Genomic DNA, 57,296 nt, shown 5'->3' with positions numbered 1-57,296 from the left:
GGCCGCCAAGCGTGCCAGGTGGTCCCGGTTGAGCGGGCTTTCACCGCCGATGGACAGGCCCACGCCGTGCAGCGACAGCGGGTACTGCGCGCGGATCAACCCCAGGTAGTGATGAAACGGACCGCCGGCCACCATGTAGTTTTCGGCGTGTACTTCAAAAAAACCGAGGTCGGGCGAAGTCTCGAGCACGTGCGCGAAGTGCTCGGTCTTCAGCCCCAGCCCGGCCCGACAGGGGAGGCCGGGCGCCTGAGCCGGCGAGGGCGTTTGCAGGGATGAAAGCGTCATCATCAGTACTCAGGCTGACCAGGGTTTCAGGACTTGGCGGTGAAGGCAGCTTCCTGGCCGAAACCGGTCGGCGAGGTGGAGCTTGGGGTTTTGGCGCAGGTGCCGGCCGGTACCAGTTTCCAGGCGTTGGCCTGGTCTTTGACTTTCGAGGTGCCGGCGCAGGATGTGCCAGCGCCTGCGGCGCAATCGTTCTTGCCGGCTTCGGCGACACCGAAGCATTTCTGCATGTCGTCGGCGGCGTGGGCAGTGGTGCTCAGGGCGGACAGGCTAAAGGCAGAACCCAGGGCCAGGACGAGGGTAGCGGCGGACAGCGAGCGGGTAGTGGTGGTCATGTTGAATCTCCAGCAGTGGGTTGAGTTGGCGGGCTTGAGTGCCTGCTTGTACCACTAGAGATGTTGGGGGGGAATTCGTTACAAACCCAGCAAAAATAATTTCAGGCTTGGCAACATTCAGGCACCCCACAAAGCAAATGTGGGAGCGGGCTTGTCCACGAATGCGCTGTGTCAGCCATTAGATACTTGGCTGATCCAGCGTATTCGCGGGCAAGCCCGCTCCCACATTTTTGATCCGGTTGCTACCGCAACCTTCTCTTAACCGCCCAGGTACGCCTCACGCACCTTTGGATCGGTGAGCAGCTGCTCGCCGGTGCCTTGCATCACCACCCGGCCGTTCTCCAGCACGTAGGCACGGTCGGCGATCTTCAGCGCCTGGTTGGCGTTCTGCTCCACCAGGAACACCGTCACACCGTCCTTGCGCAGCTGTTCGATGATGTCGAAGATCTGCTGGATGATGATCGGCGCCAGGCCCAGGGAAGGCTCGTCGAGCAGCAGCAGCTTGGGTTTGCTCATCAGCGCACGGCCGATGGCGAGCATTTGCTGCTCGCCGCCGGACATGGTGCCGCCGCGCTGGCTGAAGCGTTCCTTGAGCCGTGGAAACAGGTGCAGCACCTTGTCCATCTGCTCCTGGTAATCGCCCTTGTCGGTGAAGAACCCGCCCATGGCCAGGTTCTCCTCGACGGTCAGGCGCGAGAACACACGGCGGCCTTCCGGCACGACCGCAATGCTCTTGCGCATGATCTGCGACGACTGCTGGCCCACCAGCTCTTCACCCATGTAGCGGATGCTGCCGCTGTGGGCCTGCGGCGAACCGCACAGGGTCATCAGCAAGGTCGATTTGCCGGCGCCGTTGGCGCCGATCAACGTGACGATTTCCCCTTGGCGCACTTCCACGTTGACGCTGTGCAGGGCCTGGATCTTGCCGTAGAAAGTGGAAACGTTTTCGAATTGCAGCATTTTACGCTTCCCCCAGATAGGCTTTGATCACTTCAGGATTGTCGCGGATCTGCTCCGGCGTCCCGTCGGCCAGCGGCGTGCCCTGGTTGATCACCACGATGTGGTCGGAAATGCTCATGACCAGTTTCATGTCGTGTTCGATCAACAGCACGGTGGCGTTGTTTTCCTCACGCAACACGCCGATCAGCGCCTTGAGGTCTTCGGTTTCCTTGGGGTTGAGGCCGGCCGCCGGTTCGTCGAGCATCAGGATCCGCGGGCGGGTCATCATGCAGCGGGCGATTTCCAGGCGACGTTGCTGACCGTAGGCGAGGGTGCCCGCCGGGCGGTTGGCGAACTCGGTCAGGTTGACCTTGTCCAGCCAATACTCGGCGTACTCCATGGCCTCGCGCTCGCTCTTGCGAAACGCCGGGGTCTTGAACAGGCCTGCGAAGAAGTTGGTGTTCAGGTGACGATGCTGGGCGATCAGCAGGTTCTCGACCGCCGTCATGTCCTTGAACAGCCGCACGTTCTGGAAGGTCCGCACCACGCCCTTGCGGGCGATCTCGTGACCGGCCAGGCCCTGGATCGGCTGGCCGTCCAGCAGGATGCTGCCGCCGCTCGGCTTGTAGAAACCGGTGAGGCAGTTGAACACCGTGGTCTTGCCGGCGCCGTTCGGGCCGATCAGCGCCACCACTTGTTTCTCTTTCACGGTCAGGGCCACGCCGTTGACCGCCAGCAAGCCGCCGAAGCGCATGCTCAAGTTTTCGACTTTCAGGATCTCGCGGCTCATTTGCGCAGCTCCATGTGTGGACGTTGCATGGGCAGCAAGCCTTGAGGTCGCCAGATCATCATCAGCACCATCATGGCGCCGAACATCAACATGCGGTATTCGCTGAACTCACGCATCATTTCCGGCAGCAGGATCATCACGATCGCCGCCAGAATCACGCCCAGTTGCGAGCCCATGCCACCCAGCACCACGATGGCGAGGATGATCGCCGACTCGATGAAGGTGAACGACTCCGGGGTCACCAGGCCTTGGCGCGCGGCAAAGAAGCTGCCGGCAAAACCGGCGAACGCGGCGCCCAGGGTGAACGCGGAAAGCTTGATGATGGTCGGGTTCAGGCCCAGGGCCCGGCAGGCGATTTCATCTTCGCGCAGCGCTTCCCACGCGCGACCGATCGGCATGCGCAGCAGGCGGTTGATCACGAACAGGGCGGCCAATGCCAGCAACAGCGCCACCAGGTACAGGAACACCACTTTGCTCACCGGGTTGTAGTCGATCCCGAAGTACTCGTGGAAGGTCTGCATGCCTTCGGCTGCGGTGCGGTCGAACGACAGCCCGAAGAACGTAGGCTTGGGGATGCTGCTGATGCCGTTGGGGCCGCCCGTGATATCGGTCAGGTTACGCAGGAACAGACGGATGATTTCACCGAAGCCCAGGGTCACGATGGCCAGGTAGTCACCGCGCAGGCGCAGGACCGGGAAGCCCAGCAGGAAGCCGAACGTGGCCGCGGCCATACCCGCCAGGGGCAGGCAGATCCAGAAACTCCACCCCAGGTAATGCGAGAGCAGCGCGTAGGTGTAGGCACCCACGGCGTAGAAGCCCACATAACCCAGGTCGAGCAGGCCGGCGAGGCCCACCACGATGTTCAGGCCCAGGCCCAGCAACACGTAGATCAGGATCAGGGTCGCGATGTCGACCGCACCGCGCGAGCCGAAGAACGGCCAGATCAGCGCAGCGATGATCAAGGCAATGATGATGTAGCGCTGGGTGCGCGGCAGGGTCAGGAATTGACTGACCTTGGGCGAAACCAGTGGGCCACGGTCGCGCTTGAACAAGGCGCCGACCTGCTGGGTGAACAGCACGCGCAGGAACATCAGCACCGAGCACAGGGCAATGATGGTCAGGGTCACGGGGCCGGTGCCATGCACTTCGAGGTTGATGCCGACAATGCTCAGCTTGAGGCCGAGTACCGGGAAGGCCACGGCCCACACCAGCAAGGCGCTGAAAAACGCCGATTTAAGATATCTGCTCATACTTTCTCAACCTCCGGACGGCCCAGGATGCCGGTCGGACGGAACAACAGCACCAGAACCAACAGGCCGAACGCCACGACGTCCTTGTACTGGTCGCCGAAGATATCGGCGCCAAAGGCCTCGGCCACACCCAGCACCAGCCCGCCGAGCATGGCGCCCGGAATGCTGCCGATGCCGCCCAATACCGCCGCGGTAAAGGCCTTGAGGCCTACCAGGAAACCGGCGTTGGGGTTGATCACGCCGTACTGCATGCTCAGCAGCACGGCAGCCACTGCCGCGAGTGCGGCACCGATGACGAAGGTCAGGGCAATGATGTTGTTGGTGTTGATGCCCAGCAGGTTGGCCATCTTGATGTCTTCGGCGCAGGCCCGGCAGGCGCGCCCCAGACGGGAGCGGGAGATGAACAGGGTCAGGCCCAGCATGGCCACCAGGGTGACGACGAAGACCAGGATCTGCATGTAGGAAATCAGGACTTCTTCCGCGCCACCCGGACCGAAGGAGATGCTCCCCGGGATCAGGTTGGGGATGGATTTATCCTTGGAGTCCTGGGACAGCAATACGGTGTTCTGCAGGAAAATCGACATGCCGATAGCGGAAATCAGCGGGATCAGACGGTTGCTGCCACGCAAGGGACGGTAGGCAACCCGCTCGATACTGTAGCCATAGGCACTGGTCACGACGATCGACGCGATGAACGCGGCGGTCATCAACAGCGGCAGTGAGTGGATACCCATCATGGCCAGCCCGGCAAGGGCGATGAAGGCCACGTAGGAACCAATCATGTACACCTCGCCATGGGCGAAGTTGATCATTCCAATGATGCCGTAAACCATTGTGTAGCCAATGGCTATCAAGGCATAGGTGCTGCCAATGGTCAGGCCATTAACCAGCTGTTGGAAAAAATGATAGATCTCAGGCATTACAGCGCTCCTAAAAACCCGATACGCATTTCACTGGTGGAGTCATGTTCCGGCCCTGTGCTGTGTTCTATGAGCACATTTGCACAAAGCGTTTGCCAGCGAACCGCTGGTGACGGTTTTAAGATTTTCAGGTGAGCCAGCGCCCGGATCGCGGGTGACAGGCCCATAAACCTCGTAAAACAAAGCCCACTGCTCTCACAGTGGGCTTGTTGACCAGTAACGCCTGGCTTACTGAGGGGAAACTTCGGTTTTTGGTTTGCCGAAGTGCCATTCGTAGACCACGAACTTGAAGTCCTTCAGGTCGCCCTTGGCGTCGAAGCTCAGCTCGCCAGTAGGTGTCTTGAAGGTACCCGCGTGGATGGCGGCTGCCACTTTGGCGGTGTCTTCGCTCTTCGCAGCGGCAATACCGCCGGCGATCACTTCAACGGCCGAGTAGGCCGGGAATACGAATGGACCGGTTGGGTCCTGTTTGTTCTTGGCGAACTCTTCAACAATGGCCTTGTTGGCCGGATCGGTGTCGAAGGATTTCGGCAGGGTCACCAGCAGGCCTTCCGAAGCGCCTTGGGCGATCTGCGAGATGGAGTCGTTGCCGACGCCTTCTGGGCCCATGAACTTGGCGTTCAGGCCTTTTTCCTTGGCTTGGCGCAGGATCAGGCCCAGCTCTGGGTGGTAGCCGCCGTAGTAGACGAAGTCGACGTTGGCTTGCTTGAGCTTCTGGATGATCGAGGAGAAGTCTTTGTCACCGGCGTTCAGGCCTTCGAAGACGGCAACCTTGGTGCCTTTCTTCTCGAGAGTCTGCTTGACGGCGGTGGCGATGCCTTCACCGTATTGCTGTTTGTCGTGCAGGACAGCCACGATTTTCGGCTTCACGTGATCGGCGATGTAGTTACCGGCTGCAGGGCCCTGGGCGCTGTCCAGGCCGATGGTGCGGAAGATCAGCTTGTAGCCACGGGCGGTGATTTCCGGGCTGGTGGCCGCCGGGGTAATCATGATCACGCCTTCGTCTTCATAAATATCGGACGCTGGCTGAGTGGAGCTGGAGCAGAGGTGACCGACCACGAACTTGACGCCGTCGTTGACCACTTTGTTGGCGACGGCAACGGCTTGTTTAGGATCGCAAGCGTCGTCGTATTCCTTGGCTTCGAGCAACTTGCCGTCGACGCCGCCCTTGGCGTTAATGTCGGCGATGGCTTGCTTGGCACCCATGAATTGCATGTCACCGTATTGCGTCACAGGACCGGTTTTAGGGCCGGCGATACCAATCTTGATGGTGTCAGCTGCGAACGAATGGCCGGCAACCCCAGCCAGGACCATAGCGGCAAACAGTTTGGAAATCTGCTTAGTAGCCTTATTCATAGTGCTCCACTCTTACTGTTGTATTTTTTATAGTTCTAGCGGCCTTGTGAGCTGTAGAACCGGATCAGATATCTCGGATATCCCCCCGGCAGTGCCCTGGCAACTGTACCGGTACAGTGTAGAGCGCCGGTTGATCGCTTGAAAAGCTGGCTGCTGGGGGCAAAACCCGGGTATGTCGCTTAAATGAAAGAAAAAGACAGAATTGCGGCGGGGTGATGCCAGAGTCTCGGGCAATCCTTGGCTTTCCTGACACTTTCAATCGATGCCTCATTTGCAACTGGGTTTTTCTGCCTGACCTGCGACGTTATGATTGCGCCGATTTTTTATTCAGGTGAATTCCCATGACGCAAGAACCTAGCACCCTCTATGCCAAGCTGCTCGGTGAAACCGCCGAAATTTCCTGGAAGGAGCTTGAACCGTTCTTTGCCAAGGGTGCCCTATTGTGGGTCGACGCTGGCCTGGATTTGATCGAGGCCGCCGAGGGCATGGCCGAGGATAACCGTGACAAAGTCGCTGCCTGGCTGGCCTCGGGCAGCTTGGGCGAAGTGTCTGCGACGCGGGCATTGGACCTGGTGGAGCGCGATCCAGGCTTGTGGGCCGTGGTGGTTTCGCCTTGGATACTGATCCAGGAAAGGGCATCGCAGGCGAAGTTAGCACCTTAATGGTGCGTGTTGTTTCGCTGCAAAAGTGTGTAGCGGAGTAACCGCCAGGGCGGTGATGGCATCTTGCCGTGAAGAAAGGTCACAGCCCAAGGTGACGCGCACGTCATGGGAACAGTTCTCCAGGCACTGGATGGCTCCGGGAATTGTTTCTCGGTGTGTATATAAAGCGGGTGGCTGTCAGATCGTAGCGTAGGAAGCATCGAATTCCGGTAAAGTTCGCCGCCTGTCATCCGGAGCCCGTTATGCCTTCAGCGCTGCCCCCTCTAGAGAAAACGTCGCAGCAACTGCTTTACCTCATTTACGGTAATCAGGATGTTTACCGGCGCGAAGCGAAATTCAGCATCCTCACCGCGCTGGCGCAGCTCAAGCAGGGCGAGTCGCTGTGCATCCGGGTCATGACCGATCGCCCGCAGGATTTCGCCGGCTGGCCGGTCGAAACCGTTCACCTCGATGAGCAGACCCTCACCCAATGGCAGGGAAGCAACGGTTACATCCACCGCCGCAAGGCCTGTGCGATTGCCCAGGGGTTGAAGCTGGCGGACAAGACCCTGTTCGTCGACACCGACACGCTGTTCCTCAAGTCCCCCCATCGCGTCTTCGAACTCATCGCGCCCGACCAGTATGTGATGGATGGCTTCGAATACGACTGGAGCTACGTGTGCCAGCGCCCCGACTACCTCAAGTTGGGTGAGCACCTGCAGGCGCATGGCATTTGCGCCGGCAATAGTTTCAAGCTCTATAACAGTGGCCTGTGCGGCGTACGCGCCAGTGACACGCCGCTGCTCGAGGCCGCGATTCGCTGGATCGATGAGTGGACCCAGGGCTCGTTCGATATCCACACCATCGAGCAGATCGCGATTTCCTTCGCGATGCGCGACAAGACGGTGCGCGAGGCGAACAAGTTCGTCCATCACTACTTCGCCGACAAGCGCTTCTTCCACGCCATGCAGGCGCACTTTTTCAGTCTCTACGGCGAAGCGTTCGGCCCTGAGCTGGTAGCGCGTTGCCTGGATGTGCCGCAGGTCAAGCCCGTGCCATCCCCTTGGCAGCGGCTGCGGATCAAATGGAAACTGCGCAATCAGCGCAAACACCTGAAGCGGGTCGGTCGCGACTTGCTCTACGGCAGCTCGGCACCCAAGCACCCGTACTACGACGTGTGTCGACACGGCTGGTGGGAGTCGGCCTTCAAGGAAATTCGTGGCTGGGACGTGGAAGAACAGCAGAAGGTCTTCGGCACCGACGGTGCAGGCTGGCCCAAGCAGTTGCCCCGGCCGCTGAAGCGCGCAGACGAGCAAGTCATCCTTACCTTCCTGCGCCAGCGCGCGGCCGGCTGATGTCGCGACGGCGCCCTGCGGCGCCGTCGCAGCGGTTCAGGCAGTCTTGCCGGTGTGGTTATTCAGCGAAATAACCTTGGTCTTGCCGATGCGGTGACGGTAGATCTCACGCAGGTACTTGATTGCCTTCTTCACGCAATCGCGCGATAGGCGAATGTCATTGATCGACACAAACTTGTCTTTGTCGTTGATCAACTCGCGGTACTTCTTCTCATACATCGGCTTGATCGCGTACCAGTTGGTATCGAGGATCTTCGCCGGGTTTTCGAACTCGTTGAGCAACTCGTCGATACGGTCTTCGTCGAAGTCCTCGTGGATGATGAAGTCCAGGATCGAGTTGTCCAGCGTGTCGTCGAAACGGTACGGGTTGCGCGCAAAGCAGCGTTTGATAAAGGCCACGATCAGCGTGAGGAAGTCATCCGACAGGCACGGGCTTTTCGCGATCAGGGTGGTCAGCGACAGGTTCGCCGATGCACCGATCACCAGGGCGTAGCGCTTGAGCGTGGTGTTGGGGAACAGGCTGTTGAGGTGAGTCTTGAGTCGGTTCAGGTCCATGTAGGACAGTTTGTAGTCCTTGGGCAGGGACACGATCGAGACCACCGACGAGCAGTTCTTGAAGAAGTGCAGGTCATGCAGCGCGGCCGCGTCGTAGCCGGAGTTCTTGTACTGCTCCAGGGACGCTTTGTAGCGCTTGGACTCGATCGGCAGCAGGCTGATGCCTTCGATGGCCTGGGTGACCTTGTTGAAATGCGGCAGGTCGATGGAGCGGAAGAACAGGTCGTCGATGTTCAGGCGCTGGGGCTCTTTTTCGAATACCTTGAATTTGTCGTTGGTCGGCGCCGGGGTTTCCGGGACCACAGACTCTGCGTAGGCAATCGCCACCGGGCCGGCCAGGCTCATGAACAGGTCGTTGGCATCCAGGCGAATGGTTTCGCCGATGTCGATGCCGGCGCGACGGAAGTAGTTCTGGTCGTAGTCAGTGGTGACTGCCTGGGCCGTCAGAATGTTGAAGATCTGCTGCGAGATGTATTGGTTGGCGTGTTTTTCCATGGCATTGACGTCAATGTTCTGGATATTGCCGTCATCGCTTTCTTCGGCGTAACGCATGATGTCGTTGGAGATCAGCATCATTGCGTTCCAGGGGCGGATGCGGCCCTTCACGCTGGCTTCGCTGCTGTCTTCATTGGCGAAGTTGTATGAGAAATCCCATTCTTCCGACAGGTACTTGCACAGCAGGCGCCCGGCGTTGATGTGCAGGGCTTCGGACATTTCGCTGCGGTGATCGGAAATATTCGGCAGTACGCAGATGCCGCTGGTGAAGATCGGCTCGAACACAAAGGCGTGGCCGCTCTTGCTGTCGTGCTCGTCGGCGGGCTTGGTGTCGAACGTCTTGTTCATGTACGAGTGCTGCTGGGCCAGGCCGAATTCCGAGGCCATGCCCGAACCCGTACCGCCGCCGGCGCTGAAGATCGAGAAGTACAGGCGCGACTGGTTGGCCTTGATGCCGCAGGAATCGATCAAATACGAGTGGATCATCTTCCAGTCGGGGCTGGAAAAACGCTGGGTATCCTTGTTGAGGATGATCTTGGCCAGGTACTGGCCGAGGATCGGCGCGTTACCGGCGCCACCGGCATGGACTTCCGACAGGTCCATGATTTTCATCTTGCTGTAGTCGCGCAAAAAGCCGCTTTTTTCGCCTTTGCGCGAGAAGCGGATGCGCCCGGCGATGTCCTTGTCCAGATCGCCGAGCATCACCAGCGGCTCGACCAGGAACACCGGCTTGCTGGCCTTGCCGCTGCCCAGGCGCAGGTTGTTGCGGATCCACTGGGCCGGGCTGTAGCCCTTGTCCAGCGTCTTGTCTTCGGTACTGAATTCGTTGAGGTAGAACTTGCGGGCGTTGTACACCAACTCCGCCACGTCGAGCGCGATGTTCGAACCGCAACGGCCCAGGCCGATCAGGCACACCGAGGGGAATTCCTGCTCGCTGCGCTGTTCGCCGTCGCCTTCCAGGTGGGGCGGGCGTGGGAACACCATGTCGCGCAGGCCGTCGAGGTTATCGAGGATGCGGTCGGTATTGGTCTCGGTGAAGTACAGGTATTGCTGAGTGGCCAGCGGGCGCGCGGTGCTCAATGACTTTGAACCTGAGGGCTTGTCCGCAGGAGCTGGGAGCAACACGTCGGATACCACGGTGGCAGAGTTATTTTTAGAAGTCATTGTGCGCCAAGTGCCTGGGCGGATGGCTGGAAAGAATCAAAGGGCCATCACGGAATGGGAGTTCGCGACTTTACAGTGCGTCCTTGTCCGGAACGATCGGGTTTGACCCTGTATGCTCAGGCAAAACCTGGCCGGACTCTGATGAATCGGCCGTTTGTCGGCGTTCTTTAGGCAAATGATGGCGAAATGCCAAAGTTTAGGCGTCAGCGAATTGGCCTGACGATGGAAGTCGACCCTGGGCGCCCGGTGGAGGGCTCTTTCGCTGGCGGTTTTTCCTGGGTGCCTGCCACGCTGTAAGGGTAGAGCGGGTTACGGATGTCGATGCCCTGGATCACGCCGATGATGTCGCTGGCAGGCACCGCCGGGCTCAACAGGTAGCCTTGGACGAAATCACAGCCATGCTTGAGCAACAGCTCGAACTGGGCCTGGGTTTCCACACCTTCGGTCACCACCTGCAGGTGCAGGGTGTGGGCCATGCCGACAATCGCCTGGACGATCTCGATATCGGCGGTGGACTTGGGAATGTCCTGGATGAACGAGCGGTCGATCTTCAAGGTGTTGAGCGGCAGGCGCTTGAGGTAGGCAAGCGATGAGTAGCCGGTGCCGAAGTCGTCGATGGCCAGCGACACCCCCAGCGCGCGGATCTGCCGCAGCAGTGCCAGGGTGCTGCTGATGTTGCCCATCAACGCGTTTTCGGTGACTTCCAGTTCCAGGCGATTGGCGGCGATGCCGCTGAAACGCAGCGCGTCTTCGATCTCGTCCGCCAGTTCGTCGCGGGCCAGGTTCAACGCGGAACAGTTCACGGACATGGTCAGTTCGGTGTAACCCCTGTCGGACAACAGGCTCAGGTCATGACAGGCCTGGCGCAGTACCCAGTGGTCCAATTCGGCAATCAGCCCGTTGTTCTCGGCGATGCCGATAAACCGATCCGGGGCCAGCAAGCCGTGCTGCGGGTGTTGCCAGCGTACCAGGGCCTCGAGGCGCGTGACCTTGCCCAGCTTCATGTCGAAGATCGGTTGGTAGAACAACACCAATTGGTTGCGGGTGCGCAGGGCGCCGCGCAGTTCTTCCTCCAGTTGCAATTCGAGGAAGGCGCGGGTTTTCAGGTTGGAGCTGAAGAAGTTGAGGCTGTTACGCCCGGTGTCCTTGGACTGGTACAGCGCCAGGTCTGCGGTTTTCAGCAACTCTTCGCAGGTCAGGCCGTCATCGGGAAACAGGCTGATGCCGATGCTGGTGGTCATCACCATGCGCCGGCCGGCCAGTTCGATGGGTTCTTTCATCTTCTGCATGATGCGCTGGGCCAGGTGCCGTGCCTCGTCGCGGTTGTGGATGCTGATGAGGATGCAGAACTCATCGCCGCCAAAACGCGCGACCACGTCGGCGTGGCTGCGCACCGAGCCCTTGATGTGCCCGGCGAGCACGGTGAGCAATTGGTCGCCGGCGTCATGCCCGAGGCTGTCATTGATGCGCTTGAAATGGTCGATATCGAGGAAGATCACCGCCATCATCCCCTGGGAAGCGGTTTTTTCCGCGAGTTTCTCCGCAAAAATCTGGTTGAAGCCACGGCGATTCAGCAGGCTGGTGAGTGCATCGTAGTGGGCCACTTGCTGCAGCGAGGCGCGGGCCTGGTCGAGTTCGCTGAGCAGCGCGTTGACACGGCGCAGGTCACGTTCCTTGTGCTGCAGCTTCTTGTCGGCGAGGGCGGCGCTGATGCTGCTGCCGATCACCAGCAGGGTGATCACGGCCACCGACAAACCGAGCTGGATCGGGTTGTTATCCTGCGGCAATGACAGGTCCGCCCCGGCAGGCACCATCAAGCGCAGGGCGGCCATGCCGGTAAAGTGCATGCTGATGATCCCGGCGCCCAGCACCAGGCTGGCGGCATATTTGAGCAATTGGTGAAACACGCCGGCGCCGTTGCGCAGGTAGCTCGACAGCAACAGCGCGGCGAAGCTGGCGCCGATGGCAATCGCGATCGAGGCCATGAACAACCCCGACTCGAAATACGCCTGGGCCTGGGAGCGCATGGCTGACATGCCCACGTAGTGCATCAGCGCGATACCCAGGCCCATCCACACGGATGCCAGCAGGTACTGATGCAGGCGCAGATGGGCGTGACTGAGGGTCTGCATGGCGAACAATGAGGCAATCAGGGCGATCAGCAGCGAGGCGAACGTCATGATCAATTCGTAATGGATGGCGATGGGCGCCTGGAAGGCCAGCATGCTGATGAAGTGGGTCGACCAGATCCCGCCGGCCAGGCAACCGGCGCCGAGCCAGCGCCAATGGCGCCTTGCGGTGGGGTCCTCGACATGGCCGACACGCTCAGCCATGTCCAGCGTGCCGAACCCGGCCGCACAAGCGACCAGGTAGGCCAGCAGCACCAGAAACGGGTTATGACTGCAGTTGAGTAATAAGTGCCCGCTTTCTGGCAGGTCGGTAAAAAAATGCAGACCCAGCCATTCCATAGCATGTCCCGTCATAGAGTCACGTCACTGCCTGAGGCGATGACCTATGAGGTCGAGTATAGAAGCCTCGCGGGATTCGTCAGTGCTAATGGCACTTTGCTCTCAACCATTTTGGCATGCCCTCCATAGCGTTTAATGCTAAGCGCTGATGGGCAGGTCCAGCTCGAACGGGGCTGGCAGCGGCGCCAGGCCGAACGCGGCGCGGGCGGCGTCGCAATCGACGTTCTGCACGCCCTGGCTCCAGGAGGAGTCGAACTCGCGGCACACACTCGAGCGCTGTTCATATATTGAGCAGCTGGTGCCTTTGCCCACTTCCCCTTCCAGGCTGCAGCAGCGTGCGGGCTTCTGGTCGGTACCGATCATCGCCACGCGGGTGGGGTTGATCTGCACCACCAGCTCATCGGGTACGGTGCCCCCCGACGAGGCGCACTCTCCCCAAAAGAAAGACACACGGAAGTGTGAACAGCAGGCACCGCAATTCAGACACGGACTGGCTTCGGACATGGGCGTCTTCGATAAAAGAGAGTAAGGGGGATGCTACGGAAGGCTCGCCATTCTATCCGTGCCAAGGCCGTTGGGAAGGGGGGCATTCACTTATATTTTTGTAGGCCAAGTCCCGTGGCGCCGGGTGAAATCATGCCCTATCAGCTTTACGAATCATTACAGACAAGCCTTGCCCGTCTGACTATGTTGCTGGTACCGGGCAGGATGCATCGGGCATCGCAGCTCTCATAACAATAAAAGAGACGGACCCATGCAGAACTCGACCCAAGCGGCGAATGCCTGGCGCATTCTGTTCCTGCTGTTCCTGGCCAACCTGTTCAATTTCTTCGACCGTACCATTCCGGCGATCATCATCGAGCCGATCCGCATGGAATGGCACCTGAGCGACTTCCAGCTCGGCATCATCGGCACCGCCTTCACCATCGTCTACGCCATTGCCGGCCTGCCGCTCGGGCGACTCGCCGACACCGGCTCGCGCAGCAAACTGATGGGCTGGGGCCTGTTCGCCTGGAGCGGGCTGACGGCGGTCAACGGCATGGTTGGCAGCTTCTGGACGTTCCTGCTGGTGCGCATGGGCATTGGTATCGGCGAAGCCAGCTATGCGCCAGCGGCCAACTCGTTGATTGGCGACCTGTTCCCGGCACACCGCCGCGCGCGGGCCATGGGGATTTTCATGCTCGGCCTGCCGTTGGGGCTGTTGCTGGCGTTCTTCACCATTGGCGCGATGGTCAAGGCGTTCGACAGCTGGCGCGCACCGTTCTTTATTGCCGCGGTGCCAGGTCTGATCCTTGCGGTGTTCATGTTCTATATCAAGGAGCCCAAGCGCGGCGCGGCCGAAACCGTGCAGGTCTCCCAGGAGCGCGTCGATCGCCCGATTCGCCGCGTGCTGGCGGTGCCGACTTTCCTCTGGCTGGTGCTGGCCGGGCTGTGCTTCAACTTCGCCACCTATGCCTGCAACTCGTTTCTGGTGCCGATGCTGCAACGCTATTTCCTGATGCCGTTGCAGGAAGCGGCGGTCGCCACCGGGGTGATCGTCGGTATCACCGGTTTGATCGGCCTGACCCTGGGTGGCTGGATTGCCGACAAGATTCATCAGCGCGTCGCCAATGGCCGTCTGTTGTTCGCCGCGTTCAGCCTGATCATCTCCACCGTCACCACTGCCTGGGCCTTGCACGCGGGGCGGATCGAGATTGGCGTGTTCGTGGCGCTGTTCAGTGTCGGCTGGTTGTTTGCCTATAACTTCTACACCTGCGTGTACACGGCGATCCAGGACGTGGTCGAGCCGCGCCTGCGGGCGACGGCGATGGCATTGTTTTTTGCCGGGCTGTACCTGCTGGGCGGTGGCATGGGGCCAATTGTGGTGGGTGGTCTGTCCGATCACTTTGCCCATTCGGCGATGTATGCCGATGGGGCTGCGCAGATGACCGAAGCGTATAAAGCCGTGGGCTTGCATGACGCCATGTACTTGATCCCGGTGGCGCTGTTCCTGACCATGCTGTTTCTGTTCCAGGCCTCGCGCAGTTTTGTGCGTGATGCCCAGCGGATGAAGGATGGGTTGGGGGCGGTGGAGGTGCCTGCTTCGGCGGCGACGGCTTGAGACCGGGGTGACCCCTTCGCGGGCAAGCCCGCTCCCGTGGGAGCGGGCTTGCCCGCGATGAGGCAATTACAGGCTCCGATTTGCTCCAGTGTAAAAAAGGCCCGCATTGCGCGGGCCTTTTTTCAGCGGAGCAGGGCGGTCATCAACCCGCCACCAACACCCGGATCGCTTCCAGTCGCAGCGCCGCCTTGTCGAGCATGGCCAGGCCTTGCTCGCGTTGTTGGCGCAGGGCCACCAGTTCGCTGTCGCGTACGGTCGGGTTGACCGCTTGCAGCGCCGTCAGGCGCGACAGCTCTTCGTCAGTGTCTGCAGCCAGGCGGCGCTTGGCTTCGGCCACACGCTCGGCGTGGCGTGGGGTGATCTTCTCTTCACCGGCGTTGATCCGTGGCGTCAGTTGGTCGCGCTGGGCCTGGATAAACTTGTTGGCGCTGGCCCGTGGCACACTTTCCAGCTGGTCGTTCAGGGTTTCAAACGACACGCGGCTGGACAGGTCGTTGCCGTTGGCATCCAGCAGACAGCGCAGGGCGGCCGGCGGCAGGTAGCGGCCCAGTTGCAGCGAGCGCGGGGCAACCACTTCGCTGACGTAGAGCAGCTCCAGCAATACGGTGCCAGGCTTGAGCGCCTTGTTCTTGATCAGCGCCACGGCGGTGTTGCCCATCGAGCCGGACAGCACCAGGTCCATGCCGCCCTGCACCATCGGGTGTTCCCAGGTGATGAACTGCATGTCTTCGCGCGACAGCGCCTGGTTGCGGTCGTAGGTGATGGTCACGCCTTCGTCGTCGCCCAGGGGGAAGCTGGCGTCGAGCATTTTTTCGCTGGGCTTGAGGATCAGCGCGTTTTCCGAATGGTCTTCGCTGTCGATGCCGAACGCGTCGAACAGGGTTTCCATGTAGATCGGCAGGGCGAACTGGTCGTCTTGTTCGAGGATGGCCTCGACCAGCGCATCGCCTTCACCCGCACCGCCGGAGTTGAGCTCCAGCAAACGGTCGCGACCGGTGTGCAGTTCCTGCTCCAGGCGCTCGCGCTCGGCACGGGCCTCGTCGATCAAGGCTTGCCATTCGCCATCGTCGGCGTTTTCCAGCAGCGGCAGCAGGCGCGGGCCAAACTGGTGCTGCAAGGCGTTGCCGGTCGGGCAGGTGTTGAGGAAAGCGTTCAGCGCTTCGTTGTACCACTGGAACAGGCGCTCTTGCGGGCTGGTTTCCAGGTAGGGCACGTGCAGTTCGATCACATGTTTCTGGCCGATCCGGTCCAGACGGCCGATCCGCTGTTCCAGCAGGTCGGGGTGCGACGGCAGGTCGAACAGCACCAGGTGGTGGGAGAACTGGAAGTTGCGACCTTCACTGCCGATTTCCGAGCAGATCAGCACTTGTGCGCCGAACTCTTCATCAGCGAAGTAGGCGGCGGCACGGTCACGCTCGAGGATGTTCATGCCCTCGTGGAACACCGTGGCCGGGATGCCGGAGCGCACGCGCAGCGCGTCTTCCAGGTCCATCGCGGTTTCGGCGTGGGCGCAGATCACCAGGACCTTGGTGCGCTTGAGCATTTTCAGCTGGTCGATCAGCCACTCGACCCGTGGGTCGAAGCGCCACCAGCGGTTTTCTTCTTCGATGTCCGGCTGCGACTGGAAGCTGACTTCCGGGTACAGCTCGGCGTGCTCGCCCAGCGGCAATTCGAGGTATTCGTCCGGGTTCGGCAGCGGGTAGGCGTGCAGCTTGCGCTCCGGGAAGCCTTGCACCGCGGCGCGGGTGTTGCGAAACAGCACGCGGCCGGTGCCATGGCGGTCGAGCAGCTCGCGCACCAGGCGCGCGCTGGCTTCGGTGTCGCCATCGTTGACGGCGGTCAGCAGCGCTTCACCTTCGTTACCGAGGAAACCCTGGATGGTCTGGTGTGCGGCAGGCGACAGGCGGCCTTTATCCAGCAGCTCCTGCACGGCTTCGGCCACCGGGCGATAGTTCTCGCTCTCGGCGCGGAAGGCCAGCAGGTCGTGGAAGCGGTTCGGGTCAAGCAGGCGCAGACGCGCGAAGTGGCTGTCCTGGCCCAGCTGTTCCGGGGTCGCGGTGAGCAGCAGCACGCCCGGGATGACCTCGGCCAGTTGCTCGACCAGCGCGTACTCGGCGCTGGCCTTGTCTTCATGCCACACCAGGTGGTGGGCTTCGTCGACGACCAGCAGGTCCCAACCGGCTGCGAACAGCGCATCCTGGGCCTTCTCGTCGTCCACCAGCCACTCCAGGGCGACCAGCGCCAACTGGGTGTCTTCGAACGGGTTGGTAGCATCGCTCTCGATGAAACGTTCTTCGTCGAACAGCGCAACCTGCAGGTTGAAGCGGCGGCGCATTTCCACCAGCCACTGGTGCTGGAGGTTTTCCGGTACCAGGATCAGCACCCGGTTGGCGCGACCCGAGAGCAGCTGGCGATGGATCACCAGGCCGGCTTCGATGGTCTTGCCCAGGCCCACTTCGTCCGCCAGCAATACCCGCGGAGCGATACGGTCAGCGACTTCACGGGCGATGTGCAGTTGGTGCGCAATTGGTTGCGCACGCACGCCGCCCAGGCCCCACAGCGAAGACTGCAGTTGGCGGCTGGTGTGTTCCAGGGTGTGGTAACGCAGCGAGAACCAGGCCAGCGGGTCGATCTGCCCGGCGAACAGACGGTCGCTGGCCAGGCGGAACTGGATGAAGTTGGAGAGTTGGGTTTCCGGCAGGGTGACCTGCTCGTTCTGCCCATTGAGGCCGTGATACACCAGCAGGCCATCGACGTCGTCGACTTCCTGCACGGTCATTTTCCAGCCTTCGAAATGGGTGATGGAGTCCCCCGGCGAAAACCTCACGCGAGTGAGGGGCGCATTCCGTAGCGCATACTGGCGGGTGTCGCCAGTGGCCGGATAGAGCACGGTCAACAAGCGGCCGTCCTGTGCCAGAACGGTGCCTAACCCCAGCTCTGCTTCGCTGTCACTAATCCAGCGTTGCCCCGGTTGATACTGCTGCGCCATGCTGCCTGACTCCCGCCGTGAAAAAGCCGACTATCTTAACGGAACAAGGCCCCACGCCCAAGGACTCTGACAAAAACTACTCCGTTTGCGGCAGCGTCCGGAAGCCGAATCGACGGGTGGCAGGCACTTGCGAGTGTCGACTGGGTCACAGCTTGGCGAGTGCGTTCTCAAGTCGCCACGCGGCCCGCCGACAGCCTGTTGATCAGGAGAATAACTATTATGCTGCCACCCATGCTGCCCGTCAGCGTTGTGCCGGTCACTTCGCAACTCGACCCGGTACGCCAGAAGCCGGATATCCCGCCCGTGGTGCCAGTACAAGCGGGCTCCAACGAAAGCACGATCGACCTGAAAAAGGGCGATGCCGAGCAGTCGACCTTTCTGCTGCGTGAAGAGCAACGCCGCCAGCAGGAGCAGCAAAAACGCCGGCGCGAAGCCGACGAAGACCCGGAGCAGCACCTGGCGATTCCCGGCGACCTGCTCAATGCCGACAACACCGTGCCGGTGGCGCCGCTGATCGAAGATGCGCCGCGCCAGGGCTTGTGGGTGGACGTCGAGGTCTAGTCGCGCAACGCCTGCAATGCCGCCATCAACTGCGCGATGTCATCGTCGTTGTTGAGTGGGCTGACGGAGATCCGCGCGATGCTTGCCAGCCCGCGCGCCTGCATGTCCAACGGCGTGTAGGCCACGCCATTGGCACCGATATTGATGCGCTTCAAGGCCAGGCGGCGCTTGAGTTCGAAAGCGTCCCAGCCGTCCAGGTTAAAGGCGATCAGCCCTGATTGCGCAGTGCCCAGGTCATGCAGGGAAATACCCGGCATCTGACGCAAGGCCTGGCGAATTCGCTCACTGGTGTGTGCGATCCGTTCCCATACTTGCTCAAGCCCCAGTCGATTCATCTCCTGCAACGCGTTGCCCAGCCCCGCCAACAAGGCAAACGACACTTCGCTGGTTTCAAAGCGCCGGGCGTCGTTGCGCAGGTCGAAACCGTCTGCGCTCCATGGCGCCGAAAACACATCGCGCTGCGCCGGATTCAGGCGCGGTAAAAAGTCCGGGCGCACATACAGCAGCGCGGTGCCACGCGGCCCGCGCAGGTGCTTGCGCCCGGCGGACTTGAGCACATCGCACTGCAGCGCCTGCACATCCACCGGCACCTGGCCGACGGCTTGGCCGGCGTCGATGAAATAGGCAATGCCATGACGTCGGGCCACGGCGCCGATGGCTTCGGCGGGGTTGATCAGGCCACCGTTGGCCGGCAGCCAGGTCAGGTCGATCAGCCTGACGTGCGCATCGATCATCGACTCCAGCGCCAGCGGGCAGACCGCGCCGGAGGCATCGCAAGGGATGACTTCCACGCGCGCGCCGGCCTGCACCGCCAGGTCCATGCTGGCGAGGTTGCCCCCCCATTCATGGCGGCCGACCAGGATGCGATCACCCGGTTGCCACGGGCCCAGTGCCTGGAATGCCAGGCTCCAGGCGGCCGAGCCGCTGCTGGCGAAGGCGATCGACGCGGCGGGTGCGTTGAGCAATTGCGCGGCGGCGCGGCGGGCTTTTTCCACCAGCACGGCGCCATGCTCGCCGGCTTCCATGGGGCCATCACGGGCTTCGCGGTGCAGTTGATCGATAATCGCGTCGAGGGTCGCCTGGCTTGGCAGCGAGGCACCGGCGTGATTGAAATGCACGATGCCCGACTGGCAGCCGGGCGTGCTGTCGCGCAATTGCTGGACGTCGAGCGGGCTCACGGTTGCAGCTCGAAAATCGCGTCAACCTCCACGGCCACGCCGGCCGGCAGGCTGGAAACACCAACGGCGGTGCGCACATGCCGACCTTTTTCGCCGAGGGCATTGACCAGCAGGTTCGAGGCGCCGTTGGCAACCCCGCTCTGGCGCTGGAAATCGCCGCTGCTGGCAATGAATACACCCAAGCGCAAAATGCGCACCAGGCGCGACAGGTCATCACCCAGCGCATGGCTCAATTGTCCCAGCAGGCCCAGCGCCGCCAGCTCGGCTGCCTGGGCGCCTTCTTCATCGCTGAGGGATTCACCCAGGCGGCCGACGTAGGCGGGCTTGCCATCGACCATCGGGATTTGCCCGGAGACGAACAGTTGGTTCTGGCTGATCACATAGTTGATGTAGTTGGCCGCCGGTTGGCTCGGGGTCGGCAGCGTCAGGCCGAGGGCTTGCACGCGTTGGCGCAGGGAGTCGCTCATGATCCATCCTCCTGGGTTTAAGAGGTGCCAGCATGTTGGCCGAGGAGGGCGGCGACAAACGGATAGATCTCACCCGACGTATCGAAAAAACTCACGCGTCGCGGCAGGCTTCCAGCAGCCATTCGCTGAAGCACGCGGCGGCGTCACCAGCCGGGCCGGGCGGCGCGATCAGCCAGTAGCCGATGTCGCTGTGATACGGCGGCCAGTCGAAGGCTTCCACCAGGCTGCCGTCCTGGAGCCTGCGCTGGATCAGGCGATGACGGCCCATAGCGATGCCTTGGCCGGCCACGGCCGCTTCGACCACGATGTTGTAGTCATGCAGCATCACACGCGGGTGGCGGTCGAGGTCGACGTGGTAGTGCGCAGACCAATCCGTCCATTCGAAGGGGCGGTGCGAGGTGGCCATCAGCAGTGGACTGTCATGCATCGCTTTGAATGTCGGGCTGCACACCGGGGAGATGACTTCCGGCATCAGCCGCGTGGCCTGCACGTCGGGCCAGTCGCCTTTGCCATAGCGAATCGCCAGGTCGACCTCAGCGCCGGCCACGTCCGCCAGTTGAATCGCCGGTAACAGCTCCACCTGGATATGCGGGTAGCGGTTGAGAAACCCGGCCAGGCGCGGTGCCAGCCACAGCGTGGCAAAGGAGGCGAGCAGGCCGACACGCAGCACGGTGGTGCTGGGCGCTGTTTTTTGGGTGCGGGTCGCGGCGGCGATGGCGTCGAGGGCCGGGCGGATTTCGTCGTAGTACTGTTGGCCGTCAGTGGTCAGATCGATCGCGCGGGTGCGACGGATAAACAACGGTTTGCCCAGGTGCTGTTCCAACTTTTGCACCTGATGGCTGAGTGCACTCTGAGTCACCGACAACTCGCTTGCCGCCTTGATAAAACTCAAGTGCCGCGCCACGGCTTCAAAGGCGCGCAGGGCCAGCAGCGGGGGAAGGTCCTTGTGCAGTGCCACGTGAGCGCATCTCCTGGGGTGGATGGGAAGTGCCGATTTTGGGCGAAGGCCTGCATTTTGTCGCCCGCTCAATTGCCGTGAGGCGCTGGAGCCCGCATTATTGAGCGATTCCCGCCACGACGTAAGCCAAGCCATGAGTGAAGACGACAAGCTGATCGACCTGAACGCCGAACGTGCCAAGCGTGTGCATGACCTCAATGACAAGCGCCTGAATGAAGTGCGCCAAGCATTTGAGCAGGCCATGCCGCTGGGAAAAGCCAAGAAAAAACCGAAGAACAAACCGAAAAAGCGTTGAAACAACCTGCATCCGTTGATGCAGGTCAGTTATTGCCCTTCTTTACGCCCCGTCGCGGGCGACATTGATCCTCGTCAATTTTCCAATCCGCCTTCTCCATTAACTTAGCCCTATCGCAACAGGGCAAGTGCAGGAGGCCGGTCATGTTTATCGATAATGTGGTATTTGCCGGGGTGCTGACTGTCAGCCTCATGGTGCTGTTTTTTGTAGGGTTCGGGATTTTTATCTGGAAGGACGCTAATAAGCGTAAAGAACCGTAAGTCTTTCTGGATTACATGAGCACGCAAGGCATTTTGGGCGACTTCGGTCGCCCTTTTTTTTGTTTGTTTTTTGGCATGTCCACTATTGCGGGAATGGCTGAAATGGACCCCGCGTTTATTGCAGATTTGCTTTTGTGTGGGAGCTGGCTTGCCTGCGATGCAAACAACTCGGTCTTCCAGTGAGACCCAGCCGATGCCTTCGCAGGCAAGCCAGCTCCCACAGTTGAGCGTGTTCCTCCGCACTATTCGGGTCGGCTGTTGGGGCACCGTGCTATAGATCTTGATCCAAGGCGCCTTATCACAAGACAAAAAAAAGGCGCGATCCCAATCAAGGATCGCGCCTTTTTTTCCGAGGGCAGCCTGTCAGCTACCCAGCGCCTTGGAAGCCAACCAGAACAGCCCGGCCGACAGGCCCACGGTCGCCGGCAAGGTCAACACCCAAGCCATCAGGATGGTCTTCACGGTGCCGCCTTGCAGGCCGCTCTTGTTCGCGACCATGGTCCCGGCCACGCCCGACGACAGCACGTGGGTGGTCGATACCGGCAGGCTGAAGATGTTAGCCAGGCCAATCATGCTGGCGGTGGTGATCTGCGCCGACATGCCCTGGGCATAGGTCATGCCCTGCTTGCCGATCTTCTCGCCGATAGTCAGTACCACACGCTTCCAACCCACCATGGTGCCCAGGCCCAGGGCCAGTGCGACTGCGAGGATCACCCAGAACGGCGCGTATTCGGTGGTAGCGGTCAGGTCTTTGCGCAGCTTGTCGAGGTCGGCCTTGTCACGTGCCGACAGATTCGGCAGCTTGCCGACTTTCTTCGCGGTGTCGTCCAGGCAGAGCAAATACCGACGTACTTCAATGCGGTGATCGGCAGTCAACGAATGGTAATCGGAAACACCTTTCAAGGTGTTGACCAGCGCGTTGATGGTCGGCTCGGTCTGCTGCGGATTGCACTGGAACTTGCCAGGCAGGTCGTTCTGCACGCTTTTACCCAGGGCCAGGAACTCGCCGAGGGTGTCTTGATTACGCTGGTAGAACTGACTCAAATGCACCGTCGCGTCGCGGGTACGTTCGATCTGGTAAGTGGTGCTGCCGAGGTCGAGAACGAATTGCGCCGGCACGATGCCGATCAGCACCAGCATGATCAGGCCGATACCTTTCTGGCCATCGTTGGAACCGTGCACGAAGCTTACGGCCATGGCGGAAATCACCAGCACCAGGCGGTTCCAGAACGGCGGGTGTTTCTTGTCGTCGAGCTTGCGACGCTGGTCCGGGGTCTTGTGCATCTTCGACAGCGGGCGCCACCACTTCAGCGCAATCAGCACCAGGGCGGCAACGAGGAAACCGGCCATCGGCGAGAACACCAGGGATGCGCCGATATCGATCGCTTTCTGCCAGTTCACACCGTCAGCCAAGGGGATGTCGTTGATCAGCGCGTTGGCCAGGCCGACACCGAGGATCGAGCCGATCAGGGTGTGGGAGCTGGAAGCGGGGATCCCGAAGTACCAGGTGCCCAGGTTCCAGGTGATCGCCGCCGCCAATAAAGAGAAGACCATTGCCAGGCCATGGCCGGTATTCACATTGATCAGCAACTCCACCGGCAGCAAGTGCACGATGGCGTAGGCGACACCGACACCACCGAGCAACACGCCGAGGAAGTTGAACACCCCGGAGAAGAACACGGCCAGGTGCGGCGGCATGGCTTTGGTATAGATGACTGTGGCCACCGCGTTAGCGGTGTCATGAAAGCCATTGATGAACTCGAAGGCGAGGACAAAGGCCAGGGCGAGCAACAGGCTCACTAGAACCCAAGCATCCAGTCCGCTGAATAAATCGATCATGAAGGTTTTCTGACCCGGTCGTAAGGGGGCGCGATTATGCCAGAAAACCTCAGTAATCGATGCACTAGCTGCTCATCGGTAACAATCTTCATTGAAAAAGCCGCGGCAAAAGGCGCCCATCCCAGGGTTTTCGGGGGGTTGGCAAGTCTTTGATTTATAACGCGGAGGGTGCCAGGGGCAGGGTTTTTTGGCAAAAACCGCATGCCTGAAACATTTGTATGAAATTTCGCTCGCGGCAGTGGGATGCTAATAGCCGGCTGCTAGCTATGTGCCAGCAGCCTGGCGCAACCCGTGGCTCAAACCGAAGCGCTTATGGCTCTTCGGTTTTGAGTTCCTGTTCAATCTTTTGGATTTCCTGGGCAAATGCCTGGTCGAGCAGGCTGGCTCGTTTGCGCCATGGTTTGCGTTCAGGTTCAGGCTGGGCGGCGTAGGTGGTGATTTCCCCGCCGTAAACGTCCTTGTAACGTTGCTCCTGGCGCTCAAGTTCCGCGCGCAGTTCGTCTTTCGTCACATCGTTACCTAATTGAGTTGAGTAATTACATTGCAGCACGGTGCCTGAATGTCGCCCTCGGGCTCTTTCAAGTTAAACCGTTGCAGCGTTGAACTTGAAACAGGCACGAACGGCCATGGATTAATGCTGACATTCGAGGCAGGTAGTTGCGATCAACAATGCACGGCATCTGCATCATCTGGCCAGCTCCCGTCCCGACAGTGAAACCGGGCGGACCTGCGTACAGGGTGCATTATAGCGGCGCATTTGAATAACACTATCGGCATAAAGTTAAAAAGCGTCAACTTTGTGTGAGCGTTTTGTTACACGAGCGCGTCAGTGTTTGCATAAAAGTTGGCGTCATAAAATCCACCCCACTTCGGACGTTAAAACCCCGCCCAAACTTTAGTTGGTTGGTGGGCGGACCCGTCCACGGTCATGCAAAATTGCGATTATCGAATGAGCGTCCGATAATCGCCCAATGTTCCCGGTCGTGCCTTGTGCATCCCGGCCGGCGCGGCTTGTAATAGCAGTCAAACCCCCTTGCGGTTGACAATAAGAGAAAGGATCCCGACATGAACGATCAATTGCGCAACGCTTTCGCCTCAGTGGCGCCGCCGATCGTTGCCTCACCGGCCAAGCGTATCCAGGCCTTTACCGGTGATCCGGACTTCATGACCTCCCTGGCCCGTGGCCTGGCCGTGGTGCAGGCGTTCCAGGAACGCAAGCGTCACCTCACCATCGCCCAGATCAGCCATCGCACGGAAATCCCCCGCGCCGCCGTGCGCCGTTGCCTGCACACATTGATCAAGCTGGGCTACGCCACCACCGACGGGCGCACCTATTCGCTGCTGCCCAAGGTCCTGACCCTCGGCCATGCCTACCTGTCATCCACGCCACTGGCGGTATCGGCCCAGCCTTACCTGGATCGCATGAGCGAGCAGCTCCACGAAGCCTGCAACATGGCCACCCTCGAAGGGGACGACATCCTCTACATCGCGCGTTCGGCCACCACCCAGCGCCTGATCTCGGTGGACTTGTCGGTGGGCGGGCGCTTGCCGGCCTATTGCACCTCCATGGGCCGCATCCTGCTGGCCGCTCTGGACGATGCCTCCCTGCAGGATTACCTCGACCATGCCGACCTGCAAACCAAGACCAGCCGTACGCTGACCACCCCCGAAGCCCTGTTCGAATGCCTGCAACAAGTGCGTCAGCAGGGCTGGTGCATCGTCGATCAGGAATTGGAGCAAGGCCTGCGCTCCATCGCCGTGCCGGTGTATGACGCGTCCGGCCAGGTGCTGGCTGCGCTCAATGTCAGTACCCACGCCGGGCGGGTCAGCCGCAGCGAGCTGGAGCAGCGGTTCCTGCCGAGCATGCTGAGTGCGAGTCGGGATCTGAGCGCGCAGCTGTTTGCCTAACTGTTCGGTGACCGCACAGATCCCGGTTTGATCAATTGACGATGTTTCCCCTGGCTTATTACTGTGCGGCAGCGCTCTGAGCGCCGCCCAATAATAACGACGACCCCAGGCCGTCAGCCCGCCATCGGTGTGGAATAAAAATAATGAATCAGCCTTCTGTCGGTACCACGCTGGACGTCCAGTCCTTTATCAACGCCCAGCCGCTGTCACGCTACCAGTGGCGCGTGGTCATTCTGTGTTTCCTCATCGTATTCCTCGATGGCCTCGATACCGCGGCCATGGGCTTTATCGCGCCCGCGCTGTCCCAGGACTGGGGCATTGATCGCGCCAGCCTCGGCCCGGTGATGAGCGCCGCGTTGATCGGCATGGTCTTCGGTGCCCTGGGATCGGGGCCGCTGGCCGACCGGTTCGGGCGCAAGGTTGTGCTGGTCGGCGCGGTGTTGGTGTTTGGCGCATTCAGCCTGGCCTCGGCCTACAGCAGCAATGTCGACCAATTGCTGGTGCTGCGCTTCCTTACCGGGCTGGGCCTGGGCGCCGGCATGCCGAACGCGACGACGTTGCTGTCGGAGTACACCCCCGAACGCCACAAGTCGCTGCTGGTGACCAGCATGTTCTGCGGCTTCAACCTCGGCATGGCGGGTGGCGGGTTTATCTCGGCCAAGCTGATCCCGGCGTTTGGCTGGCACGCGTTGTTGATGATCGGCGGCATCCTGCCACTGATTCTCGTGGGGGTGCTGGTGCTGTGGTTGCCGGAGTCGGCGCGCTACCTGGTGGTGCGCAACCGTGGGACCGACAAGGTGCGTAAAACCCTGTCACCCATCGAGCCGACCATCGTCGCCCAGGCTACCCACTTCAGCGTGCCGGAGCAGAAAACCGTCAAGGCGCGCAACGTGTTTGCGGTGATCTTCTCCGGCACTTACAGCGCCGGCACCTTGCTGCTGTGGCTGACCTACTTCATGGGCCTGGTGATCGTGTACCTGCTGACCAGCTGGTTGCCGACCCTGATGCGTGACAGCGGCGCCAGCCTGGAGCAGGCCGCGTTTATCGGCGCGTTGTTCCAGTTTGGCGGGGTGTTGAGTGCAGTCGGGGTAGGGTGGGCGATGGACCGGTTCAACCCCCACAAGGTTATCGGCACTTTCTACCTGCTGGCCGGGGTGTTTGCCTACGCGGTGGGGCAGAGCCTGGGCAATATCACCTTATTGGCGACTTTGGTGCTGATCGCCGGGATGTGCGTCAACGGCGCGCAATCGGCGATGCCGTCCCTGGCGGCCCGTTTCTACCCGACGCAGGGGCGTGCCACCGGTGTGTCGTGGATGCTCGGTATCGGCCGCTTCGGTGCGATCCTCGGCGCGTGGATGGGCGCCACCTTGCTGGGCCTGGGCTGGAACTTCGAGCAGGTGCTGACCGCGCTGGTAATCCCGGCGGCGCTGGCTACGGCAGCCGTGGTCATCAAAGGCATGGTCAGCCACGCCGACGCCACCTGACCCGCCGTTGCAGGGGCGGGCGTGCCGGCGATGCGGGCGCCTCGGTCAATCATTGAGCGCGGTGATGCGTTCGCTGGCAAGCCCGCTCCTACAGGGGTGGGCGCTTCTGATGGCGTGTCGACGAGAAGATTAGCTAGACAACAATCCGTTCGATAATCGAACACTGAGTCGATTATCGGATTGTTCAGCCCATTTACCCGGCTTAATCTTCAAGCACTTCGGCGCCACCTCAGCGCCTTTTTCGATCCACACCGGGAGCCCGAACCCCATGGCTGAAATTCTTGCGCTGCGCGACGCGGTGAAGCAATTCGTGAACGACGGCGATACCGTCGCACTGGAAGGCTTCACCCACCTGATCCCTACGGCAGCGGGTCATGAAATCATTCGTCAGGGCAAGAAAGACCTGACGCTGGTGCGTATGACGCCTGACCTGATCTACGACCAGTTGATCGGCGCCGGCTGTGCGCGCAAGTTGATTTTCTCCTGGGGCGGCAACCCTGGCGTGGGCTCCTTGCACCGCCTGCGTGACGCGGTCGAGAAGCAATGGCCGCAACCCTTGGAAATCGAAGAACACAGCCACGCCGACCTGGCCAATGCCTACGTCGCCGGCGCCTCGGGCCTGCCGTTCGCGGTACTGCGTGCCTACGCCGGTTCCGACCTGCCCAAGGTCAACCCGCTGATCAAGACCGTGACCTGCCCGTTCACCGGCGAAGTACTGGCGGCGGTGCCGTCGGTGCGCCCGGACATCACTGTGATCCATGCACAGAAGGCCGACCGTAAGGGCAACGTGCTGCTCTGGGGCATTCTCGGGGTGCAGAAGGAAGCGGCCCTGGCGGCCAAGCGCTGCATCGTCACCGTCGAGGAAATTGTCGATGACCTCAACGCGCCGATGAACAGCTGCGTGTTGCCGACGTGGGCACTGACTGCTGTGTGCCATGTGCCTGGCGGCGCGCATCCTTCCTACGCGCATGGTTACAACGAGCGTGATAACCGCTTCTATCAGGCGTGGGACCCGATTGCCCGCGACCGTGCGACGTTTACCGCCTGGATCGACGAATACATCCACGGCACTGCCGACTTCAGTGAATTCCAGGCCAAGCTGGCCACCGTGCAGGAGGCCAAGTAATGGCTTACTCGACCAATGAAATGATGACCGTCGCCGCCGCGCGTCGCCTCAAGAACGGCTCCGTCTGCTTTGTGGGTATCGGCCTGCCGTCCAAGGCCGCCAACCTGGCGCGCCTGACTTCATCGCCCGACGTGGTGCTGATCTACGAGTCCGGCCCGATTGGCGCCAAGCCTTCGGTGTTGCCGCTGTCGATCGGTGATGGTGAGCTGGCGGAGACCGCCGACACGGTGGTGCCGACCGGTGAGATCTTTCGTTATTGGCTGCAGGGCGGGCGTATCGACGTCGGCTTTCTCGGCGCCGCCCAGGTCGACCGCTTTGGCAACATCAACACCACCGTGGTGGGCGATTACCACCAGCCCAAGGTGCGGCTGCCGGGGGCCGGCGGCGCACCGGAGATCGCAGGTTCGGCCAAGAGCGTGCTGATCATCCTCAAGCAGTCGTCGCGTTCGTTTGTCGACAAGCTGGACTTCATCACCTCGGTCGGCCACGGCGAAGGCGGCGATTCACGCAAACGCCTGGGCCTGCCAGGGGCTGGGCCTGTAGGGATCATTACCGACCTGTGCATCATGGAGCCGGAAGCGGGCACCCATGAATTTGTGGTCACCGCGCTGCACCCTGGCGTGACCCGCGAACAAGTCGTGGCCGCCACCGGTTGGGCGATTCGATTTGCCGACCAGGTCAGCACCACCGAGGAACCCACCGACGTCGAGTTGAGCGCCTTGCGTGACCTTGAAGCACGTACCGCCGCCGCCCATGGCCAAGCCCCTGGAGAAGCCTGATGCGCGAAGTATTTATCTGTGACGCCATTCGTACCCCCATCGGCCGTTTCGGCGGTGGCCTGTCTACCGTGCGCGCCGATGACCTCGCCGCGTTGCCGATCAAGGCACTGATCGAGCGCAACCCTTCGGTGGACTGGAACGCGGTCGACGAAGTCTTCCTCGGCTGCGCCAACCAGGCCGGTGAAGACAATCGCAACGTCGCGCGCATGGCCCTGCTGCTGGCGGGCCTGCCGGAAAGCATCCCTGGCGTGACCCTGAATCGCCTGTGTGCCTCGGGCATGGATGCCATCGGCACAGCGTTCCGTGCAATCGCCAGCGGTGAAATGGAGTTGGCGATTGCCGGGGGCGTCGAGTCGATGTCCCGTGCACCCTTCGTGATGGGCAAGGCCGACGCGGCGTTTTCGCGCAACATGAAGCTCGAAGACACCACCATCGGCTGGCGTTTTATCAACCCGTTGATGAAAGCCCAGTACGGCGTGGATGCAATGCCGCAGACCGCCGACAACGTCGCCGACGACTTCAACGTGTCCCGCGCCGACCAGGACGCGTTCGCCCTGCGTAGCCAGCAACGCACGGCCGCCGCCCAGGCTGCCGGGTACTTCGCCGAGGAAATCGTGCCGGTACGCGTTGCGCACAAAAAAGGCGAGACCGTGGTGGAGCACGATGAACACCCACGGGACACCACCCTCGATGCCCTGGCCAAACTCAAGCCGGTCAACGGCCCGGACAAGACCGTCACCGCCGGCAATGCCTCGGGCGTGAACGATGGCGCGGCAGCGCTGATCCTGGCCTCCGCCGACGCCGTGAAAAAACACGGCCTCACGGCCCGCGCCCGGGTGCTCGGCATGGCCAGTGCCGGCGTGGCACCACGCGTGATGGGCATCGGCCCGGTGCCGGCGGTGCGCAAGCTGGTGGAACGCCTGGGCCTGGCGGTCAGCGACTTCGACGTGATCGAACTCAACGAAGCCTTCGCCAGCCAAGGCCTGGCCGTGCTGCGTGAATTGGGGATTGCCGACGACGCGCCGCAGGTCAACCCGAACGGCGGCGCCATCGCCCTCGGCCATCCGCTGGGCATGAGCGGTGCGCGGCTGGTGTTGACGGCGCTGCATCAACTGGAAAAAACCGGCGGCAGCAAAGGCCTGGCGACGATGTGTGTCGGCGTCGGCCAAGGCCTGGCCCTGGCGATTGAACGCGTCTAATAAGAGAGGATTGCTCCATGAGTGACAAGCCCGGTTACCGGCGCCCGCAAGCGGGCACTCAACCTGATTACCTGCACCCGGCCTACCAGTCGACGAACCTGCGTTCGCCGTCCAAGCCCTTGGTGTTTCTGCCCCATTCGTTGTCGGAAATCACCGGCCCGACCATCGGCGCCGAGCGCGTCAATGCGCAGGACAACGACCTCACCGCCCAGCACGCCGGCGAACCGCTCGGTGAGCGCATCATCATTCACGGGCGTGTGCTGGATGAAAACGGCCAACCGGTGCCAGGCATCCTCGTGGAGATCTGGCAGGCCAACGCCGCCGGTCGCTACAACCACAAGCGCGACCTGCACGACGCGCCGCTGGACCCGAACTTCACGGGCACCGGCCGCACCGTCACCGACGCCGAAGGCTGGTACCAGTTCCAGACCATCAAGCCCGGCGCCTATCCGTGGGGCAACCACCACAATGCGTGGCGCCCGGCGCATATCCACTTTTCACTGTTCGGCCCGAGCGTGCTGACGCGCCTGGTCACACAGATGTATTTCCCCGGCGACCCGCTGCTGGAGTACGACCCGATCTACAACTGCGTGCCGGACACCTCGGCCAAGCAGCGCCTGATCGCCCGCTTCGACCTGGAAAAAACCATTCCTTCCTATGCCCTCGGCTACCGCTGGGACATCGTCCTGCGCGGCCGCGACGCCACGCCGATGGAGAAATGAGATGACACTCACTGCGACCACGTCCCACACCGTCGGGCCGTATTACCACATCGGCCTGACCTGGCTGAACCGCGAAGACCTCACCGTGCCCGCCACCCTCGGCGAGCGCGTGGCGATCAGCGGGCAGGTGGTGGATGGCAACGGCGATGTCGTCAACGACGCCATGCTGGAAGTCTGGCAGGCGAATGCCGCCGGCAAGTACGACCATCCCGAGGATGAGCAGGACAAGGCTGTCGACCCCAACTTTGAAGGCTTTGGCCGGGTGCCGGTGGATGCCGAAGGGCGGTTTCGTTTTACCACCATCAAGCCAGGTGCCGTTCCGGGCTTGAAGGGCACGACCCAGGCGCCGCATTTGGTGGTGCTGGTATTCGCGCGTGGGCTGGTGAAGCACCTGCTGACGCGGATTTACTTTGACGGCGAGGCGCTGAACGGGGATGACGCGCTGCTGGCGTGTGTGCCCCAGGAGCGGCGGCGCACGCTGATCGCCAAGGCGGATGCGGCGGGTGTGTATCAGTGGAATGTGATTTTGCAAGGCACAGACGAAGAGACCGTGTTTTTTGATTATTGAGTTGGCTTGAGATTTTTCGCCGGCAAGCCAGCTCCCACAGTGGGATGCGTTCCACATGTGGGCGCCGGGCTTGCCGGCGATGAGGCCGGTTCAGGCAACTGCTGTGCAAAAGTCTGCTTGCGGAACATGGTTGTTGCAAAGTATGTCTAGGCTATAACCGTTCCCACTGAGTGAAAAAAACATGACAACAAAAACCAGCCACTACACCGGAGAAGAACGCAGCAAACGGATTTTTGCGATCGTCGGTGCGTCTTCCGGCAACCTCGTCGAATGGTTCGACTTCTACGTCTATGCCTTCTGCGCCATCTACTTTGCCCCGGCGTTTTTCCCGTCGGACGACCCCACGGTCCAACTGCTCAACACCGCTGGTGTCTTTGCCGCCGGCTTCCTGATGCGACCTATCGGCGGCTGGCTGTTTGGCCGGGTGGCCGACAAGCATGGTCGCAAGAATTCGATGATGATCTCGGTGCTGATGATGTGCGCCGGCTCGCTGGTGATCGCCTTCCTGCCCACCTACAAAGACATCGGCGCCTGGGCGCCGGCGTTGCTGCTGGTGGCGCGGTTGTTCCAGGGCTTGTCGGTCGGTGGCGAATACGGCACCACCGCGACCTACATGAGTGAAGTCGCGCTCAAGGGCCAACGTGGCTTCTTTGCCTCGTTCCAATACGTGACGCTGATCGGCGGGCAACTGCTGGCAGTGCTGGTGGTGGTCATCCTGCAGCAACTGCTCAGCGAAGACGAACTGCGGGCGTGGGGCTGGCGGATTCCGTTCGTGATCGGTGCGGTTGCAGCCGTGATCTCCCTGCTGCTGCGTCGCACCCTCAAGGAAACCACCAGCAAGGAAACCCGCCAGGACAAGGACGCCGGCAGCATCGCCGCGCTGTTCCGTGACCACAAGGCTGCGTTTATCACCGTGCTTGGCTACACCGCCGGCGGCTCGCTGATTTTCTACACCTTTACCACCTACATGCAGAAGTACCTGGTGAACACCGCCGGGATGCACGCCAAGACTGCCAGCTACATCATGACCGGCGCGCTGTTCCTCTACATGTGCATGCAGCCGCTGTTCGGCATGCTGGCCGACAAGATCGGTCGCCGTAACTCGATGCTGTGGTTCGGCGCGCTGGGCACGCTGTGCACGGTGCCGATCCTGCTCAGCCTGAAAACCGTCAGCAGCCCGTTCCTGGCCTTTGTGCTGATCACCCTGGCCCTGGCCATCGTGAGCTTCTACACCTCGATCAGCGGCCTGGTGAAAGCCGAAATGTTCCCGCCACAAGTGCGCGCCCTCGGCGTGGGCCTGGCCTATGCGGTGGCCAACGCGATCTTCGGCGGTTCGGCGGAGTACGTGGCCCTGGGGCTCAAATCCATGGGCATGGAAAACACCTTCTATTGGTATGTCACCGGCATGATGGCGGTGGCCTTCCTGTTCAGCTTGCGCCTGCCGAAACAGGCGGCGTATTTGCACCACGATTTGTAAGGGACCGTTATGACGCTGCGCACGAGCAATCAATTGTTCGACGCCTACTTCACCGCTGACAGCATGGCCGAGGTGTTCTGCGATCAGGGGCGCCTGCAGGGCATGCTCGATTTCGAAGCGGGCCTGGCCCGTGCCGAAGCGCGGGTCGGCTTGATTCCGCACGCCGCCGTTGCCCCGATTGCCCAGGCCTGCCTGGCGTCGCGGTACGACGTGGACGCCCTCGGCGTGGCGATTGCCACGGCGGGGAATTCGGCCATTCCGTTGGTGAAGGCGCTGGGCAAGTTGATCGCCAGTGAGGATGCCGGGGCCGAGCGTTATGTGCATCTGGGCGCGACCAGCCAGGACGTGATGGACACCGGCCTGGTCCTGCAAATACGCCAGGCGCTGGCGTTGATCGAAGCTGACCTGGCGCAACTGGGCGGCGTGCTGGCCGCGCAGGCGCAGCGTTATGCCGGCGTGCCGTTAGCTGGGCGCACCTGGTTGCAGCATGCGACACCGGTCACGTTGGGAATGAAAATCGCCGGTTGGCTGGGGGCAGTGACGCGCAGTCGGCAACGTCTCGCCGAGCTGAAACCGCGTCTGCTGGTGCTGCAATTTGGCGGTGCGTCCGGCACTTTGGCGGCGCTCGGTGAACAGGCGATGCCGGTCGCCGAGGCCTTGGCTGCCGAATTGCAGCTGGGCCTGCCCGAACAACCCTGGCATACCCAGCGCGACCGTTTGGTGGAATTTGCCAGTGTGCTCGGCCTGATCGCCGGCAGCCTCGGCAAGCTGGGGCGTGATATCAGCCTGCTGATGCAGACCGAGGCGGCGGAAGTCTTCGAGCCGTCGGCACCGGGCAAGGGCGGTTCCTCGACCATGCCGCACAAACGCAACCCGGTGGGCGCCGCCGTACTGATCAGCGCGGCGACCCGTGTACCTGGCCTGGTGGCGACACTGTTCAGCGCCATGCCCCAGGAACACGAGCGCAGCCTGGGCCTGTGGCACGCCGAGTGGGAAACCCTGCCGGAGATTTGCCGGTTGGTCTCCGGAGCGCTGCACCAGGCCTTGCTGGTGAGCGAGGGGTTGGAGGTCAATCCTGAGCGCATGGCGCAGAACCTCGACCTGACCCAGGGCCTGGTGCTGGCCGAAGCCGTGAGCATCGTGCTCGCCCAACGCCTGGGGCGCGAGACCGCCCACCACCTGCTCGAGCAATGCTGTAAACGCGCGGTCGCCGAGGGACGTCACTTGCGTGCGGTGCTGGCGGACGAGCCGCAAATCACCCACGAACTGTCCGCCGCTGAACTCGACCGCCTGCTCGACCCGGCCCACTACCTGGGCCAGGCGCACACCTGGGTGACCCGCGCCGTCACCGAACATTTTGCCTTGACCGCCTGAGGAGAACGCTGTGGCTTTTGTGCAACTCGCCGAGGGCGAACTGCATTACCAATTGGATGGACCTGCGGAGGCACCCGTGTTGGTGCTGTCCAACTCGCTGGGCACTGACCTGCACATGTGGGACATCCAGATCCCGGCTTTCACCAGGCATTTTCGCGTGTTGCGTTTCGATACCCGTGGCCATGGCAAATCCCTGGTCACCGAGGGGCCCTACAGCATCGAGCAACTGGGGCGCGACGTGATTGCGCTGCTGGACGCGCTGGATATCCAGCGGGCGCATTTCTGTGGGCTGTCGATGGGCGGCTTGATCGGCCAATGGCTCGGCATCCATGCCGGCGAGCGCCTGCAGCGCCTGGTGGTGTGCAACACCGCCGCCAAGATCGGCACGCCGGACATCTGGAACCCGCGCATCGAGATGGTCCTGCGCGATGGCGCGGCGGCGATGGTAGCGTTGCGCGATGCATCGATTGCGCGCTGGTTCACCGCCGATTTCGCTGCGGCCAACCCGCACCAGGCCCAGCAGATCACCGACATGCTCGCGGCGACCTCGCCCGAAGGCTACGCGGCCAATTGTGCGGCGGTGCGCGACGCCGATTTCCGCGAGCAACTGGCCTTGATCAAAGTGCCGACCCTGGCGATTGCCGGCACCGAAGATGCCGTCACGCCACCGGCCGGCAGCCACTTTATCCAGAGCCATGTGCAGGGCGCCGAATACGCTGAGTTCTATGCTGCGCACCTGTCCAATGTGCAGGCGGGTGCGGCGTTCAGTGAGCGGGTGCTGGAGTTTCTGCGGGCGCATTGAACCTGTGGTGAGCGGGATTGCCCCCGCGTTGGGGGGCGAAGCGGGCTGGGGTCAGTCAGTGCGTTTTTTTCGATGGACCTTGTCGCAGGTTTTGGGGCTGCTGCGCAGCCCAACGCGGGGCAAGCCCGCTCGCCACAACAAGCCCACTAGCCACAACAAGCCCATTAGCCACAATTAAGTCGGCTCAGCAAAACAAGCCTGCTCAGCAAGACAAGTGTGCTGGCTACGGCAGGTGCGTTTGCCACGGTGGGGCGAGCCTTTATTACATTCAGTCGGGAGTATTTTTGTGGATGAGAAACAACGTTATACCGATGGCCTGCAGGTACGCCGCGAGGTCCTGGGTGATGCGCACGTCGACCGCAGCCTCAATGCCCTGACCGAGTTCAACAGTGAGTTCCAGGAAATGATCACCCGCCACGCCTGGGGTGACATCTGGACCCGCCCGGGGCTGCCGCGGCACACCCGCAGCCTGATCACCATCGCCATGCTGATCGGCATGAACCGCAGCGAAGAACTCAAGCTGCACCTGCGCGCCGCGGCCAGCAATGGCGTGACCCGCGCCGAGATCAAGGAAGTGCTGATGCAGAGCGCGATTTACTGCGGCATACCGGCGGCGAACGCGACGTTTCACCTGGCTGAGTCGGTGTGGGATGAACTGGGTGTCGAGTCGCGGGATCAGGCCTGAACACAGACTCCGCGACGCAGCGGGGGGCGGTAAAATGGGAGGTTGAGTGTTTCAGCTATGCTGACGGGGAGTAGCGGCTTATTCCTACAGCTCCTAAGGGGCGTCGTGTTTATCCTGCGCTACGGATCTTCCTATCCGACCTGAGCCCCGGCCCTAATGAAATTACTGCTGCATCCCGCCAGGGTTGTCGCCTTGGTGTTCCTGGCCGCGATAGGGGTCGGAACCTTCATTCTGATGCAGCCGATTTCCCATGCCGAGGGGAGCGCCGTCCCGTGGGCGACGGCCTTCTTTACGGCGGTATCGGCCGTCTGTGTGACCGGGTTGGTGGTGGTGGATACGGGTACGTACTGGTCGACCTTCGGCCAGTCGGTGATTCTGCTGCTGTTCCAGCTTGGCGGTTTCGGCATCATGACGGTGGCGACCCTGCTTGGCCTCATGGTTAACAGCCGGTTGCGCCTGCGCACCAAGATGGTCGCACAGTTGGAGTCGCGCTCATTGGGGGTGGGCGACATTGCCGGCGTGGCCAAACTGGTGCTGGTGGTGACGTTCGCCTTGGAGCTCATCACGACCGTGTGGCTCACCTTAAGGTTGCATTGGGGCTATGGCCAGTCATGGGCCGATGCGGCTTGGAGCGGCCTGTTTCATGCCGTATCGGCGTTCAACAACGCAGGGTTCTCGATTTATCCCGACAGCCTGATGCATTACGCCACGGATACCTGGATTCTGTTGCCTGTGATGGCCGCCATCATTATCGGCGGCATTGGCTTTCCCGTGCTGTATGACCTGCGCAGCCGGTTCAACCATCCTCATCGCTGGTCGCTGCATACCAAGCTCACCTTGTCTGGCACGGCGATCTTGCTGGTGGTCGGGTTTTTCACGCTGTTGCTGTTCGAGTGGGACCATTCCACCACCCTTGGCCCGATGGCCGTGACCGATAAAGTGTTATCGGCAGCATTTGCTTCCGTGTCCGCGCGTACCGCCGGGTTCAATTCGATCGACATGGGGGCACTGACCCCGGAAAGCTGGGCGGTGCATTACTTTCTGATGTTCGTCGGCGGCGGCAGTGCAGGCACTGCGGGCGGGGTGAAAGTCGGTACTGTGGCGATCCTGGTCTTGCTGGTGATTGCTGAAATTCGTGGGCACAGTGATTGCGAGGCCTTTGGCCGGCGAGTCGGCGCTGCGGCCCAGCGTCAAGCGATAACCGTGCTGGTCCTGAGCAGCGCCCTGATCGTGTTGGCAACGCTCTTTATCCTGCGTGAAACCGCGTTGCCCACAGACCAGGTCATCTTCGAAGTCATCTCGGCGTTTGGTACCGTCGGCTTGTCCACCGGTATCACCGCCGAGCTACCCACCTCAAGCCAACTGGTGTTGACGCTGCTGATGTTCGCCGGACGGGTGGGCACTATCACGCTGGCGGCGTCACTGGCCTTGGGCAAGCACCGTATGCCCTACCGTTACCCAGAGGAGCATCCCATTGTTGGCTAACTTTCTATTTTCAGAGAAGTTCTCATTTGCCAAGGGCGACAGCGTGGTGGTAATCGGTCTGGGCCGCTTCGGCGGCTCGGTGGCCCAATCGCTGATGCGGCTGGGGCACGACGTGATGGGCATCGACCGCGACGCGGCACCGGTTCATGAGTGGGCTGACCTGCTGACGCATGCGGTGCAGGCCGACTCCACCAACCAGCAGGTGTTACGCCAACTGGGCGTTGCCGACTTTGCCCATGCCATCGTGGGCATCGGCACCGACCTGGCCGCCAGCCTGTTGACCATCATGACGCTGACCGAACTGGGGATCCCGGATATCTGGGTCAAGGCCCGAACAGCCGAGCACGGGCAGATAGCCCAACGCATTGGCGCTCACCACGTTGTCTATCCAGAGAAGGAAATGGGTGAGCGTGTGGCTCACCTCATTACCGGGCGGATGATTGATTTCATCGAGTTCGACGACGGTTTCGCCATCGCCAAGATTCATTCGCCCGTGTCGAGCCACAACAGCACGCTGGCCGATGGGCAAATCCGCGAAAAATTCGGCGTGACGGTCGTAGGGTTGAAGCGCGCCAGTCAAGATTTTCAGCATGCCACCCCGGGTACGCAGGTACTGCCGGGGGATCTGCTGATCGTGTCTGGGCCGACTCATCTGATTCAAAAATTTGCCGGCCATTCGACATAGGCCGGGAGTCGTGTTGCAGGTAAGCCTGTGGTGAGTGGGCTTGCCGCGTTGGTTTGCGAAGCGGGGGTGAGTCAGTCAGTGCGTTTGTTCAGGTGAATCAGTTTGCCTGGATTTGGGGCTGCTGCGCAGCCCAACGCGGGGCAAGCCCGCTCGCCACAACAAGCCCGCTCGCCACAATAAGTCCGCTCAGCAAAACAAGCCTGCTGGCTACGGCAAGTGCGTTTGCCACAGTGGGGCGAGCCTTTATCACGTTCAGTCGGGAGTGTTTTTGTGGGTGAGAAACACCGTTATGCCGATGGCCTGCAGGTGCGCCGCGAAGTACTGGGGGATGCGCATGTCGACCGCAGCCTCGATGCCCTGACCGAGTTCAACAGTGGGTTCCAGGAAATGATCACCCGCCACGCCTGGGGTGACATCTGGACCCGCCCGGGCCTGAGGCGGTCGAGCCGGCTCAGGCCGTCTACGTGGTGTAGACCCTCTTGCGCAATGGAAGCCCCATTTCTTCTTTCAGGCCGTTTTCGGTAAATGCCCGTGGATTGGTGGTGGTTTTCGCGGTGCTGGGGTCGCCGTCGAAATCAACCGGGGGGACTGCCGATTGCAGACCTATCGCCTGTCGCTCCCTGTTGGGTTCACCTTCCTGGTTATTGTCGGGTTCTGCGGTTGCGCCCTTTAGATTTTGGCCTGTGGCACCCGCGAAGGCGTGTCCCCTTTCATGCGCGAGACTGGTGATCGGGGAGGAACTGTCGTCATGCATATACATCGGGTTGTAATTGATCGTGCCCAGGTCAGCTTTTTCTCCGGCTTTACCCTCCACGATATAACCCAACTGTGACTCGCTCAGGGCTTCGACGGCGCCGCCGGCTTGAAGATGCTGTTGGATGGCCTTGGTGTTGAAGCCGTAGGTCATGTCATACCGGGTGTCCAGCTCGCGCAGGGTGACCGGCGCGTTGTTGCTCGCGGCCAGTTCGTCCTCTTTCTTCAAGGACTGCTGGCCTATGGGCGACATTCTCAATAGCTCCAGATCGTCTTCGACGCGCTGTTTGAACTCGGCGGAACCCTCGACCTTATAGGCAGTTTTCCCGGCATCACTGGGCGTTACATCAATCCTGCGTGAGCTGGGCGAGTGGACCACGTTATCCGAAGGTTTGGCGTAGATCACCGTGTTGTCATGGTAAGACCTCACGTTGTTTTTACCCCTGCCGGTGTAAATGACCGAACTGCCATGGCTGACCATCAGGTTGTCACCACCGCCACCGTGCATCACGGTGTGGCCATTTTTGGCGATCATGAAGTCGTTGCCGCGCCCTCCGTCCATATGCACCTTTCGGTGGGCAGGGCCCTGCATGGCCTGAAGGCGGTCATCGCCATTGTCGCCATACAGCGCACTGCTGCCACTGCCCGCGATCAGTGTGTCGTTGCCTTCCCCGCCTGATGCGACCCCACGCCCCCTGCCCATCACGATAAAGTCGTCGCCTGCGCCGCCCTTGATTTGGGTGTTCCCGCCACCGCCGCGGGCGTAGTCGTCACCGTCTCCCAAATCGATCTTGATGGGCGTCGTGACGTCTGGAGCCACTACCACGGAGTCGTTGCCGCCGTGGGTCTTGATATACAGGGGCTGGACCATTCCCTGCTCGGGACGATTGAGCAGCTCGAGGCTGTAGGCTTTACCGTTGACCGTCGCGAGCAGCTTCCCATCGGGGGCGCGCTTGATGTTCACCCGGTCTGCATGGTTGCCGGTTTCTAACACCATTTGACTGAATATGGTGCTGACGTCGCCGTTTTTTGCGGCGCTGAATTCAACCTCCTGGGAGATTTTCACATTCTTGTCCTGAAACAGGACCTCGCTGTTAACGTAGCTTTTGTGTCCCAGGGCGATTTCCGGAGACGGACGGGAGGCAGGGGTCAGGGCATCGGAGTCAGGGCGTTTGTATTTGATCTGGACGGAAGGTTCTGGCGGTGTCGGCGATGGACTGTGGGTGTAATTCGTCATTACGGGCGTGGACGCAGAGATAGTCATGGTAAGGCTCGATCGTTGCTGGCAGATTTTCCTTTGAGTGGTGGGCAGGGAAGTGTTGTTCCGAGGAGAGGGCAGTCAAACACTTGTCTTGATGTTGCGTGCCTTGCGAGCGGCCTGGATTTAGTGGGAGTCGGCGTCCCACACCCAATTCCACACGCCGGGCAGATGCACGGGCTCGCTGACATCCTTGACCGTACGCGCCAGCGCGGCGCGTTGCAGGGCGCCGGTGTCGGTGTAGAACGGCTCGGCGGCCGTCGGCATCCCATTGATGCGGGCGCTGTCGAGCAGGATCTGCAGGTACTCCTGCAGATGCCGCGCGGTGTAGCGGTTGATATCGTGGAAGGTCACCACCACCGGTATCACCCCGTCCACTGTCGGTAGCTCGCCGAGCGCGATGTGTTCGCGCACCACCGACAGTTGTCGATACAGATTGGCGCGGCGGCGCGGGCTGCCGTTGAAGCCCCAGATCTTGCCGTCATTGGCACTCAAGTCGGTGAGCAACACCTGCATGCCATGGCGCTGGTAGGCGGCGAACGTGCGGCGGTCGTAGTTCCAGAACGGTGGGCGCACCAGCACGGGCGGCGTGCCGGTGATCGCGGCAATGTCGGCCGCACCTTGGGCGAGGGTGCTGTCCAGCTCGGCGTCATTCAGCCAGCGATGGTTGGTATGAAACGCCGTCGCCGTGTGAAAGGCCAGGATATGCCCGCCCGCGTACTCACGCTCCATGGTCTTGCGGCCGCGGGAGCTACCGCCGGAACGGCTCGCTTCGGTCTGCAGGAAAAACACCGCCTTGATCCCCGGCAATACCGGGTTGTGCGCCAGGTCGGCGACCACGGAACGGCTGGGGTTGTTGTAGCCCGAGGCACTGGGGCCGTCGTCGAAGGTCAGCAGGAAACGGATCGGTGCCTGGGCTTGCAGGCGCTGTTCGGTCTGCGGCGTCAGGGGAATGGGCGCACCAATGCAGCCGCTGAGGCTCAGGGCCAGGGCACAGAGGGCGAAGGCGATGACGAAGGATTTCATGGTGTGCGCGGGCCCGGATAAAAGCCGCTGCTGAGTGGATCAGCAGCGGCAGGCGCGCACCATACAGCAAGTCCGGCGGCGGTTTACAGCAGACTTATCGGGTAACTGACGATCAACCGGTTTTCGTCGAATTCATTGTTGCTGTAGTCCCGGCGCATGCTTGAGTTGCGCCAGCGTACCGTCAGGTTTTGCAGGGCGCCGCTCTGCACGGTGTAGCCGATTTCGCTTTCACGGCCCCATTCCTTGCCGTCGGTGATGGTGCCGGTGTGCACGTTGCTGCCGCTGATGTAGCGGTTCATCAGGGTCAGGCCGGGGACGCCGAGGGCGGCGAAGTTGTAGTCATGGCGCACCTGCCAGGATTTTTCCTCGGCGTTGTCGTAGCTCGAGTTGTAGCTGTCGTTGGCCAGGGTGCCGCCGCTGGTGCCGTTGACGCGCATCCAGGCGCTGTTGCCGGTGAGTCGTTGCAGGCCGACGTAGAAGGTGTTGCCGCCATACTTGGCGGAGAACAGCCCGGACCAGGTCTTGTTGTCCAGGTTGCCTGCGCGGGCGCTGCCGTCGTCCTTGCCGTAGAAGAATCCGAGGTTGGCCCCCAGCGTCCAGTCGCCGATGGGCTGGCTGTGGATCAGGTTGACGAACTGCTGGCTATAGATGTCCTTGAGCTGGGCATTCCACAGGCCGATCTGGGTGCGCTTGTCGTTGAACGCATACTCGCCGCCCTGGAAGTTGAAACGGTCGGAGGTGAAGGCGGGTTTACCGACCATCGACAGGTCGGTCATGCTGCTGTCGTCGCGCGGGCTGTTGGCGCGGAACTGGCCGCCGTAGAGGGTCAGGCCATCGATTTCCCTGGAGGTGATCTGCCCGCCGCGCAGGGTTTGCGGCAGGGAGCGGCCATCGTCCGAACGCAGGATCGGCAGCACCGGCATCCATTCGCCCACCTTGACTTCAGTCTTCGATATCCGCGCCTTGAACGCCACGCCCAGGCGACCGAACTCGTCCGCCGGGCGGCCATCGTGATCCAGCGGCAACAATTGGGTGCCGCCGGTGCCGCGCCCGCCATCGAGCTTCACCGAGTACAGGCCCAGCACATCCACGCCGAAACCGACCGTGCCCTGGGTAAAGCCGGACTTGGCATCGAGGATGAAACTTTGCGTCCACTCCTGCGCGCCGCCCTGGGTCTTGGTGGGGTTGGTGTAATTGCGGTTGAAGAAGAAATTGCGCAGGTTGAGGTTGGCGCTGGCGTCTTCGAGAAACCCATGTTCTTCGGCGACGGCAGGCAACGCAAGACTGGCGACAGCGGTGGCCAGCAAGAGCCGGCGCGGGTGGAAAGTGCTCATGGTGTCGGACCTGTTGTTATTGGGGTTATGCAGGTGGCGGCCATGGTGCGGGGCGGTGCGGGGACGATTCAATCGGGGGAGGGCGGGTTGTGGGCGATGATCGAACGCAAGTTGCCGGGCCGTCGGGCCCGGCAGTCAGGGTCAGCGCTTGGGCAGGTCGAAGTGGGTCCAGGGGAAGCTGGGCAGGTAGTGCTGGGCGGCAACGATCAGCGCCACCATCACCACCAGGAACACCGCTTGCAACGGGCTCCAGAACGCCCAGTGCAAGCCGTTCAGCCACGGGTAGCCTTCGGCGAAGGCAGGGCTCATGGAACCGATGCGTTTTTTGTGCAACAGGTGGATCAGGACCATGCCGGCATAGGTGAGCGCGCCGAGCACGCCGAGCATCAGCCCGCAGGCCACCAGCATGATCGCCTGCGGCACGCCGTGGCGTATCACCAGCCAGTATTCATTGGGGTTGATCCGCTTGGGGATCAGGTATTGGCTCAGCCACAGGTCGGGTACCCGATAGGTGGAACTCATCCCGGCCCACAGTTGCGTCACGCGAAAACCGATGGCAGCCGGCACGAACGCCATCAGCATGAAGATCACGAGCGACATCAGGTTCAGGTTGTCGGGTTTGTCGTGTGCGATGCTCAGGCCGAACCCCAGGGCGAACACGGCCCACAGCCGGATAAACACCTGGGTGTAGATGGGCCGGGGCACGAACTTGCGCCAGAAAAACAGCTGTTTGTGGGGCAGGCGTTCGAGCAGTTGCGGGTAGCGCCAGGTGAGCGTTTCGGCCAGGTGCTGGCAGGCCTGCCAGTCGTTTTCGCCGAAGGTGTCGGTCAGGCGTTTTTGTTGCGTGGCCGACATCGGCGTCAGCAGCAGGCGCGCGGCCAGCGCATCGGCCGAGTTGCGCCGCTTGTCCTGGGCTTTGTCGAGCAGGTTGGCGTAGAAGCTTTCCTGTTCGCAGCGGGACACCAGTTGGCGCCATATCCAGGCGGGTTCCGGGTACACGCCTTTCTGGTCGTCCCAGCCGAACGCCTGGCACACCCGTTCAAACAGCGGCACGCTCCATTGGGTGTCGTGGAGCAGGTGCAGGACGATACGTTGCCACTGTTGCTGCAGATCAAAGACCCGCAGCCAGGGCTGGTTGTTGTAGTGGGTGAGCCGGGTGATGAACTCGCGCTCGGCCTTTTGCTCAAGCAGTTCCTGCAAGGTGCGGCGGTAATCCTGCAGCAGCTCGCTGGTCAGCGCTTCGTATTGCCAGGGGGTCATCGCCACCTGCTGCCACGGCGTCAGCCATTCCAGGTGCTGCACTGCCCAACTGGCGATGGCGCTGCGCTCGCCCGGGGCATCGAAACAATGGCGCAGCAAGAGGGCCTGGAAGGCGTCGGCGCAGCCTTGTTGGCAGGCCTGGGCCCAGCGCTCGTCGAGGTTATGCACGCTGAGGCCGCTGAGCAGCGCCTGGGCCGGGTTCGGCGCCGGCGCCTCGAAGGGGGCAGGGCTGAGCGGGCGAACGTCCATCAGTTCGGCCAGGTCGCTGAGGTTGCCGTAGGCGGCTTCGGCCACAGGTGCCTCGACGCGGTCCTCGTCCTCGTCCTGGTTATCGACGCGCCAGCGCGCTTCACTCAGGGCTTCTTCGTAGGCCTCGCGCAGGCGCTGGAAGCCTTCGGCGTCTTCGTCCGGGCGGCAGCTTTTGAGCAGCCGCGCATAAGTGCGCTTGATGGTGCGCTCGTCGGCATCTTCCGGCAGTTGCAGCACGGTCCAACAATCCATGGAGTGTCCCTCAGCGCCAGAACCCGTTGTCGAGTTGCTCAAGTTGGCGGGTCAGTTCACTGCGCGCTTCGCGGATGCGGCGTTCGTCCTGGGTGTCGAGCACCTGCTGGAATTGCCCGGCCCAGTGCCCGAGCTGCTCGCGCAACTCACCCAGGCTTTCCTGGTAGAGGCGTTCGAGGCGGGCGACGAGCACGGTGTTGACCTGCTGGTCGCGGGGGTGAACCTTCAACTCTGCCAAGGCTTGCAGGCGCTGCTGGATCTCCTGCGGGTTCAGTACGCCGGGGTTGTTCTCGATCACCAGCGAGTGTTGCTCGCCGGTCAGCGGGATCTTCACCTGGGCTTCCAGCAGGCCGTTGTTGTCGTAGGTGAAACGCACGTCCAGCGAGACTTCACCGGCCTTGCGCTTGGGCACGGCAATTTCCAGCTGGCCCAGCTCGATGTTGTCTTTGACCAGGCGGCTTTCGCCCTGGTAGATCTTCAACAGCACGCGGGTCTGGTCGTCGTACAGGGTGAACACACTTTTGACCCGGCTCACCGGCACGCTGCTGTTGCGTTCGATCAACGGCAGGTAGTGGCCGCTTTCGATGTGGCTGCCGTACTGGTTCGAGGTCTCGATACCGAGGGTGTAGGGGCAGACGTCGGTCAGCACGACTTCTTCGAGGGCGGCCGAGCGTGCCTTCAGCGCGGCCTGGATCGCGGCGCCGTGGGCGACCACCTGATCGGGGTCGAGGCTGATGGACGGGAAGCGCCCGAACAGGCCGGCGGCGAGTTTGCGCACCAGCGGCATGCGCGTGGTACCGCCGACCAGCAGGATTTCATCGAGGTCGCCAACGCGAATCCGCGCATCGCGCAGGGCCCGTTCGATCGGCGCGCGCAGGCGCTCGAGCAGCGGCGTGTAGAGCTTGGCCAGTTCCTGTTGGGTGATGGTCGTGACCCATTGCTGGCCGTCGACGCGCAGGCTGAAGTCGGCGCTGTCGTCCTGGCCCAGGGCCTTGCGCACGCGCTCGGCCTCGCGGCGCAGGGCTTGCAAGACGCTGCTGGTGGGCGGGAAACCCTGGGCGTTGCGCTGGCTGTCGACAAAGTGTTCGAGCAGCAGCGTGTCGAAGTCTTCGCCGCCGAGGAAGTTGTCGCCGGCGCTGGCGCGCACTTCCATCACGCCGTCGAACAGCTCGATGATCGACACGTCGAAGGTGCCCCCACCGAGGTCGAACACCAGGAACGAGGTTTCCTTGTCGCGCTGGTGCAGGCCGTAGGCGAGGGCGGCCGCGGTGGGCTCGTTGATCAGTTTCTCGACGTTGAGCCCCGCCAGTTCACCGGCGATGCGCGTGGCCTTGCGTTGGCCGTCGCTGAAGTAGGCGGGCACGCTGATCACGGCTTCAGTGACGGTATGGCCGTAGGTGCGCTCGATGTCTTCCTTGAGACTCTTGAGCACCAGTGCCGAGAGTTCTTCGGGACGGAACGAACGGTCGCCCAGGCGCACTTCGGTGGCACTGCCCATGTAGCGCTTGAACAGCGAAGTGGTCAGGTGCGGGTGCGTGTGCAGGCGCTCTTTGGCGGCCTGGCCGACCAGCACGCGGCCCTGATCATCCAGCCCGACCACGCTGGGGGTGAGCATCTGGCCCAGGGCGTTGGGCACCAATTCAGTGGCATCACCCCGCCAGACTGCCGCGAGACTGTTGGTGGTCCCCAAGTCGATTCCTACGATCATTACGACAAGCTCCCTCTTTGGTCTGTAAGAATCTGTGACAGATTTTACCCTGAAAGGTTGAGCGCAAAGCAAGGCGGGAGAGTTTTGTGGCGAGCGGGCTTGCCACAGAGCGCTTGGTCAACCTGTCAGCCTTATGCTTAACCGCTCCGGCGTCTACTGTCAGGGTTGACAGTAGATGACCCGTTTTTGAAAGCCTATGTTCAAGGTGGTGGCAGTATTTTTGATGGTGCTCAAGGGAGAAGTGCTCATGAGCTTTGGAACAGAAATGGGTGGGCTTTTAACGTCGTCGAATGTGTTCAACGCGGACCTGATCTATAGGAGTAAAAAGAAGATCCCGATTACATTCGACACATTCGAGTTGATCTATATCGAGGGTTCTCAGTTTTCTATTTGTTTAGGGTTTGAAGACAATCCCGGTTCGAGAAATGAACTGACCCTTAAGGCTAAAGAGCTGAAAGCAGGCCAGACCTATCCGATCCGGCCGGAGGACCCTGGAGTCAGGGCGGCTTTTGCCTTGGGAAACCGCATCGAGTATTTCCCGGACGAATATTCGGGGTCCCTGACGGTTGACCGTGTTGAATACAAGGACGGCCATATAGCGCTGAGCATGCAGTTTTCCATCTACTTCAAGCCAGATGGCAAGGGCGATATGGAAGTTGTTTGCCATGCCCTTCAAATCACCTGCGCGTTAGCAAACCACAGCGCAACGGGTAAGTTTGTACCCAAGCACCGAGCGCAAGCGAAGGTACCAATTTATGCTGAGATCTCCGTCAGGGCCGATGGGCGTTATGAGGCCATCGACCTGGGTGATGTATTTTTCGTGATCTACTCAGACTCGAGTTATTTTATTCAGTGCTTGCCCCGTGATGGAGGTGATCGTGCGGTCCTTGAGTTCGCAGGGAGAGAGCTGAAAACCTTTACTGATTACCCAATCACAGGGCCTGATGGGCCGCCAAATAGTGTTGATACGCTTTTTATTTTGCGGCCTGAATTCTCATACGGGTTTTCTGATCCGGCGGGTACATTCCGCGTAAGGCGCACTGATCATCCAGACGAAGGGTTCTGGTTTATCGGTGAGTTTAATTTCTCAGTCACTGCTCGTGGCTCGGACGGTCAAAACACCCAGTATGATATTTCGAGTTCTGTGTTTCAGATTCAAGTCAGTGAAGTGAAAACTTAAGCGTGGTACTCAGCCTGTAAAGCATCGCGGGACATAAAAAAACCGCCTCCTGTAAGGGAGGCGGTTTTTTGTTTATTGCGGTGCTATCAGAACAACTTCAACGCCGGTGCTTCTTCTTTCAACGGCTCGTTCTTCGCGGTCTGCTCGTTCCAGCCACCGCCGAGGGCCTTGTACAGGTTGACCTCGCTGTTCAGCTGCGCCAGGCGGTCGGTGATCAGCGATTGCTGGGCACTGAACAGTTGGCGCTGGGCGTCGAGGAAGGTCAGGTTGCTGTCGACACCGATGCGGTAGCGACGCTCGGCCAGGCGGTAGTAATCCTGGTTGGCGGCGACGAAGCCACGTTGGGCATCCAGCTGCTGCTTGTAGGTTTCACGCGCGGCGAGGCCGTCGGAAACTTCCTGGAAGCCGGTCTGGATCGCCTTCTCGTAGTTGGCCACGTTGATCTCTTTCTGGATCTTCGAGTAGTCCAGGCTTGCGCGCAGGCTACCGGCGTTGAAGATCGGGATGTTGATCTGCGGGGCAAACGACCAGGTCCCCGAGCCGCCTTTGAACAGGCCGCCCAGGGTCGGGCTGGCAGTGCCGGCACTCGCGGTCAGGCTGATGCTCGGGAAGAACGCCGCGCGGGCTGCGCCGATATTGGCGTTGGCCGCCTTGAGGTTGTACTCGGCCTGCACAATGTCGGGACGACGTTGCAGCAGGTCCGATGGCAACCCGGCTGGCACTTCGCTGAGCAGGTCATCCGACAGCGGCTTGCTGGTGATGTTTGCCGGCAAGCCGGTGCCCAGCAGCAGGGTCAGGCTGTTTTCGTCCTGGGCCACCTGGCGGGTGTAGCGCGCCAGTTGCACACGGGCGTTTTCCACCGAGGTGCGCGCCTGGCTGAGGTCGAGGGCCGAGGCCACGCCGACTTCGTTGCTGCGCGAGGTCAGCTTGTAGCTCTGCTCGAACGCGCCGAGGGTGTCCTGGGTCAGCTTGAGCAGTTCCTTGTCGGCCTGCCAGGTCAGGTAGGCGTTGGCCACGCTGGCCACCAGGCTGATCTGGGTGCTGCGCCGCGCTTCTTCAGTGGCGAAGTACTTCTGCAGTGCTTCTTCACTCAGGCTGCGCACACGACCGAACAGGTCCAGCTCATACGAGCTGATCCCGAGGCCGGCCGAGTATTGGCTGGTGATCCCGGCTTCGCCGGTCTGCGACAACTTGGCCGGGGTACGCGAACGGCTGCCGCTGCCCGTGGCCGAGATGGCCGGGAACAGGTCGGCACGCTGGATCTGGTACTGCGCGGCGTAGGCGTCGATGTTCAAGGCCGCAACGCGCAGGTCACGGTTGTTCACCAGCGCGGTCTGGATCAGCTGTTGCAGGGCAGGGTCATGGAAAAACTGCTTCCAGCCCTGCTCGGCAGCGGCCTGGCCCGGCGCCTGGGCCGACGAATACGCCGGCCCCTGCGGGTATTGCGCTGCTACCGGCGCGTCGGGGCGCTGGTAGTCAGGTATCAACGAGCAGCCACTGAGCACGAATGCCGTGACGGCTAGGGAAAGTAGCGACTTGCTCATTGGCCAGCCTCTTTAGGAGTTTCAGTAGTGTCGGTCTTTTTACGCTCGCCAACGGCCGACACGGTTGCAAAGAACAGTGGCACCCAGAAGATCGCCAGGACGGTGGCGGTGATCATACCGCCAATTACGCCGGTACCGATGGCGTGCTGGCTGCCCGAGCCGGCGCCGGTGGAGATCGCCAGGGGCAATACGCCGAGCATGAACGCCATGGACGTCATGATGATCGGACGCAGACGCATGCGGGACGCCTCGATGGCCGCTTCGACGATGCCCTTGCCTTGTTCGTGGAGCTCTTTGGCGAACTCCACGATCAGGATGGCGTTCTTCGCCGCCAGGCCCACTGTGACCAACAGGCCCACCTGGAAGAACACGTCGTTGGACAGGCCGCGCAGGCTGGTGGCGATCAATGCACCGATCACCCCCAGTGGCACTACCAGGATCACCGCGATCGGGATCGACCAGCTTTCGTACAGTGCCGCGAGGCACAGGAACACCACCAGCAGCGACAGCGCGTACAGCGCAGGCGCCTGGGAGCCGGAGAGGCGCTCTTCATACGACAGGCCGGTCCATGCATAGCCGACGCCGGCTGGCAGGTCCTTGGCGATACGCTCGACTTCCGCCATCGCATCACCGGTACTGTAGCCAGGTGCCGGGGTACCGAGGATTTCCATCGCCGCTACACCGTTATAGCGCGAGAGTTTCGGCGAACCGAAGATCCACTGGCCCGACGAGATGGCCGACAGCGGCACCATCTTCCCGGAGCTGCTGCGCACGAACCACTTGTTCAGGTCTTCCGGAGACATCCGGCTGGCCGCGTCACCCTGCACGTACACCTTCTTCACACGACCACGGTCGATGAAGTCGTTGATGTAGCTACCACCCAGGGCAATCGCCAGGGTCTGCTGGATATCCGCCAGGCTGATGCCCTGGGCGCTGGCCTTCTCGTCGTCGACGGTGAGCTCGTACTGCGGCTCATCGTTCACGCCGTTGGGACGCACACCTGCGAGGATCTTGCTTTGCGCCGCTGCACCGAGGAACTGGTTGCGTGCCGCCATCAGCTTCTCGTGGCCGACGCCACCCTGGTCTTGCAGGAACACGTCGAAACCGGTGGCGTTACCCAGCTCCAGTACCGAAGGCGGCACGATGGCAAATACCATGGCGTCCTTGAAGGCCCCGAAGAAGTAACCCTGCGCACGCTTGGCCACCTCGAATACCGACATCGACGAGTCACGCTCATCCCACGGCTTGAGCATCACAAACGCGAGGCCCGAGCTCTGGCCACGACCGGCGAAGTTGAAGCCGTTCACGGTAAACACCGACTTCACGGCCTTGCCTTCGCCCGGCTCGCCTTCCTTGTCGTTCAGCAGGAAGGCACGCATGTCGTCGATGACTTTTTGCGTACGTTCAGCCGAAGAACCGACCGGTGTCTGCACCTGGGCAAAGATCACACCCTGGTCTTCCTCAGGCAGGAACGCGCTTGGAATCCGGGTGAACATCCAGATCATGCCGGCCAGGATCAGCACGTAGACCAGGAACGCTGGAAACTTGTGCTTGATCATGTTGCCCACGCCGCGCTCGTAGCTCAGTACGCCACGGTCGAAGGTGCGGTTGAACCAGCCAAAGAAACCGCGCTTGGGTTGGCCATGCTTTTCAGGATCGATCGGCTTGAGCATGGTGGCGCACAAGGCCGGGGTGAAGATCAAGGCAACCAGTACCGACAGCGCCATCGCCGAAACAATGGTGATGGAGAACTGTTTGTAGATCACACCGGTGGAACCACCGAAGAACGCCATCGGCAACAGTACCGCCGACAGTACCAGGGCAATACCCACCAGGGCGCCCTGGATCTGGCTCATGGATTTGACCGTCGCTTCTTTCGGCGACAAGTGCTCCTCGGCCATGACCCGCTCGACGTTTTCCACCACCACGATCGCATCGTCCACCAGCAAGCCGATGGCCAGGATCATGCCGAACATGGTCAGGGTGTTGATGGTGAAACCGAACGCTGCGAGGATCCCGAAAGTACCCAGCAATACCACCGGTACGGTCATGGTGGTGATGATGGTGGCGCGGAAGTTCTGCAGGAACAGGAACATCACCAGGAACACCAGCACGATCGCTTCGACCAGGGTGTGTACAACACCGGAAATCGATTCGGTCACGACTGGGGTGGTGTCATACGGCACCACCGCCTTCATGCCAGGCGGGAAGAACGGCTCCAGGGACGCCACGGTGGCGCGGATGGCCTTGGCGGTGTCCAGGGCGTTCGCACCGGCAGCCAGCTTGATCGCCATGCCGGAAGCCGGCTTGCCGTTGAACTGTGCACTGATGCTGTAGTTCTGGCCGCCCAGTTCGATACGCGCGACATCACCCAGGCGCACCTGCGAGCCGTCGGCATTCACTTTCATCAGGATCTTGGCGAACTCTTCGGCGCTTTGCAGGCGCGTCTTGCCGATGATGGTGGCGTTCAGTTGGGTGCCGGGCAGGGCAGGCAGGCCGCCGAGTTGACCGGTGGCCACCTGGACGTTCTGCGCCTGGATCGCGTTGCTCACATCCACCGGCGTCAGCTGGTAGTTGTTCAGCTTGGCCGGGTCGAGCCAGATACGCATGGCGTACTGCGAACCGAACACCTGGAAGTCACCTACACCCGCGGTACGCGAGATCGGGTCCTGGATGTTGGACACGATGTAGTTGGAGAGGTCGTCCTTGGTCATGCTGCCGTCTTCCGACACCAGACCGATCACCATCAGGAAGTTCTTCACCGACTTGGTCACGCGGATACCCTGCTGCTGCACTTCTTGCGGCAGCAGTGGGGTCGCCAGGTTCAGCTTGTTCTGCACCTGGACCTGGGCGATGTCCGGGTTGGTACCCTGGTTGAACGTCGCGGTGATGGTCATGCTGCCGTCGGAGTTACTGTCCGAGGCGACATAACGCAGGTTGTCGATACCGTTGAGCTGTTGCTCGATCACCTGTACCACGGTGTCCTGCACGGTTTGTGCAGACGCACCTGGGTAGGTCACCTGGATATCAATGGCGGTTGGCGCAATGGCCGGGTATTGGTTGATGGGCAACTTCAGGATCGACAGTGCCCCGACCAACATGATCACCAGGGCAATTACCCAGGCGAAAATGGGACGGTCGATAAAAAATTTCGACATGGGTTACTCCCCCTGGCCAGCAGCGGCAGCAGGAGCAGCAGCGGAACCTGCGGGCTTGGCGTTGTCCGCGTCCTTGACCTTGACTTCGATGCCCGGCTTGATGAATTGCAGGCCTTCGGTGATCACGCGGTCACCGGCGTTCAAGCCTTTTTCCACCAGCCAGTAGGCGCCGGCAGTGCGGTTGGCCACCAGTTGGCGTTGCTCGACCTTGTTGTCCTTGTTCACCACCAGCGCGGTCGGGATGCCCTTGATGTCGCGGGTCACGCCTTGCTGCGGGGCCAGGATGGCCTTGCTGTTCACACCGGCCTGCAACTGGGCGTGGACGAACATGCCAGGCAACAGGGTGTGGTCAGGGTTGGGGAACACGGCGCGCAGGGTCACGGAACCGGTGGTCTGGTCAACCGACACTTCGGAGAACTCCAACTTGCCGTCCAGGCCGTAGTCGCTGCCGTCTTCCAGGGTCAGCTTGACCTTGGCGGCATTGGCGCCGGCTTTCTCCAGCTGGCCGCTTTCCAGATCGCGGCGCAGTTTCAGCATTTCAGCCGAAGACTGCGTGACGTCGACGTAGATCGGGTCCAGTTGCTGGATCACGGCCATGGCATCGGCCTGGCCGTTGCTGACCAGCGCGCCTTCGGTCACCGAAGAACGCCCGATACGCCCGGAGATCGGCGCGAACACTTTGGTGTAGCGCACGTTGATCTGGGCGGTTTGAACGTTTGCTTCGGCAGTCATGCGGTTGGCGACGGCGGTGTCGTATTCCTGGCGGCTGACGGCTTGCTCATCGACCAACTGCTTGTAGCGGTCGGTGATGGACTTGGTCTGGGTCAGGCTGGCTTGTGCGCTTTTCAGCGTGGCTTCATAGACCGACGGGTCGATCTGATAAAGCTGCTGGCCTTCTTTCACATCCGCGCCTTCCTTGAACAGGCGCTTGAGAATGATCCCGTTGACCTGTGGGCGAACTTCCGCGATGCGGTAGGCAGTGGTGCGGCCCGGCAGTTCGGAGGTCAGGGTATAGGCTTGCGGTTGAAGGGTGACCACGCCGACCTGAGGGGTTTGAGCGGGCGGAGCCGCTTCTTCCTTTTTACATCCGCTGAGCAGCGATGCCAGGGCGACGGCAGTGACCAGAGCGGTAACAGCTGGCTTAAGTTGCATGAAGATCCTCGGGTCAGGCGCGCAGAGTGCGCACAAGAAGTGTGGAAGGGTAAAAAACAAGCTGTGAGTAGATAAGTAGCTTGCTACGCAATATACTTACGTTCATGGTTGTTTGTAAACTCTTGACAGGCTTCGCGGAATGTTGACAAAGCACCGCCCAAAGCCTCGATTTTAGTACGTTCGGCGCCCATGACGGTGTCGTCCCACAATTATTCAGATGATCGTTACCGCCTATTGATCGTGCGTTACCGATAGTCCCAAGTGTCCTGATTGAGGTTTTACTGCCATGGTTCGTCGCACCAAAGAGGAAGCTCAGGAAACGCGCAGCCAGATTCTCGCCGCCGCCGAGCAAGCCTTCTATGAGCGCGGCGTTGCGCGGACCACGCTGGCTGACATCGCCGCGCTGGCCGGGGTGACGCGGGGTGCCATCTATTGGCATTTCAGCAATAAATCCGATCTGTTGCAGGCGCTGCTCGACACCCTGCATGAGCCGCTGGATGAGTTGGCGCGCGCCAGCGAAAGCGAGGATGAACTCGACCCGCTCGGGTGCATGCGCAAGCTGTTGATTCATTTGTTTCATCAAGTGGCCCTGGACCCGAAAACCCGGCGCATCAATGAGATCCTGTTTCATAAGTGCGAATTCACCGATGAAATGTGCGATATGCGCCGCCAGCGCCAGACCCACAGCCTGGAATGCAACCTGCGCATCGGCCTGACACTGCGTAATGCGGTCCATCGCGGGCAACTTCCGGAAAACCTCGACACTACCCGAGGGGCAGTGTGCATTCATGCCTACATCAACGGGTTGATTGGCCAGTGGCTGCTGGTCCCCGACAGTTTCCAACTGCACCAGGACGCCGAGCGCTGGGTGGATGCCGGGCTGGACATGCTGCGCTGGAGCCCCAGCCTGCGCAATTAAGACAAAATGCGTAATTGCATCCAGTTGTGTCAACAGTAAAGCCCAAGGACCGTCAATCGTCCTTTTGCCTGATCGGTGGGGTGACTTTATATACGGGCTGGCGGGCGGTTGATAGGTAGCCGCCTAAGTATTTTGTAGCGATTTTGTTGCAAGGCTGTGAAGGAATGTTTCTTCGCCCTCAAGAAAAAGCCCCGGTTCTCGCGAGCCGGGGCTTTTTCGTTTCAGCAAGTTACATCACAGGGCCAGTGTCGGGTAGTCGATGTAGCCGACCGGACCCTTGCTGTAGAAGGTGTCCGGGCGTGGCTCATTGAGCGGCGCCTCGGCCTTCAGGCGTGCTGGCAGGTCCGGGTTGGCAATGAACGGTACGCCGAAGGCCACCGCATCGGCCTTGCCCGCCGCCAGCCAGGCGTTGGCGCTGTCCTTGGTAAAGCGCTCGTTGGCGATGTACGCGCCGCCGAAGGCCTTTTTCAATTGTGGACCGAGGCTGTCGCCGGCTTCTTTCTCGCGGGAGCAGATGAACGCGATACCGCGCTTGCCCAGCTCGCTGGCGACGTAGGTGAAGGTTTCTGCCAGGTTGTCGTCACCCATGTCGTGGGCATCGGCGCGTGGTGCCAGGTGCACACCGACACGGCCGGCGCCCCAGACTTCGATGGCTGCGTCGGTCACTTCCAGCAGCAGGCGTGCACGGTTTTCCAGGGAGCCGCCGTAGAGGTCGGTACGCTGGTTGGTGCTGCTCTGCAGGAACTGGTCGAGCAGGTAGCCATTCGCGCCGTGGATTTCCACGCCATCGAAGCCGGCGGCCTTGGCGTTTTCGGCGCCGGTGCGGTAGGCGTCGACGATGTCGGCGATTTCAGCGGTTTCCAGCGCACGTGGCGTCGGGTAGTCCGCCAGTGGGCGCACCAGGCTCACGTGGCCTTTAGCCGGGATGGCGCTCGGAGCCACCGGCGTTTCGCCGTTCAGGTACGACTCGTGGGAGATACGGCCCACGTGCCACAGCTGCAGGAAGATTTTGCCGCCGGCACCGTGCACCGCCTTGGTGACGTTGGCCCAGCCACGCACCTGGTCGTTGGACCAGATCCCCGGGGTGTCCGGGTAGCCCACGCCCAGTGGCGTCACCGAGGTGGCTTCGCTGAGGATCAGCCCGGCGGAGGCGCGTTGCACGTAGTACTCGGCCATCAGCGCGTTGGGTACGCGGCCGGCATCGGCACGGCAGCGGGTCAGCGGCGCCATGATGATGCGGTTCGCCAGTTCCAGGTCGCCCAGTTTGATCGGATCGAAAATAGTCGTCATGGGGAAAACACCTTCTCTTTGAAGTTGATCAGTTGGTCGCAGGGGCCAGGTCGGCATCGCCGCTCTGGCGGAAAGTAATCAAGGTCACCACCAGCGCGAGGATCGCCAGGGCGGCGGCTGCCAGGGGCACGCTGGTCAGGCCGAAACCGTGGGCAATGACACTGCCGCCGACCCAGGCACCCAGGGCGTTGCCGATGTTGAAGGCGCCGATGTTCAAGGTGGAGACCAGGTTCGGTGCAGCCTTGCCGAAGGTCACCACGTTGATCTGCAGCGCGGGGACGGCGGCAAACGAGGCGGTGGCCCACAGGAACAGGGTGATTTCAGTCGGGATCACGGCGATGCTGGTCCAGGTCAGCGCGGTGGAGACCACCGCCATGCTGATGAACACGCCGATCAGCGTGGCCGCCAGGCGTTTGTCCGCCAGCTTGCCGCCGATGATGTTGCCGACGGTGAGGCCCAGGCCGATCAGCAGCAGGGTCCAGGTCACGCCTTTGGGCGAGACGCCGGTGACGTCGCCAAGCAGTGGCGCCACGTAGGTGAAGAGGGTGAACATGGACGCGGCGAACAGTGCGGTCATGGTCAGCGACAGCCAGATGCCGGCGCCTTTGAGGGCGGCCAGTTCGGCACGCATGTCGAGTTTTTCTTCGTCACGCTTGGCCGGCAGGAAGCGGATCAGGCCGATCAGCGCCACGACGCCAATCACCGTCACGGCCCAGAAGGTCGAGCGCCAGCCGGCTGCCTGGCCCAGCGCCGTACCCAGCGGCACGCCGAGCACGTTGGCCAGGGTCAAGCCGGTGAACATCAACGCCACTGCCGAAGCGCGTTTGTTGGCCGGTACCAGGTTGGCGGCAACCACCGAGCCGATCCCGAAGAACGCACCGTGGCACAGCGCGGTGACCACACGGGCAAACATCAGCACGTTGTAGTCACTGGCCAGGGCGCACAGCAGGTTGCCGACAATGAAGATGCCCATCAACGCTACCAGGGCGGCCTTGCGCGGCAGCTTGGCGGTGGCCAGCGCCATGAACGGCGCACCGATGGCCACGCCCAGGGCGTAGCCGGTGACCAGCCAGCCCGCGCCGGGAATCGACACGCCGAGGTCCGCCGCCACATCGGGCAGCAAGCCCATGATGACGAACTCGGTGGTGCCGATGGCGAAGGCGCTCAGGGCCAGTATGAGTAGCGAGAGGGGCATTTGCGTTTCCTTGTTACAGCGGTGCGCTGAGTTCAGTGATGAGCGCCGTGAGGAAGGCTTGGATCACTTCCTCATTGCGTTTGAAAAAGTGCCACTGCCCGGCCTTCTGGCTGCTGATCAGTCCCGCCCGTTGCAACGTCGCCAGGTGGGCCGACACCGTCGACTGGGACAAGCCGCAGCGCTGGTCGATCTGCCCGGCGCAGATGCCGTATTCGTGGTTGTGCAGTTGCTCGGGGAACTGCACTTTCGGGTCTTTCAGCCAGGTGAGGATGTCTCGTCGTACTGGGTGCGCCAGGGCTTTTATTATTTCGTCGAGGTCGATGGACATGGCAGGTGCTCGGTGTCGTAAAGCGTTATATCGCGATGAGGCGAACCTTAAATCGTTATATCCCGATATACCAATATGATTTTGGTCTGAGGTCAGGCTAAATCGGTATATCGGGTTATAACGATACGTTGTCGGCAGTGCTAGACTGCGCGCCATGAATTATCTCGCACATCTGCACCTGGGCGGCCAACTTCCTGCACAACTGCTGGGCAGCCTGTATGGCGATTTCGTCAAAGGCCGCCTGCAGGGCCAGTTCAGCCCGCAAATCGAGGCGGCGATCCAGCTGCATCGGTCCATCGACCGCTTCACCGACAGTCACCCGCTGGTCGGCGAGGCGTTGTCGCGTTTCAGCCTGACCCGCAGGCGCTACGCGGGGATTGTCCTTGATGTGTTCTTCGATCATTGCCTGGCGCGCGATTGGGCGCTGTATGCCGACCAACCGCTGGAGCGCTTCACCGCGCAGGTCTACCGCGTGCTCGCCGCCGAGCCGCAGTTGCCAGGGCGGCTGGCGCAGATTGCGCCGTACATGGCGGCGGATGACTGGTTGGGGTCGTACCGCGAGTTTGCAGTGATGGAGCAGGTCTTGCGGGGGATCTCGCGGCGCCTGACGCAACCCGAGGAGCTGGGCCAAGCCATGCAGGAATTGCGGGTGCTGTATGAGCCGCTGAGTGAGGATTTCCGGCTGTTCTATCCGCAGTTGCAGGCGTTTGCACGCACCCAACTGATTAGTGGGATCTAAGGTGGGAGCGGGCTTGCTCGCGAAAACGGTGTGTCAGTCAGCCTATTTGTGACTGAAAGACTGCATTCGCGAGCAAGCCCGCTCCCACCTTTTGACCGTGCCCGCTTCAGGCTGCAAACGCAGGTCGGGTATCCACCTGTTCAGCTTCCGGCAACGGCCCAAACAACGCCTTCTGCACCGCTTGCTGCGCCTGGAACGCCAGTGCCGCGCGTTCCTGTCCGGCGCAGGCGATGGGCTTGAGCACATGGATTTCCACATCGCCCTGGTCATTGGCAAACAGGCGCATCAGGTGCGAGAGCAAATCGTCATCGCCAATGAACGGGGCCAGCGGGTCGACTTGCCCGTCGCGCAGGTAACGGATCGCCACCGGCTGCAGCGACACATCGGCCTCGATCGCACTCGCCAGCAAGCGCCCGTGGAAGGTGCGCAGGCTGCGCCCGTCAGTGGTGGTGCCTTCGG

50 protein-coding genes and 1 pseudogene (2 of these 51 cut by a window edge) are annotated in these 57,296 nt (G+C 61.5%); 23 read left to right on the top strand and 28 right to left on the bottom strand.

Annotated elements, in window-relative coordinates:
- From bufB to AC07SI_RS22380, 7 genes are all read right to left on the bottom strand, one after another.
- A protein-coding gene (gene bufB, locus AC07SI_RS22410; protein ID WP_495006530.1) for an MNIO family bufferin maturase crosses the window boundary here: on the bottom strand, window positions 1-288 show its 5' end (the start). The gene continues 591 nt to the left of window position 1, outside the view; the window shows 288 of its 879 coding nt (coding positions 1-288); its start codon is at window positions 286-288; its stop codon lies beyond the left edge, outside the window.
- A 23-nt stretch (window positions 289-311) separates the two neighbouring features.
- Window positions 312-617, bottom strand: coding sequence for a BufA1 family periplasmic bufferin-type metallophore (locus tag AC07SI_RS22405; RefSeq protein ID WP_495006529.1), 306 nt, complete (start codon window positions 615-617; stop codon window positions 312-314).
- Window positions 618-875: 258 nt separating this feature from the next.
- Window positions 876-1,577 carry an ABC transporter ATP-binding protein gene (locus AC07SI_RS22400; protein ID WP_010212366.1) on the bottom strand — a complete coding sequence of 234 codons (702 nt, stop codon included), beginning with the start codon at window positions 1,575-1,577 and terminating at the stop codon, window positions 876-878.
- Window position 1,578: 1 nt separating this feature from the next.
- On the bottom strand, window positions 1,579-2,346 hold the full coding sequence (gene livG, locus AC07SI_RS22395) for a high-affinity branched-chain amino acid ABC transporter ATP-binding protein LivG (protein WP_012722652.1): 768 nt from the start codon (window positions 2,344-2,346) through the stop codon (window positions 1,579-1,581).
- Complete coding sequence (locus tag AC07SI_RS22390) at window positions 2,343-3,596, bottom strand: high-affinity branched-chain amino acid ABC transporter permease LivM (protein ID WP_065902953.1); 1,254 nt, start codon at window positions 3,594-3,596, stop codon at window positions 2,343-2,345. The genes livG and AC07SI_RS22390 overlap by 4 nt, the downstream gene beginning before the upstream one ends.
- Window positions 3,593-4,516, bottom strand: coding sequence for a high-affinity branched-chain amino acid ABC transporter permease LivH (gene livH / locus AC07SI_RS22385; protein WP_017735932.1), 924 nt, complete (start codon window positions 4,514-4,516; stop codon window positions 3,593-3,595). The genes AC07SI_RS22390 and livH overlap by 4 nt, the downstream gene beginning before the upstream one ends.
- A gap of 228 nt (window positions 4,517-4,744) precedes the next feature.
- A complete protein-coding gene (locus AC07SI_RS22380) occupies window positions 4,745-5,872 on the bottom strand; it encodes a branched-chain amino acid ABC transporter substrate-binding protein (protein WP_065902951.1) in 1,128 nt (375 codons plus the stop codon).
- 341 nt (window positions 5,873-6,213) lie between these two features.
- On the opposite strand from AC07SI_RS22380, the gene AC07SI_RS22375 reads away from it, so the two are divergent.
- Together AC07SI_RS22375 and AC07SI_RS22370 are read left to right on the top strand one after the other, a co-directional pair.
- A complete protein-coding gene (locus AC07SI_RS22375) occupies window positions 6,214-6,534 on the top strand; it encodes a DUF2288 domain-containing protein (protein WP_495006528.1) in 321 nt (106 codons plus the stop codon).
- Window positions 6,535-6,776: 242 nt separating this feature from the next.
- Window positions 6,777-7,868 (top strand): hypothetical protein, encoded by a 1,092-nt coding sequence (locus AC07SI_RS22370; RefSeq protein WP_495006527.1) that lies wholly within the window; start codon window positions 6,777-6,779, stop codon window positions 7,866-7,868.
- 36 nt (window positions 7,869-7,904) lie between these two features.
- Here AC07SI_RS22370 and AC07SI_RS22365 read toward each other — a convergent pair whose 3' ends face one another.
- The 3 genes from AC07SI_RS22365 to AC07SI_RS22355 form a co-directional block, all read right to left on the bottom strand.
- Window positions 7,905-10,082: a hypothetical protein gene (locus AC07SI_RS22365; RefSeq protein ID WP_065902945.1), complete on the bottom strand. Its 2,178-nt coding sequence runs from the start codon at window positions 10,080-10,082 to the stop codon at window positions 7,905-7,907.
- A gap of 203 nt (window positions 10,083-10,285) precedes the next feature.
- Entirely contained in the window at window positions 10,286-12,550 is a 2,265-nt protein-coding gene (locus AC07SI_RS22360; RefSeq protein WP_201143673.1) for a putative bifunctional diguanylate cyclase/phosphodiesterase, read from the bottom strand.
- Window positions 12,551-12,688: 138 nt separating this feature from the next.
- Window positions 12,689-13,054 (bottom strand): YkgJ family cysteine cluster protein, encoded by a 366-nt coding sequence (locus AC07SI_RS22355; RefSeq protein ID WP_495006526.1) that lies wholly within the window; start codon window positions 13,052-13,054, stop codon window positions 12,689-12,691.
- 250 nt (window positions 13,055-13,304) lie between these two features.
- Between AC07SI_RS22355 and AC07SI_RS22350 the strand changes: the two genes are divergently transcribed.
- A complete protein-coding gene (locus AC07SI_RS22350; RefSeq protein WP_065902939.1) occupies window positions 13,305-14,651 on the top strand; it encodes a spinster family MFS transporter in 1,347 nt (448 codons plus the stop codon).
- Window positions 14,652-14,793: 142 nt separating this feature from the next.
- Here AC07SI_RS22350 and rapA read toward each other — a convergent pair whose 3' ends face one another.
- A complete protein-coding gene (gene rapA, locus AC07SI_RS22345) occupies window positions 14,794-17,640 on the bottom strand; it encodes an RNA polymerase-associated protein RapA (RefSeq protein WP_495006525.1) in 2,847 nt (948 codons plus the stop codon).
- Between the two features lie 219 nt (window positions 17,641-17,859).
- Between rapA and AC07SI_RS22340 the strand changes: the two genes are divergently transcribed.
- On the top strand, window positions 17,860-18,201 hold the full coding sequence (locus AC07SI_RS22340; RefSeq protein ID WP_065902935.1) for an aspartate-semialdehyde dehydrogenase: 342 nt from the start codon (window positions 17,860-17,862) through the stop codon (window positions 18,199-18,201).
- Here the strand turns inward: AC07SI_RS22340 and AC07SI_RS22335 are convergent.
- The 3 genes from AC07SI_RS22335 to AC07SI_RS22325 form a co-directional block, all read right to left on the bottom strand.
- Window positions 18,198-19,379, bottom strand: a complete 1,182-nt coding sequence (locus AC07SI_RS22335; protein ID WP_495006524.1) for an aminotransferase class V-fold PLP-dependent enzyme — start codon at window positions 19,377-19,379, stop codon at window positions 18,198-18,200. The genes AC07SI_RS22340 and AC07SI_RS22335 overlap by 4 nt on opposite strands.
- Window positions 19,376-19,846: a RidA family protein gene (locus AC07SI_RS22330; RefSeq protein WP_065902931.1), complete on the bottom strand. Its 471-nt coding sequence runs from the start codon at window positions 19,844-19,846 to the stop codon at window positions 19,376-19,378. Before AC07SI_RS22330 ends, AC07SI_RS22335 begins: the two co-directional genes overlap by 4 nt.
- Window positions 19,847-19,937: 91 nt before the next feature.
- Window positions 19,938-20,804 carry a LysR substrate-binding domain-containing protein gene (locus tag AC07SI_RS22325; RefSeq protein WP_065902930.1) on the bottom strand — a complete coding sequence of 289 codons (867 nt, stop codon included), beginning with the start codon at window positions 20,802-20,804 and terminating at the stop codon, window positions 19,938-19,940.
- A 100-nt stretch (window positions 20,805-20,904) separates the two neighbouring features.
- On the opposite strand from AC07SI_RS22325, the gene AC07SI_RS22320 reads away from it, so the two are divergent.
- Together AC07SI_RS22320 and ccoM are read left to right on the top strand one after the other, a co-directional pair.
- The gene (locus AC07SI_RS22320; RefSeq protein ID WP_106804916.1) at window positions 20,905-21,099 is read left to right on the top strand and encodes a hypothetical protein; all 195 of its coding nucleotides are present in this window, start codon (window positions 20,905-20,907) and stop codon (window positions 21,097-21,099) included.
- A gap of 143 nt (window positions 21,100-21,242) precedes the next feature.
- A complete protein-coding gene (ccoM, locus tag AC07SI_RS22315; protein ID WP_276145525.1) occupies window positions 21,243-21,359 on the top strand; it encodes a cytochrome c oxidase subunit CcoM in 117 nt (38 codons plus the stop codon).
- Between the two features lie 363 nt (window positions 21,360-21,722).
- Here the strand turns inward: ccoM and AC07SI_RS22310 are convergent, their stop codons facing one another.
- Window positions 21,723-23,198 carry an inorganic phosphate transporter gene (locus AC07SI_RS22310; protein ID WP_065902928.1) on the bottom strand — a complete coding sequence of 492 codons (1,476 nt, stop codon included), beginning with the start codon at window positions 23,196-23,198 and terminating at the stop codon, window positions 21,723-21,725.
- A gap of 310 nt (window positions 23,199-23,508) precedes the next feature.
- Window positions 23,509-23,709 (bottom strand): hypothetical protein, encoded by a 201-nt coding sequence (locus tag AC07SI_RS22305; RefSeq protein ID WP_057701255.1) that lies wholly within the window; start codon window positions 23,707-23,709, stop codon window positions 23,509-23,511.
- A gap of 554 nt (window positions 23,710-24,263) precedes the next feature.
- Here AC07SI_RS22305 and pcaR point away from each other — a divergent pair.
- The 14 genes and pseudogenes from pcaR to AC07SI_RS22235 all read left to right on the top strand — a co-directional run.
- Window positions 24,264-25,106, top strand: a complete 843-nt coding sequence (gene pcaR / locus AC07SI_RS22300; RefSeq protein ID WP_065902926.1) for a pca regulon transcriptional regulator PcaR — start codon at window positions 24,264-24,266, stop codon at window positions 25,104-25,106.
- A 143-nt stretch (window positions 25,107-25,249) separates the two neighbouring features.
- A complete protein-coding gene (gene pcaK, locus AC07SI_RS22295; protein WP_065902923.1) occupies window positions 25,250-26,590 on the top strand; it encodes a 4-hydroxybenzoate transporter PcaK in 1,341 nt (446 codons plus the stop codon).
- Window positions 26,591-26,858: 268 nt separating this feature from the next.
- Window positions 26,859-27,716, top strand: a complete 858-nt coding sequence (locus AC07SI_RS22290) for a CoA transferase subunit A (RefSeq protein WP_065902921.1) — start codon at window positions 26,859-26,861, stop codon at window positions 27,714-27,716.
- Window positions 27,716-28,495 carry a CoA-transferase subunit beta gene (locus tag AC07SI_RS22285; protein WP_065902919.1) on the top strand — a complete coding sequence of 260 codons (780 nt, stop codon included), beginning with the start codon at window positions 27,716-27,718 and terminating at the stop codon, window positions 28,493-28,495. The genes AC07SI_RS22290 and AC07SI_RS22285 overlap by 1 nt, the downstream gene beginning before the upstream one ends.
- Entirely contained in the window at window positions 28,492-29,694 is a 1,203-nt protein-coding gene (pcaF, locus tag AC07SI_RS22280) for a 3-oxoadipyl-CoA thiolase (protein ID WP_177410378.1), read from the top strand. The genes AC07SI_RS22285 and pcaF overlap by 4 nt, the downstream gene beginning before the upstream one ends.
- Before the next feature lie 17 nt (window positions 29,695-29,711).
- Window positions 29,712-30,416, top strand: a complete 705-nt coding sequence (pcaH, locus tag AC07SI_RS22275; protein WP_106804910.1) for a protocatechuate 3,4-dioxygenase subunit beta — start codon at window positions 29,712-29,714, stop codon at window positions 30,414-30,416.
- A 1-nt stretch (window position 30,417) separates the two neighbouring features.
- A complete protein-coding gene (gene pcaG, locus AC07SI_RS22270) occupies window positions 30,418-30,984 on the top strand; it encodes a protocatechuate 3,4-dioxygenase subunit alpha (RefSeq protein WP_106804909.1) in 567 nt (188 codons plus the stop codon).
- 181 nt (window positions 30,985-31,165) lie between these two features.
- Window positions 31,166-32,461, top strand: a complete 1,296-nt coding sequence (locus AC07SI_RS22265) for an MFS family transporter (RefSeq protein WP_065902911.1) — start codon at window positions 31,166-31,168, stop codon at window positions 32,459-32,461.
- A 9-nt stretch (window positions 32,462-32,470) separates the two neighbouring features.
- Window positions 32,471-33,835 (top strand): 3-carboxy-cis,cis-muconate cycloisomerase, encoded by a 1,365-nt coding sequence (locus AC07SI_RS22260; protein WP_213552343.1) that lies wholly within the window; start codon window positions 32,471-32,473, stop codon window positions 33,833-33,835.
- 10 nt (window positions 33,836-33,845) lie between these two features.
- Window positions 33,846-34,637, top strand: coding sequence for a 3-oxoadipate enol-lactonase (gene pcaD, locus AC07SI_RS22255; RefSeq protein ID WP_495006523.1), 792 nt, complete (start codon window positions 33,846-33,848; stop codon window positions 34,635-34,637).
- A gap of 286 nt (window positions 34,638-34,923) precedes the next feature.
- Window positions 34,924-35,322, top strand: coding sequence for a 4-carboxymuconolactone decarboxylase (gene pcaC, locus AC07SI_RS22250; RefSeq protein WP_282396654.1), 399 nt, complete (start codon window positions 34,924-34,926; stop codon window positions 35,320-35,322).
- A 156-nt stretch (window positions 35,323-35,478) separates the two neighbouring features.
- Window positions 35,479-36,807, top strand: coding sequence for a TrkH family potassium uptake protein (locus tag AC07SI_RS22245; RefSeq protein ID WP_495006522.1), 1,329 nt, complete (start codon window positions 35,479-35,481; stop codon window positions 36,805-36,807).
- Window positions 36,797-37,492, top strand: a complete 696-nt coding sequence (locus tag AC07SI_RS22240) for a potassium channel family protein (protein WP_201143679.1) — start codon at window positions 36,797-36,799, stop codon at window positions 37,490-37,492. Before AC07SI_RS22245 ends, AC07SI_RS22240 begins: the two co-directional genes overlap by 11 nt.
- Window positions 37,493-37,762: 270 nt before the next feature.
- Window positions 37,763-37,942 (top strand): annotated as a pseudogene (locus AC07SI_RS22235) (carboxymuconolactone decarboxylase family protein); the annotation flags it as partial.
- 10 nt (window positions 37,943-37,952) lie between these two features.
- Here AC07SI_RS22235 and AC07SI_RS22230 read toward each other — a convergent pair.
- From AC07SI_RS22230 to AC07SI_RS22210, 5 genes are all read right to left on the bottom strand, one after another.
- Window positions 37,953-39,509 (bottom strand): M91 family zinc metallopeptidase, encoded by a 1,557-nt coding sequence (locus AC07SI_RS22230; RefSeq protein ID WP_495006521.1) that lies wholly within the window; start codon window positions 39,507-39,509, stop codon window positions 37,953-37,955.
- 120 nt (window positions 39,510-39,629) lie between these two features.
- Window positions 39,630-40,529 (bottom strand): polysaccharide deacetylase family protein, encoded by a 900-nt coding sequence (locus AC07SI_RS22225; protein ID WP_065899477.1) that lies wholly within the window; start codon window positions 40,527-40,529, stop codon window positions 39,630-39,632.
- 83 nt (window positions 40,530-40,612) lie between these two features.
- Window positions 40,613-41,863, bottom strand: coding sequence for an OprD family porin (locus AC07SI_RS22220; protein ID WP_106804904.1), 1,251 nt, complete (start codon window positions 41,861-41,863; stop codon window positions 40,613-40,615).
- A 141-nt stretch (window positions 41,864-42,004) separates the two neighbouring features.
- Complete coding sequence (locus AC07SI_RS22215; RefSeq protein ID WP_495006520.1) at window positions 42,005-43,624, bottom strand: J domain-containing protein; 1,620 nt, start codon at window positions 43,622-43,624, stop codon at window positions 42,005-42,007.
- A gap of 10 nt (window positions 43,625-43,634) precedes the next feature.
- Window positions 43,635-45,332: a molecular chaperone HscC gene (locus AC07SI_RS22210; protein ID WP_065899474.1), complete on the bottom strand. Its 1,698-nt coding sequence runs from the start codon at window positions 45,330-45,332 to the stop codon at window positions 43,635-43,637.
- A 196-nt stretch (window positions 45,333-45,528) separates the two neighbouring features.
- Between AC07SI_RS22210 and AC07SI_RS22205 the strand changes: the two genes are divergently transcribed.
- Entirely contained in the window at window positions 45,529-46,512 is a 984-nt protein-coding gene (locus AC07SI_RS22205) for a hypothetical protein (protein WP_495006519.1), read from the top strand.
- Between the two features lie 86 nt (window positions 46,513-46,598).
- Here the strand turns inward: AC07SI_RS22205 and adeC are convergent, their stop codons facing one another.
- Genes adeC through AC07SI_RS22190 form a run of 3 tightly spaced genes read right to left on the bottom strand, consistent with a single transcriptional unit; the run spans window position 46,599 to window position 52,366 of the window.
- The gene (adeC, locus tag AC07SI_RS22200) at window positions 46,599-48,056 is read right to left on the bottom strand and encodes an AdeC/AdeK/OprM family multidrug efflux complex outer membrane factor (RefSeq protein ID WP_495006518.1); all 1,458 of its coding nucleotides are present in this window, start codon (window positions 48,054-48,056) and stop codon (window positions 46,599-46,601) included.
- Window positions 48,053-51,214 (bottom strand): efflux RND transporter permease subunit, encoded by a 3,162-nt coding sequence (locus AC07SI_RS22195; protein WP_065899472.1) that lies wholly within the window; start codon window positions 51,212-51,214, stop codon window positions 48,053-48,055. Before AC07SI_RS22195 ends, adeC begins: the two co-directional genes overlap by 4 nt.
- A 3-nt stretch (window positions 51,215-51,217) precedes the next feature.
- Window positions 51,218-52,366, bottom strand: a complete 1,149-nt coding sequence (locus tag AC07SI_RS22190; protein ID WP_106804900.1) for an efflux RND transporter periplasmic adaptor subunit — start codon at window positions 52,364-52,366, stop codon at window positions 51,218-51,220.
- 286 nt (window positions 52,367-52,652) lie between these two features.
- Between AC07SI_RS22190 and AC07SI_RS22185 the strand changes: the two genes are divergently transcribed.
- Window positions 52,653-53,285, top strand: a complete 633-nt coding sequence (locus AC07SI_RS22185) for a TetR family transcriptional regulator (protein ID WP_065899470.1) — start codon at window positions 52,653-52,655, stop codon at window positions 53,283-53,285.
- A 234-nt stretch (window positions 53,286-53,519) separates the two neighbouring features.
- On the opposite strand, the gene AC07SI_RS22180 is transcribed toward AC07SI_RS22185, so the two are convergent.
- Genes AC07SI_RS22180 through AC07SI_RS22170 form a run of 3 tightly spaced genes read right to left on the bottom strand, consistent with a single transcriptional unit; the run spans window position 53,520 to window position 56,098 of the window.
- Window positions 53,520-54,575 (bottom strand): alkene reductase, encoded by a 1,056-nt coding sequence (locus tag AC07SI_RS22180; RefSeq protein ID WP_495006517.1) that lies wholly within the window; start codon window positions 54,573-54,575, stop codon window positions 53,520-53,522.
- Between the two features lie 28 nt (window positions 54,576-54,603).
- On the bottom strand, window positions 54,604-55,770 hold the full coding sequence (locus AC07SI_RS22175; RefSeq protein ID WP_065899468.1) for an MFS transporter: 1,167 nt from the start codon (window positions 55,768-55,770) through the stop codon (window positions 54,604-54,606).
- A gap of 13 nt (window positions 55,771-55,783) precedes the next feature.
- Window positions 55,784-56,098: an ArsR/SmtB family transcription factor gene (locus tag AC07SI_RS22170; protein WP_065899467.1), complete on the bottom strand. Its 315-nt coding sequence runs from the start codon at window positions 56,096-56,098 to the stop codon at window positions 55,784-55,786.
- A 154-nt stretch (window positions 56,099-56,252) separates the two neighbouring features.
- Between AC07SI_RS22170 and AC07SI_RS22165 the strand changes: the two genes are divergently transcribed.
- A complete protein-coding gene (locus AC07SI_RS22165) occupies window positions 56,253-56,837 on the top strand; it encodes an acyl carrier protein phosphodiesterase (RefSeq protein ID WP_495006516.1) in 585 nt (194 codons plus the stop codon).
- 106 nt (window positions 56,838-56,943) lie between these two features.
- Here the strand turns inward: AC07SI_RS22165 and AC07SI_RS22160 are convergent, their stop codons facing one another.
- A protein-coding gene (locus AC07SI_RS22160; RefSeq protein WP_106804898.1) for a lysophospholipid acyltransferase family protein crosses the window boundary here: on the bottom strand, window positions 56,944-57,296 show its 3' portion. The gene runs 439 nt beyond the window's last position; only the last 353 of its 792 coding nucleotides appear in the window; the start codon falls outside the window, past its right edge — the gene reads right to left on this strand; its stop codon occupies window positions 56,944-56,946.

The sequence above is a fragment of the Pseudomonas sp. GW821-FHT05D12 genome (genome assembly GCF_059419825.1).
This window is presented reverse-complemented; position numbering and strand designations above follow the sequence as displayed.

Excerpts from the sequence above, each read along its gene's own strand:
- AC07SI_RS22405 (WP_495006529.1), bottom strand. The coding sequence starts at position 617 with ATGACCACCACTACCCGCTCGCTGTCCGCCGCTACCCTCGTCCTGGCC.
- AC07SI_RS22400 (WP_010212366.1), bottom strand. The coding sequence starts at position 1,577 with ATGCTGCAATTCGAAAACGTTTCCACTTTCTACGGCAAGATCCAGGCC.
- livG (WP_012722652.1), bottom strand. The coding sequence starts at position 2,346 with ATGAGCCGCGAGATCCTGAAAGTCGAAAACTTGAGCATGCGCTTCGGC.
- AC07SI_RS22390 (WP_065902953.1), bottom strand. The coding sequence starts at position 3,596 with ATGAGCAGATATCTTAAATCGGCGTTTTTCAGCGCCTTGCTGGTGTGG.
- livH (WP_017735932.1), bottom strand. The coding sequence starts at position 4,516 with ATGCCTGAGATCTATCATTTTTTCCAACAGCTGGTTAATGGCCTGACC.
- AC07SI_RS22380 (WP_065902951.1), bottom strand. The coding sequence starts at position 5,872 with ATGAATAAGGCTACTAAGCAGATTTCCAAACTGTTTGCCGCTATGGTC.
- AC07SI_RS22375 (WP_495006528.1), top strand. The coding sequence starts at position 6,214 with ATGACGCAAGAACCTAGCACCCTCTATGCCAAGCTGCTCGGTGAAACC.
- AC07SI_RS22370 (WP_495006527.1), top strand. The coding sequence starts at position 6,777 with ATGCCTTCAGCGCTGCCCCCTCTAGAGAAAACGTCGCAGCAACTGCTT.
- AC07SI_RS22365 (WP_065902945.1), bottom strand. The coding sequence starts at position 10,082 with ATGACTTCTAAAAATAACTCTGCCACCGTGGTATCCGACGTGTTGCTC.
- AC07SI_RS22360 (WP_201143673.1), bottom strand. The coding sequence starts at position 12,550 with ATGGAATGGCTGGGTCTGCATTTTTTTACCGACCTGCCAGAAAGCGGG.
- AC07SI_RS22355 (WP_495006526.1), bottom strand. The coding sequence starts at position 13,054 with ATGTCCGAAGCCAGTCCGTGTCTGAATTGCGGTGCCTGCTGTTCACAC.
- AC07SI_RS22350 (WP_065902939.1), top strand. The coding sequence starts at position 13,305 with ATGCAGAACTCGACCCAAGCGGCGAATGCCTGGCGCATTCTGTTCCTG.
- rapA (WP_495006525.1), bottom strand. The coding sequence starts at position 17,640 with ATGGCGCAGCAGTATCAACCGGGGCAACGCTGGATTAGTGACAGCGAA.
- AC07SI_RS22340 (WP_065902935.1), top strand. The coding sequence starts at position 17,860 with ATGCTGCCACCCATGCTGCCCGTCAGCGTTGTGCCGGTCACTTCGCAA.
- AC07SI_RS22330 (WP_065902931.1), bottom strand. The coding sequence starts at position 19,846 with ATGAGCGACTCCCTGCGCCAACGCGTGCAAGCCCTCGGCCTGACGCTG.
- ccoM (WP_276145525.1), top strand. The coding sequence starts at position 21,243 with ATGTTTATCGATAATGTGGTATTTGCCGGGGTGCTGACTGTCAGCCTC.
- AC07SI_RS22310 (WP_065902928.1), bottom strand. The coding sequence starts at position 23,198 with ATGATCGATTTATTCAGCGGACTGGATGCTTGGGTTCTAGTGAGCCTG.
- pcaR (WP_065902926.1), top strand. The coding sequence starts at position 24,264 with ATGAACGATCAATTGCGCAACGCTTTCGCCTCAGTGGCGCCGCCGATC.
- pcaK (WP_065902923.1), top strand. The coding sequence starts at position 25,250 with ATGAATCAGCCTTCTGTCGGTACCACGCTGGACGTCCAGTCCTTTATC.
- AC07SI_RS22290 (WP_065902921.1), top strand. The coding sequence starts at position 26,859 with ATGGCTGAAATTCTTGCGCTGCGCGACGCGGTGAAGCAATTCGTGAAC.
- AC07SI_RS22285 (WP_065902919.1), top strand. The coding sequence starts at position 27,716 with ATGGCTTACTCGACCAATGAAATGATGACCGTCGCCGCCGCGCGTCGC.
- pcaH (WP_106804910.1), top strand. The coding sequence starts at position 29,712 with ATGAGTGACAAGCCCGGTTACCGGCGCCCGCAAGCGGGCACTCAACCT.
- pcaG (WP_106804909.1), top strand. The coding sequence starts at position 30,418 with ATGACACTCACTGCGACCACGTCCCACACCGTCGGGCCGTATTACCAC.
- AC07SI_RS22265 (WP_065902911.1), top strand. The coding sequence starts at position 31,166 with ATGACAACAAAAACCAGCCACTACACCGGAGAAGAACGCAGCAAACGG.
- AC07SI_RS22260 (WP_213552343.1), top strand. The coding sequence starts at position 32,471 with ATGACGCTGCGCACGAGCAATCAATTGTTCGACGCCTACTTCACCGCT.
- AC07SI_RS22245 (WP_495006522.1), top strand. The coding sequence starts at position 35,479 with ATGAAATTACTGCTGCATCCCGCCAGGGTTGTCGCCTTGGTGTTCCTG.
- AC07SI_RS22230 (WP_495006521.1), bottom strand. The coding sequence starts at position 39,509 with ATGACTATCTCTGCGTCCACGCCCGTAATGACGAATTACACCCACAGT.
- AC07SI_RS22225 (WP_065899477.1), bottom strand. The coding sequence starts at position 40,529 with ATGAAATCCTTCGTCATCGCCTTCGCCCTCTGTGCCCTGGCCCTGAGC.
- AC07SI_RS22220 (WP_106804904.1), bottom strand. The coding sequence starts at position 41,863 with ATGAGCACTTTCCACCCGCGCCGGCTCTTGCTGGCCACCGCTGTCGCC.
- AC07SI_RS22215 (WP_495006520.1), bottom strand. The coding sequence starts at position 43,624 with ATGGATTGTTGGACCGTGCTGCAACTGCCGGAAGATGCCGACGAGCGC.
- AC07SI_RS22210 (WP_065899474.1), bottom strand. The coding sequence starts at position 45,332 with ATGATCGTAGGAATCGACTTGGGGACCACCAACAGTCTCGCGGCAGTC.
- AC07SI_RS22205 (WP_495006519.1), top strand. The coding sequence starts at position 45,529 with ATGTTCAAGGTGGTGGCAGTATTTTTGATGGTGCTCAAGGGAGAAGTG.
- adeC (WP_495006518.1), bottom strand. The coding sequence starts at position 48,056 with ATGAGCAAGTCGCTACTTTCCCTAGCCGTCACGGCATTCGTGCTCAGT.
- AC07SI_RS22195 (WP_065899472.1), bottom strand. The coding sequence starts at position 51,214 with ATGTCGAAATTTTTTATCGACCGTCCCATTTTCGCCTGGGTAATTGCC.
- AC07SI_RS22190 (WP_106804900.1), bottom strand. The coding sequence starts at position 52,366 with ATGCAACTTAAGCCAGCTGTTACCGCTCTGGTCACTGCCGTCGCCCTG.
- AC07SI_RS22185 (WP_065899470.1), top strand. The coding sequence starts at position 52,653 with ATGGTTCGTCGCACCAAAGAGGAAGCTCAGGAAACGCGCAGCCAGATT.
- AC07SI_RS22180 (WP_495006517.1), bottom strand. The coding sequence starts at position 54,575 with ATGACGACTATTTTCGATCCGATCAAACTGGGCGACCTGGAACTGGCG.
- AC07SI_RS22175 (WP_065899468.1), bottom strand. The coding sequence starts at position 55,770 with ATGCCCCTCTCGCTACTCATACTGGCCCTGAGCGCCTTCGCCATCGGC.
- AC07SI_RS22170 (WP_065899467.1), bottom strand. The coding sequence starts at position 56,098 with ATGTCCATCGACCTCGACGAAATAATAAAAGCCCTGGCGCACCCAGTA.
- AC07SI_RS22165 (WP_495006516.1), top strand. The coding sequence starts at position 56,253 with ATGAATTATCTCGCACATCTGCACCTGGGCGGCCAACTTCCTGCACAA.